Origin of the sequence: Cryobacterium fucosi, assembly GCF_004403515.1 — a bacterium.
GTDB lineage: Bacteria > Actinomycetota > Actinomycetes > Actinomycetales > Microbacteriaceae > Cryobacterium > Cryobacterium fucosi.
In genome coordinates this window covers 113201-169418 of the sequence record NZ_SOHH01000064.1, presented here as the reverse complement: position 1 = coordinate 169418, position 56218 = coordinate 113201, and the positions used below count along the sequence as shown (strand labels likewise).

Annotated in this window: 51 protein-coding genes and 2 tRNA genes (2 of these 53 cut by a window edge); 14 read left to right on the top strand and 39 right to left on the bottom strand. The window is 68.9% G+C overall.

The annotated features are described in order from the left end of the window. From E3T48_RS08910 to E3T48_RS08895, 4 genes are all read right to left on the bottom strand, one after another. A protein-coding gene (locus tag E3T48_RS08910) for an AAA family ATPase (protein ID WP_241986744.1) crosses the window boundary here: on the bottom strand, nucleotides 1-544 show its 5' portion. 431 nt of this gene lie to the left of the window's left edge; 544 of the gene's 975 nt are visible here — the first part of the coding sequence; it begins with the start codon at nucleotides 542-544; its stop codon lies beyond the left edge, outside the window. A 95-nt stretch (nucleotides 545-639) separates the two neighbouring features. Further along, nucleotides 640-1128, bottom strand: coding sequence for a pantetheine-phosphate adenylyltransferase (gene coaD, locus E3T48_RS08905; RefSeq protein WP_134523695.1), 489 nt, complete (start codon nucleotides 1126-1128; stop codon nucleotides 640-642). 108 nt (nucleotides 1129-1236) lie between these two features. Beyond that, nucleotides 1237-3444: an ATP-dependent DNA helicase RecG gene (locus E3T48_RS08900; RefSeq protein ID WP_134523694.1), complete on the bottom strand. Its 2208-nt coding sequence runs from the start codon at nucleotides 3442-3444 to the stop codon at nucleotides 1237-1239. Beyond that, nucleotides 3441-4295 (bottom strand): tetratricopeptide repeat protein, encoded by an 855-nt coding sequence (locus tag E3T48_RS08895; protein WP_134523693.1) that lies wholly within the window; start codon nucleotides 4293-4295, stop codon nucleotides 3441-3443. The genes E3T48_RS08900 and E3T48_RS08895 overlap by 4 nt, the downstream gene beginning before the upstream one ends. Before the next feature lie 45 nt (nucleotides 4296-4340). Here E3T48_RS08895 and rsmD point away from each other — a divergent pair, with 45 nt between their 5' ends. Further along, nucleotides 4341-4919 (top strand): 16S rRNA (guanine(966)-N(2))-methyltransferase RsmD, encoded by a 579-nt coding sequence (gene rsmD, locus E3T48_RS08890; RefSeq protein ID WP_134523692.1) that lies wholly within the window; start codon nucleotides 4341-4343, stop codon nucleotides 4917-4919. Nucleotides 4920-4935: 16 nt separating this feature from the next. Here the strand turns inward: rsmD and thiL are convergent, their stop codons facing one another. Then, nucleotides 4936-5943 carry a thiamine-phosphate kinase gene (gene thiL, locus E3T48_RS08885; protein ID WP_134523691.1) on the bottom strand — a complete coding sequence of 336 codons (1008 nt, stop codon included), beginning with the start codon at nucleotides 5941-5943 and terminating at the stop codon, nucleotides 4936-4938. Between the two features lie 24 nt (nucleotides 5944-5967). Between thiL and E3T48_RS08880 the strand changes: the two genes are divergently transcribed. The 3 genes from E3T48_RS08880 to E3T48_RS16985 all read left to right on the top strand — a co-directional run bounded on the left by E3T48_RS08880 (nucleotide 5968) and on the right by E3T48_RS16985 (nucleotide 7975). Beyond that, on the top strand, nucleotides 5968-6495 hold the full coding sequence (locus tag E3T48_RS08880) for a DUF3515 domain-containing protein (RefSeq protein WP_134523690.1): 528 nt from the start codon (nucleotides 5968-5970) through the stop codon (nucleotides 6493-6495). Nucleotides 6496-6622: 127 nt separating this feature from the next. Beyond that, the gene (locus E3T48_RS08875; protein WP_134523689.1) at nucleotides 6623-7684 is read left to right on the top strand and encodes a YeeE/YedE family protein; all 1062 of its coding nucleotides are present in this window, start codon (nucleotides 6623-6625) and stop codon (nucleotides 7682-7684) included. 63 nt (nucleotides 7685-7747) lie between these two features. Then, entirely contained in the window at nucleotides 7748-7975 is a 228-nt protein-coding gene (locus E3T48_RS16985) for a sulfurtransferase TusA family protein (RefSeq protein WP_134523688.1), read from the top strand. A 21-nt stretch (nucleotides 7976-7996) separates the two neighbouring features. Here E3T48_RS16985 and E3T48_RS08865 read toward each other — a convergent pair whose 3' ends face one another. The 10 genes from E3T48_RS08865 to E3T48_RS08820 form a co-directional block, all read right to left on the bottom strand. Next, on the bottom strand, nucleotides 7997-9112 hold the full coding sequence (locus E3T48_RS08865; RefSeq protein WP_134523687.1) for a D-alanine--D-alanine ligase family protein: 1116 nt from the start codon (nucleotides 9110-9112) through the stop codon (nucleotides 7997-7999). Beyond that, entirely contained in the window at nucleotides 9015-10142 is a 1128-nt protein-coding gene (locus E3T48_RS08860) for an NAD(P)H-dependent glycerol-3-phosphate dehydrogenase (RefSeq protein WP_134523686.1), read from the bottom strand. The genes E3T48_RS08865 and E3T48_RS08860 overlap by 98 nt, the downstream gene beginning before the upstream one ends. Further along, entirely contained in the window at nucleotides 10132-10878 is a 747-nt protein-coding gene (locus E3T48_RS08855; RefSeq protein WP_420898363.1) for a lysophospholipid acyltransferase family protein, read from the bottom strand. The genes E3T48_RS08860 and E3T48_RS08855 overlap by 11 nt, the downstream gene beginning before the upstream one ends. 70 nt (nucleotides 10879-10948) lie before the next feature. Further along, nucleotides 10949-12277, bottom strand: coding sequence for a UDP-N-acetylglucosamine 1-carboxyvinyltransferase (gene murA / locus E3T48_RS08850; protein ID WP_134523716.1), 1329 nt, complete (start codon nucleotides 12275-12277; stop codon nucleotides 10949-10951). Nucleotides 12278-12378: 101 nt separating this feature from the next. After that, the gene (leuD, locus tag E3T48_RS08845) at nucleotides 12379-12987 is read right to left on the bottom strand and encodes a 3-isopropylmalate dehydratase small subunit (RefSeq protein ID WP_134523685.1); all 609 of its coding nucleotides are present in this window, start codon (nucleotides 12985-12987) and stop codon (nucleotides 12379-12381) included. 2 nt (nucleotides 12988-12989) lie between these two features. Then, entirely contained in the window at nucleotides 12990-14435 is a 1446-nt protein-coding gene (gene leuC / locus E3T48_RS08840) for a 3-isopropylmalate dehydratase large subunit (RefSeq protein WP_134523684.1), read from the bottom strand. A gap of 195 nt (nucleotides 14436-14630) precedes the next feature. Next, a complete protein-coding gene (locus tag E3T48_RS08835; protein WP_241986741.1) occupies nucleotides 14631-15491 on the bottom strand; it encodes a PP2C family protein-serine/threonine phosphatase in 861 nt (286 codons plus the stop codon). Nucleotides 15492-15610: 119 nt separating this feature from the next. Further along, the gene (locus tag E3T48_RS08830) at nucleotides 15611-16636 is read right to left on the bottom strand and encodes a TerC family protein (RefSeq protein WP_134523683.1); all 1026 of its coding nucleotides are present in this window, start codon (nucleotides 16634-16636) and stop codon (nucleotides 15611-15613) included. 264 nt (nucleotides 16637-16900) lie between these two features. Further along, a tRNA-Glu gene (locus tag E3T48_RS08825) sits at nucleotides 16901-16973 on the bottom strand. Between the two features lie 57 nt (nucleotides 16974-17030). Further along, complete coding sequence (locus E3T48_RS08820) at nucleotides 17031-17939, bottom strand: diacylglycerol/lipid kinase family protein (RefSeq protein ID WP_134523682.1); 909 nt, start codon at nucleotides 17937-17939, stop codon at nucleotides 17031-17033. Nucleotides 17940-18042: 103 nt separating this feature from the next. On the opposite strand from E3T48_RS08820, the gene E3T48_RS08815 reads away from it, so the two are divergent. The 4 genes from E3T48_RS08815 to E3T48_RS08800 all read left to right on the top strand — a co-directional run bounded on the left by E3T48_RS08815 (nucleotide 18043) and on the right by E3T48_RS08800 (nucleotide 21511). Further along, nucleotides 18043-18681, top strand: a complete 639-nt coding sequence (locus E3T48_RS08815) for an MBL fold metallo-hydrolase (protein WP_134523681.1) — start codon at nucleotides 18043-18045, stop codon at nucleotides 18679-18681. Between the two features lie 138 nt (nucleotides 18682-18819). Next, nucleotides 18820-19554 carry an ABC transporter ATP-binding protein gene (locus E3T48_RS08810; RefSeq protein WP_134523680.1) on the top strand — a complete coding sequence of 245 codons (735 nt, stop codon included), beginning with the start codon at nucleotides 18820-18822 and terminating at the stop codon, nucleotides 19552-19554. Beyond that, nucleotides 19551-20852 carry an ABC transporter permease gene (locus E3T48_RS08805; RefSeq protein ID WP_134523679.1) on the top strand — a complete coding sequence of 434 codons (1302 nt, stop codon included), beginning with the start codon at nucleotides 19551-19553 and terminating at the stop codon, nucleotides 20850-20852. The genes E3T48_RS08810 and E3T48_RS08805 overlap by 4 nt, the downstream gene beginning before the upstream one ends. Nucleotides 20853-20860: 8 nt before the next feature. Then, complete coding sequence (locus E3T48_RS08800; RefSeq protein ID WP_134523678.1) at nucleotides 20861-21511, top strand: TetR/AcrR family transcriptional regulator; 651 nt, start codon at nucleotides 20861-20863, stop codon at nucleotides 21509-21511. A 41-nt stretch (nucleotides 21512-21552) separates the two neighbouring features. Here E3T48_RS08800 and ald read toward each other — a convergent pair whose 3' ends face one another. Continuing rightward, the gene (gene ald / locus E3T48_RS08795; protein WP_134523677.1) at nucleotides 21553-22671 is read right to left on the bottom strand and encodes an alanine dehydrogenase; all 1119 of its coding nucleotides are present in this window, start codon (nucleotides 22669-22671) and stop codon (nucleotides 21553-21555) included. Between the two features lie 383 nt (nucleotides 22672-23054). Here ald and E3T48_RS08790 point away from each other — a divergent pair, with 383 nt between their 5' ends. Continuing rightward, entirely contained in the window at nucleotides 23055-24254 is a 1200-nt protein-coding gene (locus E3T48_RS08790; RefSeq protein ID WP_134523676.1) for a PucR family transcriptional regulator, read from the top strand. Nucleotides 24255-24282: 28 nt separating this feature from the next. On the opposite strand, the gene E3T48_RS08785 is transcribed toward E3T48_RS08790, so the two are convergent. The 5 genes from E3T48_RS08785 to E3T48_RS08765 all read right to left on the bottom strand — a co-directional run bounded on the left by E3T48_RS08785 (nucleotide 24283) and on the right by E3T48_RS08765 (nucleotide 30215). Further along, the gene (locus E3T48_RS08785) at nucleotides 24283-25812 is read right to left on the bottom strand and encodes an amino acid permease (RefSeq protein ID WP_134523675.1); all 1530 of its coding nucleotides are present in this window, start codon (nucleotides 25810-25812) and stop codon (nucleotides 24283-24285) included. 368 nt (nucleotides 25813-26180) lie between these two features. Beyond that, nucleotides 26181-26252: transfer RNA gene (locus tag E3T48_RS08780), tRNA-Gln, on the bottom strand. A 77-nt stretch (nucleotides 26253-26329) separates the two neighbouring features. Continuing rightward, nucleotides 26330-27850 carry a glutamate--tRNA ligase gene (gltX, locus tag E3T48_RS08775; protein ID WP_134523674.1) on the bottom strand — a complete coding sequence of 507 codons (1521 nt, stop codon included), beginning with the start codon at nucleotides 27848-27850 and terminating at the stop codon, nucleotides 26330-26332. A gap of 407 nt (nucleotides 27851-28257) precedes the next feature. Next, nucleotides 28258-28965, bottom strand: a complete 708-nt coding sequence (locus tag E3T48_RS08770; RefSeq protein WP_134523673.1) for a type 1 glutamine amidotransferase domain-containing protein — start codon at nucleotides 28963-28965, stop codon at nucleotides 28258-28260. 215 nt (nucleotides 28966-29180) lie between these two features. After that, a complete protein-coding gene (locus tag E3T48_RS08765) occupies nucleotides 29181-30215 on the bottom strand; it encodes an NADP-dependent oxidoreductase (RefSeq protein ID WP_134523672.1) in 1035 nt (344 codons plus the stop codon). A 99-nt stretch (nucleotides 30216-30314) separates the two neighbouring features. Here E3T48_RS08765 and E3T48_RS08760 point away from each other — a divergent pair, with 99 nt between their 5' ends. After that, a complete protein-coding gene (locus tag E3T48_RS08760; protein ID WP_134523671.1) occupies nucleotides 30315-30932 on the top strand; it encodes a TetR/AcrR family transcriptional regulator in 618 nt (205 codons plus the stop codon). A gap of 42 nt (nucleotides 30933-30974) precedes the next feature. Here E3T48_RS08760 and E3T48_RS08755 read toward each other — a convergent pair whose 3' ends face one another. Genes E3T48_RS08755 through E3T48_RS08745 form a run of 3 tightly spaced genes read right to left on the bottom strand, consistent with a single transcriptional unit; the run spans nucleotide 30975 to nucleotide 33984 of the window. Further along, on the bottom strand, nucleotides 30975-31739 hold the full coding sequence (locus E3T48_RS08755) for a fumarylacetoacetate hydrolase family protein (protein ID WP_134523670.1): 765 nt from the start codon (nucleotides 31737-31739) through the stop codon (nucleotides 30975-30977). Continuing rightward, entirely contained in the window at nucleotides 31736-32905 is a 1170-nt protein-coding gene (locus E3T48_RS08750; RefSeq protein ID WP_134523669.1) for a branched-chain amino acid aminotransferase, read from the bottom strand. Before E3T48_RS08750 ends, E3T48_RS08755 begins: the two co-directional genes overlap by 4 nt. After that, a complete protein-coding gene (locus tag E3T48_RS08745; protein WP_134523668.1) occupies nucleotides 32902-33984 on the bottom strand; it encodes a 3-isopropylmalate dehydrogenase in 1083 nt (360 codons plus the stop codon). The genes E3T48_RS08750 and E3T48_RS08745 overlap by 4 nt, the downstream gene beginning before the upstream one ends. Nucleotides 33985-34100: 116 nt before the next feature. Here E3T48_RS08745 and E3T48_RS08740 point away from each other — a divergent pair, with 116 nt between their 5' ends. Continuing rightward, nucleotides 34101-34346, top strand: a complete 246-nt coding sequence (locus E3T48_RS08740) for a DUF6458 family protein (RefSeq protein ID WP_134523667.1) — start codon at nucleotides 34101-34103, stop codon at nucleotides 34344-34346. A gap of 48 nt (nucleotides 34347-34394) precedes the next feature. Here the strand turns inward: E3T48_RS08740 and E3T48_RS08735 are convergent, their stop codons facing one another. Then, nucleotides 34395-35903: an MFS transporter gene (locus tag E3T48_RS08735; protein ID WP_134523714.1), complete on the bottom strand. Its 1509-nt coding sequence runs from the start codon at nucleotides 35901-35903 to the stop codon at nucleotides 34395-34397. 82 nt (nucleotides 35904-35985) lie between these two features. Here E3T48_RS08735 and E3T48_RS08730 point away from each other — a divergent pair, with 82 nt between their 5' ends. Continuing rightward, nucleotides 35986-36579, top strand: a complete 594-nt coding sequence (locus tag E3T48_RS08730; RefSeq protein ID WP_134523666.1) for a TetR/AcrR family transcriptional regulator — start codon at nucleotides 35986-35988, stop codon at nucleotides 36577-36579. On the opposite strand, the gene serA is transcribed toward E3T48_RS08730, so the two are convergent. Further along, on the bottom strand, nucleotides 36569-38161 hold the full coding sequence (gene serA / locus E3T48_RS08725) for a phosphoglycerate dehydrogenase (RefSeq protein WP_134523665.1): 1593 nt from the start codon (nucleotides 38159-38161) through the stop codon (nucleotides 36569-36571). The genes E3T48_RS08730 and serA overlap by 11 nt on opposite strands. A 97-nt stretch (nucleotides 38162-38258) precedes the next feature. On the opposite strand from serA, the gene E3T48_RS08720 reads away from it, so the two are divergent. After that, complete coding sequence (locus tag E3T48_RS08720; RefSeq protein WP_134523664.1) at nucleotides 38259-38675, top strand: DoxX family protein; 417 nt, start codon at nucleotides 38259-38261, stop codon at nucleotides 38673-38675. Between the two features lie 62 nt (nucleotides 38676-38737). Here E3T48_RS08720 and E3T48_RS08715 read toward each other — a convergent pair whose 3' ends face one another. The 11 genes from E3T48_RS08715 to E3T48_RS08665 form a co-directional block, all read right to left on the bottom strand. Then, nucleotides 38738-39109 carry a hypothetical protein gene (locus tag E3T48_RS08715; RefSeq protein ID WP_134523663.1) on the bottom strand — a complete coding sequence of 124 codons (372 nt, stop codon included), beginning with the start codon at nucleotides 39107-39109 and terminating at the stop codon, nucleotides 38738-38740. Then, nucleotides 39106-39612 (bottom strand): DNA polymerase III subunit gamma/tau, encoded by a 507-nt coding sequence (locus E3T48_RS08710; RefSeq protein ID WP_134523662.1) that lies wholly within the window; start codon nucleotides 39610-39612, stop codon nucleotides 39106-39108. The genes E3T48_RS08715 and E3T48_RS08710 overlap by 4 nt, the downstream gene beginning before the upstream one ends. Nucleotides 39613-39622: 10 nt before the next feature. Further along, the gene (locus E3T48_RS08705; RefSeq protein WP_134523661.1) at nucleotides 39623-40696 is read right to left on the bottom strand and encodes a zinc-dependent alcohol dehydrogenase family protein; all 1074 of its coding nucleotides are present in this window, start codon (nucleotides 40694-40696) and stop codon (nucleotides 39623-39625) included. Nucleotides 40697-40822: 126 nt separating this feature from the next. Then, on the bottom strand, nucleotides 40823-42100 hold the full coding sequence (locus tag E3T48_RS08700; RefSeq protein WP_134523660.1) for an alkaline phosphatase family protein: 1278 nt from the start codon (nucleotides 42098-42100) through the stop codon (nucleotides 40823-40825). Then, nucleotides 42097-43752 carry an alkaline phosphatase D family protein gene (locus E3T48_RS08695; protein ID WP_134523659.1) on the bottom strand — a complete coding sequence of 552 codons (1656 nt, stop codon included), beginning with the start codon at nucleotides 43750-43752 and terminating at the stop codon, nucleotides 42097-42099. Before E3T48_RS08695 ends, E3T48_RS08700 begins: the two co-directional genes overlap by 4 nt. Before the next feature lie 53 nt (nucleotides 43753-43805). Continuing rightward, nucleotides 43806-44534 carry a DUF998 domain-containing protein gene (locus E3T48_RS08690; RefSeq protein ID WP_134523658.1) on the bottom strand — a complete coding sequence of 243 codons (729 nt, stop codon included), beginning with the start codon at nucleotides 44532-44534 and terminating at the stop codon, nucleotides 43806-43808. A gap of 64 nt (nucleotides 44535-44598) precedes the next feature. Beyond that, nucleotides 44599-45627, bottom strand: coding sequence for a ketol-acid reductoisomerase (gene ilvC / locus E3T48_RS08685; protein ID WP_134523657.1), 1029 nt, complete (start codon nucleotides 45625-45627; stop codon nucleotides 44599-44601). Between the two features lie 197 nt (nucleotides 45628-45824). After that, nucleotides 45825-46334 carry an acetolactate synthase small subunit gene (gene ilvN / locus E3T48_RS08680; protein ID WP_174774800.1) on the bottom strand — a complete coding sequence of 170 codons (510 nt, stop codon included), beginning with the start codon at nucleotides 46332-46334 and terminating at the stop codon, nucleotides 45825-45827. Between the two features lie 2 nt (nucleotides 46335-46336). Further along, nucleotides 46337-48157 carry an acetolactate synthase large subunit gene (locus E3T48_RS08675; protein WP_134523656.1) on the bottom strand — a complete coding sequence of 607 codons (1821 nt, stop codon included), beginning with the start codon at nucleotides 48155-48157 and terminating at the stop codon, nucleotides 46337-46339. 38 nt (nucleotides 48158-48195) lie between these two features. Further along, nucleotides 48196-49890 carry a dihydroxy-acid dehydratase gene (gene ilvD / locus E3T48_RS08670; protein WP_134523655.1) on the bottom strand — a complete coding sequence of 565 codons (1695 nt, stop codon included), beginning with the start codon at nucleotides 49888-49890 and terminating at the stop codon, nucleotides 48196-48198. Nucleotides 49891-49935: 45 nt separating this feature from the next. After that, complete coding sequence (locus E3T48_RS08665) at nucleotides 49936-52185, bottom strand: bifunctional alpha,alpha-trehalose-phosphate synthase (UDP-forming)/trehalose-phosphatase (RefSeq protein WP_134523713.1); 2250 nt, start codon at nucleotides 52183-52185, stop codon at nucleotides 49936-49938. A gap of 126 nt (nucleotides 52186-52311) precedes the next feature. Here E3T48_RS08665 and E3T48_RS08660 point away from each other — a divergent pair, with 126 nt between their 5' ends. Continuing rightward, on the top strand, nucleotides 52312-53181 hold the full coding sequence (locus E3T48_RS08660; RefSeq protein WP_241986739.1) for a sugar phosphate isomerase/epimerase family protein: 870 nt from the start codon (nucleotides 52312-52314) through the stop codon (nucleotides 53179-53181). Nucleotides 53182-53191: 10 nt separating this feature from the next. Here the strand turns inward: E3T48_RS08660 and E3T48_RS08655 are convergent, their stop codons facing one another. Both E3T48_RS08655 and E3T48_RS08650 read right to left on the bottom strand, forming a co-directional pair. Further along, nucleotides 53192-55111: a YhgE/Pip family protein gene (locus E3T48_RS08655; RefSeq protein WP_134523653.1), complete on the bottom strand. Its 1920-nt coding sequence runs from the start codon at nucleotides 55109-55111 to the stop codon at nucleotides 53192-53194. Beyond that, nucleotides 55108-56218, bottom strand: partial view of an MMPL family transporter gene (locus tag E3T48_RS08650; protein ID WP_134523652.1) — the 3' end only. It continues 1829 nt past the right edge of the window; only the last 1111 of its 2940 coding nucleotides appear in the window; its start codon lies beyond the right edge, outside the window; it ends in the stop codon at nucleotides 55108-55110. Before E3T48_RS08650 ends, E3T48_RS08655 begins: the two co-directional genes overlap by 4 nt.

Sequence of the window (56218 nt, the reverse complement as noted above, 5' to 3'; positions counted from 1 at the left end):
CGGACTCCGTGTCGGGGTAACCCATCGAGATCCGGGCCATGAAGCGGTCGCGCTGGGCCTCCGGCAGCGCGTAGGTACCCTCCATCTCGATCGGGTTCTGGGTGGCCACCACCGTGAACGGCAACGGCAGGAGGTAGGTGGAGCCGTCGACCGTGACCTGGCGTTCCTCCATGCATTCGAGCAGGGCGGACTGGGTCTTCGGACTGGCCCGGTTGATCTCGTCGCCGATGACGATGTTGGCGAAGATGGCCCCCGGTTTGAACTCGAAGCGCCGGTCGGCCTGGTTGAACACGGATACACCGGTCACATCGGATGGGAGCAGGTCGGGGGTGAACTGGATCCGGCTCACCGTGCAGTGCACGGACTTGGCGAGGGCCTTGGCGAGCATGGTCTTCCCGACGCCGGGGACGTCCTCGATCAGGAGGTGCCCCTGCGCCAGCAACACGGTCAGTGCCGTCTTGACCGCCGCGTGCTTGCCATCGATGACGGTCTCGACGTTGCGGATGATCGCCCGCGCCGACGCTTCGACGGCGACGAGGTCCATCGGCGTCTCGACCTCGTCGTCGTGGAACCCTGCCGCAGCGCCGACCGCGGTCCCGGCGGCCGCCGGGCCCGTCATCACTCTGACGGGCGCTCCGTTCACACGGGCGCCTTCTGCAGGAACTCGGCGACGACCCGGGGCACGTACGGCGTGATGTCCCCGCCGAGCGCGGCCACCTGACGCACCAGGGAACTGGACACGTGCGCGTTGGCCGGGTTCGGCAACAGGAAGACGGTTTCCACGGATGCGAGGTTGCGGTTGACGATCGCCATCGGGGTTTCGTAGGCGACGTCGACCTGGGATCGAATGCCCTTCACGAGCACGCTCGCACCGACCTCGAGGCAGTAGTCGACGAGGAGTCCCATGCTCCAGGACGCGACCGTGATGTTGTCCGGCAGGCCGGCATCCTTGATGGCCAGCTGCAGCAGTGACACCCGCTGGCTGATCGGAAGGAGCGCCGACTTGTCCGGGTTGTGCACGACGAGGACATGCAGTTCATCGAAGAGACCGGCCGCCCGTTCGATCACGTCGAGGTGACCCAGTGTGACGGGGTCGAATGATCCAGGGACGACGGCGATCCTGCGCATACGATTCACCCTAGCCCCACACCGTGAACGGCGCCTCCTCGTGCGGCAAGCTCCAAGGCTGGCGCTGCGTACCGCGCTCCGGAGCGGGTCAAGCCTGTCTGCTCGTCGTCAGCCTTTCGTCAGCGAGGCGCGTTCGGAGTCGTCGAGCCGCCGCCGCACCGCGTCGCGCAGCGCGGGGACGCTGTCCAGTTCGGGGTCCCATTCGATCAGGGCCTGGGCATGGCCTCTCGCCTCCCCGATCAGGTCGCCGTCGGTCACAACACGGAGCAGGCGCAGCGAGGACCGCCCACCGGACTGGCTGCTGCCGAGCACATCTCCCTCCCGGCGCAGCTCGAGGTCGACCTGCGCGAGTTCGAAGCCGTCGAGGGTCGCCGCGACGGCCTCGACCCGCTCGCGCGACGCCGACTCGGCCTCGGCGGTCGTGACGAGCAGGCAGAGCCCTGGCACTCCCCCTCGACCGACCCGGCCGCGCAACTGGTGCAGTTGCGAGACGCCGAACCGGTCGGCATCCATCACCACCATCGCCGAGGCGTTGGGGACGTCGACGCCGACCTCGATCACGGTCGTGGCGACGAGCACGTCGATCTCGCCGGCGGCGAACGCCCGCATGGCCTGGTCCTTCTGCTCGCTGGTCATGCGGCCGTGGAGGGGTTCGATCCGCGCCGAGGCGAAGATCGGCTTGGCCCGGAGTTCGGCGAGCGTCTCCTCGACGGAGGCCGGCGCCCTGGCCTCCGGATCGAGGACTTCACCCTCCTCGAGCTGCCTGGGCGCAATGGCCGGGCACACCACGAAGGCCTGCCTGCCGAGTGCGAGTTCTTCGGCCAGCCGCTCCCACACCCGGGTCGCCCAGGCCGGTTTGTCGCCGAGAGGCACGACGAAGGTCTCGATGCCCTGCCTCCCCTCGGGGAGCATGGTGATGGTGCTCACGTCGAGGTCGCCGAACACGGTCATCGCGATCGTGCGCGGGATGGGGGTCGCGGTCAGCACCAGGACGTGCGGCGGCACGGCTCCCTTCTGCCGCAGGGCCTCGCGCTGGTCGACGCCGAACCGGTGTTGTTCGTCGACGACGACGAGGCCGAGGTCGAAGAAGGTGACCGTGTCACCGAGCAGCGCGTGGGTGCCGATGACGATGCGCGACTGGCCGGACACCGCCCGCAGCATGGCCTTCCGGCGCTCGGCGACGGGCAACTGTCCGGTGAGCAGGGTCGGCATGAGTTGCACGGCCAGGTCGGGTCCGAGGGCACGCGCGATCGAGCGCAGGTGCTGCCCGGCGAGCACCTCGGTCGGCGCGAGGAACGCGGCCTGCCCTCCCGAGTCGGCCACCGCGAGCATCGCCCGGAGCGCGACGACCGTCTTGCCGGAGCCGACCTCACCCTGCACCAGGCGGTTCATCGGCGCGTCCCCGGCGATGTCCCGTGCGATCTCGTCGCCGACAACCAACTGGTCGCTCGTCAGGGTGAACGGCAGGGCGGCATCGAAGCGCTCGAGGAAGCCGCCGGGCACCGGAACCCGCGGCGTGGCCTTCTGCGCGCGGGCGGAATTGCGCTGCTGCACGAGGGCCGTCTGGAGCACGAGCGCCTCGGTGAACCGAAGGGTGTCCCTGGCCCGGCGCCAGTCCGAATCGGTCTCGGGGCGGTGGATGAGTTCGAGCGCCGTGGCGTGCGGCAGCAGGCCTCGTTCAGCGCGGAGTGCGGCCGGGATGGGGTCGGGAACGCGACGGATGGCGTCGAGGACGACCTCCACCGTCTTGGTGATCTGCCAGCTGGTGATGGTGTTCGTGGCCGGGTAGATCGCGATCGGTTGTTCGATCCAGAGTTTCGCTTCGTCGGCATCCGTCGGCATGTCGGGTTCGTCGTCTTCGCCCGCGCCGAACAGCCGGTAGGTCGGGTGGGTGAGCTGCAGGTGGCCCCTGTAGTCGGACACCTTGCCGGCGAACATGCCGCGCATGCCCGGCGCGAGCTGCCTGGCGCGCCAGGACTGGTTGAAATAGGTGAGACTGAGGATGCCGCGGCCATCGGAGATCTTGACCTCGACGATCGACCCCTTCCGGGCCTTCATCGGGCGTTCCTCCACCGTGCGGATCTCGGCGATGATCGTCACGTTCTCGTCGAGGGGCAGGTCGCTGATCGCCGAGAGCTCGCCGCGGCGGGCGTACCGTCGCGGGTAGTGGCTGAGCAGGTCGCCGACCGTGACGATGCCGAACGCCTTGGTGAGCGCCGTCGTCGTGCGGCCGCCGACGACGTTCGCCAGCTTCGTGTCGAGCGAGACGGCATCGAGCGAGACGGCATTGGGCTCCACGGCAGCCGATTCGGTCATGGTTCGATCGTAGGCGCAGCCCCTGACGCGTCGGCGGCGTCGGCCGCCTGGGCGAGCAGGGCCAGCTCGGCGAGCACGTAGTCGTCGTCTGGCCGCTCGGCCGCCAGCTGCAGCTGCAGAGCCCTGGCCTCGTCAGCCCGGCCGAGGGTGCGCAGGCAGCGCGCGACGGCCCAGCGGCCCTGGTGGCGCTGCTCGTGCGTGCCGACGGTGTCGGCGGCCAGCAGCGCCGCCTCGAACTCGGGCAGGGCCTTTTCCGGCCGGCCGGAGTCGTGCAGGAACCAGCCGAGGTTGTTGTGCAACGCGACTCCCCAGCGCTGGATCCGGGCATCCGTGGCCGTGTCCAGGAGCGCCAGCCCCTCGGCGGCCCACTCCTCCTCGTGCCCGGCGTCGGAGATGGCCAGCATGTGCAGGGCGTCGAGGGCGAGGAACTGGGCCCCGGCGGACGCCGCCTTCCTGACCGCGAGCGTGAAGAAGGGCACCGCGTCGCCTGGCCTGTCCATGCTGCGCAGGAGTCGACCGTGCTCGAGCGCGACGCGGGCCTGGAGCCGGTCGGTGGGTTGCTTCGTCGCCTCCTGCACCGCGGCGAGGGCGGCCAGGCCGTCGTCGAAGCGGCCGAGGAGGCCGAACGCCCGGGCGACCTGGGTGGAGAGCTCGGCGCGCCCGCCTTCGTCGCGGCCGGCGTCGTCTGCGGCCTGCTGGAAGCGCCGGGCGGATGCCTCCGCGTCGGTGAAGTCCCAGAGGGAGTCGAGCAGGGCCTGGCTGACCGGGCCGGTCTTGGGCGGTGCCGGGCGGGGCGGCACGGTGACGGCAGGCGGAATCTGGTCCGCCGCGAACGCTGATGTATCGGTCACCGGTCCATCATCGCATCCGGCGCCGGGCGATAGGCTCGAAACCTCATGACGCGAATTGTCGCCGGGTTTGCCGGTTCCCTTCCCCTGGCTGTGCCGAAGACAGGCACCAGACCCACCAGCGACCGGGTGCGCGAAGCGATCTTCTCGGCCCTCGACGCGCGCGACATCGTGCGCGGCGCACGTGTCCTCGACCTGTACGCCGGCTCGGGGGCACTCGGACTCGAGGCCGCGAGCCGGGGCGCGCGCATCGTCACGCTGGTCGAGAACAGCTTCGGGGCCGCCCGGCTGTGCCGCAGGAACACGGATGCCGTGCTGCGCGCCGCGCCGAAGAAGAACGCCCCGAAGATCAAGGTGACCTCGCAGGCCGTGCAATCGTTCCTCGCCGCCACCGGGGAGGGCTTCGACCTCGTCTTCCTCGACCCGCCGTACGATCTGCCGGAGGCCGAACTCGGGCACAACCTGGCCGCCCTCGCCCCGCTCCTCGACGAGGATGCCCTCGTGGTCGTCGAGCGCGGTTCCCGCTCCCCCGAGCCGATCTGGGGCCCCGGCCTCGAGAGCGAACGTCGCAAGGACTACGGCGATACGACAGTCTGGTACGCCTTTCCCGTCGCCCCGCAGGCCTGACCGGCGGCCGGACGTCTCAGCCCGCCGCGCCGTCCCAGCCGCGGTACGGATCCCAGCCGCCCTGCGTGTGCGCTGTCCCGTCGACCAGCACCACTCCGGATTCGGCCGTGACGATCCCGAGCCGGCGGAATCCGTCCGGCAGCGGAGCGCCGGCCGGGAACGTGGCCAGCAGCCCGTGGTCCTCGCCGCCGCCGAGGGCACGCTCGACCTGGCCGCCCAGGGCGCTCGAGTCGAAGTCGATCCCCACGCCGCTCGCCCTCGCGAGCCGGCCCGCGTCGATGGCGAGACCGTCTGACACGTCGAGCATCGCGGTCGCCCCGGCGAGCGCTGCGGCGGGGCCGCGGTCGATCGGCGGCTCCGGCGCGAGCTGGGCTCCGACTTCCCGCGGATGCCGCTCCCGCAGCGCCGCGGCGAGCGCGGCATCCGGCGTGCCATCGGCGTCGACCCCGAGCCGGAACAACAGGCTGAGCCCCCACCCGGCGTCCCCGAGCCGCCCGGCAAGCGCCACGACGTCGCCTGGGCGCGCCCCGGAGCGCAACACGGGCTCGCGCCCCTCGAGGTCGCCGAAGGCGGTCACGGCCAGCGTCAGGGCGTCCGAGGCGGACAGGTCGCCGCCGACGACGCCGCACCCGGGGGCCAGCGCCTCGCAGCCATCCCTGAGCCCGTCGGCGATTCCCTCGATCACCCAGATGGGAGTGGACGGGGGCGCGGCGATGGCGACGACCAGCGCGGTCGGTCGTGCGCCCATGGCGGCGACATCCGACAGGTTCGTCGCGGCTGCCTTCCAGCCGAGGTCGTGCGGGGTCGACCAGGCGAGACGGAAGTCCGGGCCCTGGATCATCATGTCCGTCGTCACCACGAAGCGACCGTCGGGCGCCCGCAGCACAGCGGCGTCGTCCCCCGGCCCGAGCAGTTGGGCGTCTGAGCCGGGCAGTCGGGGAAAGATCCTCGCGAGCACCTCACCCTCGCTCAGGTCGGCGAGCGTCTCGCTCGAGGGGAGCGGTGCGGCCGCAGCATTCGTCATGCATCAAACGGTAGCCTGAATGCAATGACCCCCCGTTCCCGCCACCTCCGCACCGGCCTGCGCACCGGCCTCGGCATCATCCTCGTCGCCGGCACTCTGCTGTTGACCGGCTGCACCGCGATCGTGCCGCTCGAGCCGTCGAAGGATGCCGCCAACCCGACCTGCGCCGACCTGATCGTGCGCCTGCCGACCTCCGTCGCGTCGCTGCCCGAGCGCGAGACGAACGCGCAGGCCACCGGCGCCTGGGGCGCCCCGGCCGCCGTGCTGCTGCACTGTGGGGTCACCGTGCCGGTGCCCACCACCCTGCCCTGCCTCAACGTCAACGGCATCGACTGGATCGAGGACGACTCCGAGGCGCCGCTCTACCGGTACACGACCTACGGCCGCGACCCGGCGACCGAACTGGTGATCGACTCGGGGAAGGTCAGCGGATCGACCGTCCTGGTCGACCTCTCCAAAGCAGTGTCCGCCATCCCCGCCACCCGGCAGTGCGTCGGCGTGGAAGACCTCACCATCCCCACCGACGGCGGCCCGGCGGTCCCCGCACCGTAGCTGTCAAATGTTACGTCTCATGCCGTCACGTGGAGACGCCCTGGAGCGGGCGCCGCACCCCGCCGCGTAGCGTCGCCCCCGAGTCGTCGTCGTCGGACACGGCCGCCAAGGGACGGACACACACGCAATGCTCCTCACGGGCCTCGCACTCGGAATCGCGCTCGGCTTCACGATGCAACGCGGCCGATTCTGCGTCACCGGGGCGTTCCGGGACCTCTGGATCACCGGCAACACCCGCTGGCTGACGGCATTCCTCATCGTCGTCGCGGTGCAGAGCGTCGGCGTCTTCGCCATGGACGCTGCCGGGATGATCACCCTCGCCCCGCGGGACTTCGCCTGGCTGGCCACCATCATCGGCGCCTTCGTCTTCGGCTTCGCGATCGTTCTCGCCGGCGGCTGCGCGACCGGCACCTATTACCGCGCGGGGGAAGGCCTGGTCGGCAGCTGGTTCGCCCTGATCTTCTACGCCCTTTTCGCGGCGATGTCCAAGACCGGCGTGTTCGCCCCGGCCGTCGACGGACTGCGGGCGGTGACCGTCCACGCCTCCACGATCCACGGGCTTCTCGGCCTGTCGCCGTGGATCCTGGTGGCAGTACTCGTCACCGGCGTCGGCCTGCTCGCCCGGCATCACCTCGCCAGACGACCGGCCCTCCCGGTCGCCGCCCTCCCCGCGCGAAAGAGCGGCCTCGCCCATCTCCTGTTCGAGAAGCGCTGGGGCGCGTTCAGCACGGCCCTGGTCATCGCCGTGCTCGCCATCCTCGCCTGGCCGCTCAGCTGGGCGACCGGCCGCGAGTCCGGGCTCGGCATCACCGGCCCGTCCTCCGCCCTCGTCAACTACCTCGTCGGCGGCGATCCCCAGCTGATCGATTGGGGGGTCTACCTGGTGGTCGGAATCCTCACCGGATCCTTCATCGCCGCCACCGGCAGCGGGGAATTCCGAGTGCGCCTGCCCGACGCGGTCACCACCGTGCGCAGCATCGGCGGCGGCGCCCTGATGGGCGTCGGGGCCAGCCTGGCCGGCGGCTGCACGATCGGCAACGCGATGGTCGACACGGCCACGTTCGGCCTGCAGGGCTGGGTCTCCCTTGTCTTCATGATCATCGGCACCGGCGCGGCGACGCGCCTGTTCGTCACCGGGCCGGCGAAGGCGACGGCTGCGTCCCTGACGCCGGTCCGCGCTGGTCGCTAGAACCCGCGGCCGCCGGAAGCGGTCATCGCCGAGACCTCGTCCCTGAATAGAAGGAGCACCACCATGTCACAGCACGTCCTCGAAACCGATGGCCAGGTCTGCCCGTTCCCGCTGGTCGAGGCGGGAGCGGCGATCGCCCGCCTCGCGCCCGGCGACGAACTCGTCATCAACTTCGACTGCACCCAGGCCACGGATGCCCTCCCGCGCTGGGCCGCGGAGCAGGGCTACCCGGTCACCAATTTCGAGCGCGCGGGCAATGCCCAGTGGACCATCACGGTCCGGAAGACCTGATCGCGGTTCGGGCGGTACCGGTCAGGCCGTCCGCACGGTCTTCCCGCGGCGGCTGAGCGCCACCTCGATCAGCTCGTCGATCAGCTGCGGGTAGGTGTAGCCGCTGGCGAGCCAACAGCTGGGGAACATCGAGATCGGCGTGAATCCCGGCATCGTGTTGATCTCGTTGATCACCCAGCCGTCCCCGGTATGGAAGAAGTCCACCCTGGCCAGGCCGGCGCCGTCGATGGCCTCGAACGCGCGAATCGCGAGCCGCTGCATCTCGGCGAGTTCGGTCGGCGAAAGATCGGCCGGGCAGACCAGGTCGATGCCGGGAGCGCCCAGGTACTTCGCGGCGAAGTCGTAGAAGTCGCGTCCGCTGACGAGCACCTCGCCGGCCACGGATGCCCGGGCCGGTTCCCCGGAACGACCCTGCAGCACCGCGATCTCGAGTTCGCGCCCGACCAGGCCGGCCTCGATCAGCACCTTGTCGTCTTCGGCGAGTGCCACCCGCATCGCCTCGGGGAGCTGATCCCGGGTCGACACCTTGCTGACCCCGACGCTGGACCCGGCCCTGGCCGGCTTGACGAACACGGGAAGCCCGAGCTCCTCGATTGCCGCGTGGGCCATCCCTGGCGCCTCGGCCCAGTCATCCGCCGTGATCGTGCGCCACGGCGCGACCGGCAGGGACGCCTGCTGGAAGACCGTCTTGGTGAAGTGCTTGTCCATGCCGAGCGCCGACGCCAGCACCCCGGACCCCACGTAGGGCAGGCCGGTGAGTTCGAGCAGGCCCTGGACGGTGCCGTCCTCGCCGAACGGGCCGTGCAGGATCGGGAAGACCAGGTCGACGTTGCCGAGCGAGCGGGAGCCGAGCCCGGCGCCGTCGCTGACCGTCAGCTGCCGGCTGAGGGTGCTCTCCGGCCAGCGCACCCGGCTGCCGTTGTCGAAGACCTCCGGCAGCTCGGTCGCGTTCAGCGCGAACCGGGCCGGGTCGTCCTCCTCGAGCACGAATGCCCCGTCACGGGTGATCCCGATCGGAATGACGTTGTAGCGTTCGCGGTCAATTGCCGCCAGCACGCCGCCCGCCGTGGCGCAACTGATCGAATGTTCGCTTGACCGACCCCCAAAGAGCAGCGCCACCGTGAGCTTGTGAGTCATCGATCGTCCTTTCGCCCTGCGGCTCATCCGAGTCCGTGGTGAGGTGCGGGGCGAGGTCCCGCGGTTTCAGAGTACCGGCCAGCACCTGGCGGACCTGCTCGACGATGGGCATGTCCACCCCTTTCGCGCGGGCAAGTTCGAGAATGGGCCCGACGGAGGCGAGGCCCTCGGTGGTCTGCTGCATCTGCTTGACGACGTCCGCGATGCCGTAACCCTGGCCGAGGAGCCGGCCGGCGGTGTTGTTCCGCGACAGCGGGGACTGGCAGGTCGCGATCAGGTCGCCGAGCCCCGCCAGCCCGGACAGGGTCTCCGGCCGCGCACCGTAGGCCACGGCGAAGTCGGTCATCTCGACCAGGCCCCGGGTGATGATCGACGCCTTGGTGTTCTCGCCGTAGCCGACCCCGTCGACGATGCCGATGGCGACCGCGATCAGGTTCTTGAGCACACCGCCGAACTCGGTGCCGATGACATCCGTGTTGACGTACGAGCGGAAATAGCGGTTGGTGGCGAGCATGGCCACCGCGTGCGCGGTCTCGAGGCTGTTCGAGGAGACGACGGCCGCGGTGGGCTGCTCCTTGGCGATCTCGAGGGCGAGGTTGGGCCCCGAGATGGCCGCGATCAGGTCAGGGTTGATCGGCAGGACCTCGGCGATGATCTCGCTCATCCGCATTCCGGAGCCGCGTTCGACTCCCTTCATCAGGGAGACGACGATCGCGCCGGGCGCGAGGAACGGTTCGGCGAGGATCAGGTTCTCCCGCAGCGACTGGCTCGGCACCGACACGAAGACCTGTTCGGCGCCCGCCAGCGCGAGGTCGAGCCGCGAGGTTGCCCGCAGGGTCGACGGCAGATTGATTCCTGGGAGGTAGTCGCTGTTGCGGCGCCCCTCGGTGATCTCCCTGGCCAGTTCGGGGCGGCGCGCCCAGAGCACGACGTCCGCTCCCCCGTCGGCCAGGATCTTCGCGAACGTGGTGCCCCAGCTGCCGGCACCGAGAACGGCGACCCGCTTGCCTGGCTGAACCTTAGGCTTCAAAACGGCCGGTCTCTTTCTGGTCGTGCTCGGCGGGATTCCAGCGCTTCACGGGCGCTTTTTCCCCGCGGAGGTCTTCGAGCAGGTGGGTGATGGCTTCCATGACCACGGCGGTCGCCTCGTTGAGGGTCACCGTGTCCAGGTTGCGGCCGCGGAACTCGGCCAGGTCGAGCGGGTCGCCGATCTTCACCAGCACCGTCTTGCGCGGAAACAGGCTGAGCCTCTTGGAGTATCGCGGCATGAGCGCCTGGGTGCCCCAGTGGGCGACCGGGACGATCGGGATGCCCTGCTCGAGGGCGATCCGCACCGCTCCCGACTTGCCGCGCATCGGCCACAGGTCGGGGTCGCGAGTGAGCGAGCCCTCGGGGTAGACGACGACCATCTGGCCGTTGCGGACGAGCCGTTCGGCGGCCTTCACCGGTTCGTTCCCGCGCACGGCTCCGCCGCGGGAGACCGGGATCTGCCCTGACCTGCGCAGCAGGGCACCGATCACCGGGATCGAGAACACGGATGCCTTGGCCATGAACCGAGGCGCGCGCCCCAGCTTCCAGCTCAGCACGCCCATCACCAGCGGATCGATTTCGCTGAAGTGGTTGGGCGCCATCACGAACGCCCCCGAACGCGGGAACTTGCCGGCATCCGTGATCCGGTAGCGGACCGACAGGTTGATGAGCGGCAGCACGAGGGCCGCCAGCAGCCAGAAGACCGACGGCCGGGTGGTCTCCGAGCCTTCCCTGATCTTCGTCACTCGTTGTTTCGGCAGCCGTTGCTCTGACTGGGGCTCTTCATCGGGAACTGGCACAGGCCCATTATCCTTCGAGATCGAAGTCAGCCCCCAACAGTTCGAGCTTGGTGATGAAGTTCTCGTAGCCGCGGCTGATGATCCCCACGTTGCTGACGGTCGAGGTGCCTTCGGCGGTGAGCGCCGCGATCAGGTGGCTGAAGCCGCCACGCAGGTCGGGAACCTCGATGTCGGCGCCGTGCAGCTTCGTCGGGCCGGTGATGACGGCCGAGTGGTTGAAGTTGCGCTGGCCGAATCGGCAGGGGTGCCCGCCGAGGCATTCGCGGTGGATCTGGATCGTCGCGCCCATCTCGACGAGCGCGTCGACGAAGCCGAACCGCTGCTCGTAGACGGTCTCGTGCACGATCGAGACGCCGTGCGCGTGGGTGAGGGCCACGACGAGGGGCTGCTGCCAGTCGGTCATGAAGCCGGGGTGCACGTCGGTCTCGATGATGACCGGCTTCAGCTCGCCGCCCGGGTGGTAGAAGCGGATCCCGTCGTCCTCGATGTCGAACGCGCCGCCGACCTTGCGGTACACGTTGAGGAAGGTGAGCATTTCGGCCTGCCTGGCGCCGCCGACGAAAATGTCGCCGTCGGTGGCCAGGGCGGCGGCGGCCCAGCTGGCCGCCTCGTTCCGGTCGAACAGGGCGCGGTGGTTGTAGCCCTCGAGCCGTTCGACGCCCTCGATCCGGATGACCCGGTCGGTGTCGACCGTGATGATGGCGCCCATCTTCTGCAGGATGTTGATGAGATCCATGATCTCCGGCTCGATCGCCGCACCCTTGAGCTCGGTGATGCCCTCGGCGCGCACGGCGGTGAGGAGCACCTGTTCGGTGGCTCCGACGCTCGGGTACGGCAGCGACACCTTGGTGCCCTTGAGGCCGTTGGGCGCAGACATCCGGATGCCGTTGGGCTGCTTCTCGACCACGGCGCCGAACTTGCGCAGCACATCGAGGTGGTAGTCGATCGGGCGGTCGCCGATACGGCAGCCGCCGAGGTCGGGGATGAACGCCTCGCCGAGGCGGTGCAGCAGCGGCCCGCAGAACAGGATCGGGATGCGGGACGAGCCGGCGTGCGCGTCGATCGCGGCGAAGTGGGCGCTTTCGACATCGACCGGGTCGAGCAGCAGCTCACCGGGCTCGACGCCGTCGGTGACCTTCACGCCGTGCACCTCGAGAAGCTCCCGCACGATGCGCACATCGCTGATGTTCGGCACGTTCTTGAGCACGCTCGGGCTCTCGCCGAGCAGGGCCGCGACCATGGCCTTGGTGACCAGGTTCTTCGCGCCCTTCAGCTCGATCCGGCCGCGCAACGGAATGCCGCCGCGGATGGTGATCTTGTCGCCCTTCAGGCCCACGGCGGCACCCCAGTTCTGGGCGTTCTGGGCGTTCTCGCGGTTCAGATCGTCTTCACGTTGCTGTGCGACCTCACGATTGCGCTCGATTTCGCTGATTGTGCTCACTGGTTTACCTGCCTTGCGGGGAGAGTGCGGGGCCGCCAGGGCTCCCGCTGGGATTCGAATTCTAAGATCCGCGCCTCATCGCGCAGGGTCAGGCCAATATCGTCGAGGCCTTCGAGAAGGCGCCAACGGGTGTAGTCGTCGATCACGAACGGGATCGTCAGATCGCCGACCCGTGCAGTGCGGGAAACCAGATCGACGGTGAGTTCTATTCCCGGGTCGGACTCGATGACGTCCCAGAGCAGCTGGGCGTCTGCCTCGGTGATCTGGCCGGCGAGCAGTCCCTGCTTGCCGGAGTTGCCCCGGAAGATGTCCCCGAAACGCGGGCTGAGCACGACGTCGAAGCCGTAGTCGCGGAGCGCCCAGACGGCGTGCTCCCGGGAGGAGCCGGTGCCGAAGTCGGCGCCCGCGACGAGCACCCTGGCACCCTGGTAGGCCGGCTGGTTGAGCACGAAGTCGGGGTCCTGGCGCCAGGCGGCGAAGAGAGCGTCATCGAACCCGGTCTTGGTGACCCGCTTGAGGTAGACGGCCGGGATGATCTGGTCGGTGTCGACGTTGGAACGGCGCAGCGGGAGCGCGATCCCCGTGACGGTCTGGAATTTCTCCATGGTCAGTGGTCTCCATCCTGGATCAGGTCCCATGGGCTGGACAGGGTGCCGCGGATCGCGGTGGCCGCGGCGACGAGCGGGGACACGAGGTGGGTGCGTCCGCCCTTGCCCTGCCGGCCCTCGAAGTTGCGGTTGCTCGTCGAAGCGCACCGCTCCCCCGGAGCGAGCTGGTCGGGGTTCATGCCGAGGCACATCGAACAGCCGGCGAACCGCCACTCGGCGCCGAAGTCGGTGAAGATCTTGTCGAGGCCCTCGGCCTCCGCCTCGATCCGCACCCGGGCGGAACCGGGCACCACGAGCATCCGCACCCCGTCGGCGAGGGTGTGTCCCTTGACGATCTCGGCCGCGGCGCGGAGGTCTTCGACCCGGCTGTTGGTGCAGGAGCCGAGGAAGACGGTGTCGACCCTGATTTCCTTCATCGGGGTGCCACTGGTGAGGTCCATGTATTCGAGGGCGCGCTCGGCGGCGGCGCGTTCGTTCGAGTCGCCGATGTCGGCCGGGTTCGGCACGGCCCCGCTGAGCGAGACGCCCTGACCGGGGTTGGTGCCCCAGGTGACGAAGGGTTCGAGGGTGTCGGCGTCGAGCACGACCTCCGCGTCGAAGACGGCGCCGGCGTCGGTCGGGAGGGTGTCCCAGTAGGCAACGGCGTCGTCCCAGTCCTGGCCGGACGGCGCGTGGGCGCGGCCCTTGAGGTACGCGTAGGTGGTCGCATCCGGAGCCACCATGCCTGCCCGGGCGCCGGCCTCGATCGACATGTTGCAGATCGTCATCCGGCCCTCCATCGAGAGGTCCCGGATGGCGCTGCCACGGTACTCGAGCACATAACCCTGGCCGCCGCCCGTGCCGATCTTCGCGATCACGGCGAGGATCACGTCCTTGGCCGTGACCCCGGGACGCAGTGCGCCGTCGACGGTGATCGCCATCGTCTTGAACGGCTGCAGGGGCAGGGTCTGCGTGGCCATGACGTGCTCGACCTCGCTGGTGCCGATGCCGAGCGCCATGGCCCCGAATGCGCCGTGGGTGGAGGTGTGGGAGTCGCCGCAGACGACGGTGATCCCCGGCTGGGTCAGGCCGAGCTGGGGGCCGACGACGTGCACGATTCCCTGCTCGATGTCGCCGAGGGAGTGCAGGCGGATGCCGAATTCCTCGCAGTTGCGGCGAAGCGTCTCGATCTGGGTGCGGCTGGTGGGGTCCGCGATGGGCCGGTCGATCGCCAGGGTCGGCGTGTTGTGGTCTTCCGTGGCGATGGTCAGGTCCGGGCGGCGTACGGGGCGGCCGGCCAGGCGGAGACCGTCGAAGGCCTGCGGGCTGGTGACCTCGTGCACGAGGTGCAGGTCGATGTAGATGAGGTCCGGTGTGCCGTCTTCGCCCTTGGCGACGAGGTGCTTGTCCCAGACCTTCTCGGCCAGGGTGCGCGGCCGGGTGCCCGTCAGTGTTGCGTCAGTCATGGTTGTGCGTCTTCCTCAGGATTGGTGGGAGCCAACAACGGACTCCGCGACGAGGGAGGCCTCAGAACTGGGACTCGTCGCGGCAGAGAAGAAGAAGTCGACCAAACAGCACTCCGACAGGCTAACACTTCGTCTGTGCCGAGGCTTGAAGCTGAACCCATTCGTGGGTCACGGCGTCGCCGAATTGGCCCAGGATCAGGCGTGAACCCGATTCAAGGAATCTTCGGGCCCGTGGTCGTCCGGATTGTGGCCGTCCGTTTCACGGTCGCCCAACACGGACTCGACGAATACGACAGTGACGTTGTCGTGGCCACCGTGGGCCAGGGCAGCGTCGACGAGCACCTGGGCGATGGAGCGCCCGGTCTCGGGCGGCTCGTCGTGCGCCGCCAACAGCCCGGCGATCTCCGCGTTGCCGAGTTCCTTGGTGAGGCCGTCGGAGCAGACCAGGAACGAATGGCGCCCGGATGCCGGCAACAGCCACACGTCGGCGTCCACGAATTCGTCGGCGCCGATGGCCCTGGTGATCACGTTGCGCTCCGGGTGCTGCTCGGCGGTTTCGGCCGTGATCAGCCCCGCGTCCACCATTTCCTGCACGGCGGAGTGGTCGACACTGAGCTGGGCCAACGTGCGGCCGTCCCAGGTGTACACGCGTGAATCGCCGATGTTGAAGGCCATCCAGTGGAATCCGACGTCGTCGCCTGCGTCCACGAACGCGACCCCCGCGAGGGTCGTGCCGGACACCGCGGTGCCATAGTCGTCGACGGCGCTGAGGTCGCGCACCGCGTCGTTCGACGAGTGGATGGCGTCGAGGATCCGTTCCGGAGTCGAGGGCGCCCCTCGCTCGATGTGCTCATCGAACACGCGCGCGACGGTCTGGCTGGCCACGTCGCCGTGTGCGTGGCCTCCCATCCCGTCCGCGACGAGGAAGACCGGCGCCTGCGCCATGAAGCTGTCCTCGTTGATCTTGCGCTCGAGCCCGACGTCGCTGTGTGCGCTGAACGAGAACCGCACCCGGGTGGAGGGCAGCATCATGTCGATCTCGCCAGGTTGAGCCACGTGCACTCCAGTGTTCGGTTCTTCGCGCCGATGGGCCGCGCCACCGATGGCGACGAACGTCCACCGTACCAAGTTCAGTGGCTTTCGCTGCGGCGGGAGCACGCCGCAGCGTGCCCCGGCTACTCCTCGACGAGGTGCGGAATTTCCTCGCTGAGGGTGTGGCCGCGCTTCCGGGCGTCGCGGGAGGCCTTGATCACGCTGGCCACGGTGGCGACGGCCATCGACACGACGATCACGCCGAGCGATGTCCAGGTGTCGATCTCCGGAGCCCATTCGACACCGTTGCCGCCGTTGATGAACGCGACCTCATTGGTGTGCAGGGCGTGCAGAACGAGCTTGACCCCGATGAAGAAGAGGATGAACGCGATCCCGTACTTGAGGTACTCAAGCCGTTCGAGCAGCCCGCCGAGCAGGAAGTAGAGCTGGCGCAGGCCCATCAGCGCGAACACGTTGGCCGTGAACACGATGAACGGACTGGTCGTGATGCCGAAGATCGCCGGAATCGAGTCGAGTGCGAAGACCAGGTCTGTGGTGCCGATCGCCAGGAGCACGATCACCATCGGGGTGAAGATCTTCCGGCCGTCGACCACGGTGCGCAGCTTCGAGCCGTTGAAATCCGGGGAGATCCGCATCCGCTTCCGGAGCAGGCGGATCAGGCCGTTCTCGGCCTCGTCCTCCTCCGGATCCTTCGCGACAGCCTGGTGCACGGCCGTGTAGAGGAGGAATACCCCGAAGATGTAGAAGATCCAGCTGAAGTTCTCGATCAGCTGGGCGCCGAGGAGGATGAAGATGCCGCGCAGCACAAGCGCGATGATGATGCCCACCATGAGCACCTCCTGCTGGTACTTCCTGGGCACCTGGAACCTGGCCATGATGATCACGAAGACGAACAGGTTGTCGATGCTGAGGCTGTACTCGGTCAGCCAGCCCGCGAGGAACTGGCCGGCGTGCTCGGCGTCGGCCAGCACGAGCATGAGCAGGGCGAAGACGAGGGCGAGCCCCACGTAGAACGCCACCCAGAGGGAGGCCTCCCTCATCGACGGCACGTGCGGCCGCTTGAAGACGATCAGCAGGTCGGCGACCAGGATCAGGGTGAGTATGACGAGTGCGCCGATTTCAAACCAGAGCGGGAGAGCGAGATCCATGCGGGGGGAAGCCTTTCACTGACGGGATGCCGAGGGCAGCACGAAACCCGAAAGTCTCTCCCGTATCTGTCGATACCACCGTGCCCGGGGCCTGCGATGCTGCGGCCCGTGTTGACGATCACGGCATAGGGCGAAGAATCTCCGCCCAGAGGGATACTCCCTTTCACTCGGTGCAGTCTACCGGCACGCTCCCCCGCACCGAGGACGTCTCCGCCTCCGGGACACGAAAAAGCTCCCCCGGCGAACCGGAGGAGCGTGTCATCGTGACCCCAGCGGGATTCGAACCCGCGTTACCGCCGTGAGAGGGCGATGTCCTAGGCCGCTAAACGATGGGGCCGTTTTTGCAACTTTCAGAGTATGCCACATGCAATGGGCCGTGGCCAAACCGAGGACATCAGGCGTGCACGAGCAGGGCACCGGGCACGACATCGAGTTGAACGGGGAGGCGTCCGATCCGCTCGCCGTCCCCATAGGCGACGACGTTGTCCGCGTCGATTCGCACGCTGCGGCAGCGACTGAGTTCGACCTGCGGCAACCCGGTATGCGTTCCGGAGAATACTTTCGGGAACACCCGCAGCAGGCCCAGCCGCGACAGGGGTGTGACGATGAACAGGTCGAGCAGGCCGTCGTCGATGAGCGCGCCAGGGGCGATCCGCATGCCGCCGCCGATCGAGGTGTTGTTCGCCACCGAGATCAACATGGCGCGGACGTTGCGTTCCACGCCGTCGACGTCCAGCCGGTAGGACAGCGGCTTGAAGGTCGCCAGCACGAGCAGCATGGCGAGTGTGTAGCGGCTCCTCCCGCGGGGGCGCCGCATCCGGTTGGCCCGGTCGTTGACCACGGCGTCGAATCCGGCCGAGACGACGCCGGCGCACCAGCTCGCCCGGCCGTCGGCGAGCACCCGGATCGCGTCGATCGCACGCGGCGGGCGCGACAGCACGTCGAGGAGGTGACGGATGGCGGCCTCCGTGTCGTCGACCGGGATTCCCAGCCCGCGCGCGAGGTCGTTGCCCGTGCCGCAGGGAACGATCGCCAGCGGAATCGGTGTGCCGGCGACCAGATTCGTGCCGAGGCTCACCATCCCGTCGCCACCCACCACGACGAGCACGTCGACGCCGGGGACGAGTTCGGACGCCACCTCGCTGCGGAGAAGGTCGAAATTGATCTCACTGCGGGTGGTGACGGTGTGGCCGGCCGCGAGCAGGGCTGCTTCGACCCGGGGACCGACATCGCCGCGGAGGCCGAACGACGCGTACGCGTTGACGGCGACGATGATGCGCAGACTGGGGGCAGGTGCAGGCATACTGCCACAGTATGGGAACGACCTTCTCGCCACCCTCCCGGCACCGTCGTGTCCGCTGTGTCGCGGCTTGCACGGCGCCGCGAATGGGTATTAGCTCGGTGGCATGAAGCTGACCAAACTGGAGCACGCCGCCCTCATCGTCGTCGTCGCCGGCCGCCGGCTCTTCATCGACCCCGGGTCCTTCACAACGGCCCTCACCGAGACGGCGAACACGGATGCCGTCGTCATCACCCATGAGCACCCTGACCACTGGACGCCCGAGCAGCTCGACCGGATCCTGAAGTTCAGCCCCGACGCCAGGATCTTCGGACCGGCCGGCGTCGCCGCGGCGGCCGCGGGTTATCCGGTCACGGTCGTCGCGGCCGGCGACGAAGTCGACGTCGGCCCATTCCGGCTGCGGTTCTTCGGAGAGAAGCACGCGGTCATCCACGAGTCCATCCCGGTGATCGGCAACGTGGGAGTCCTCGTCAACGAGGAGCTGTACTACGCCGGCGACGCGTTCACGATCCCGGTCGGAGTCGCCGTGCCGACGCTGGCCGTTCCGGCGAACGCCCCCTGGCTCAAGATCAGCGAGGTCATCGACTACGTGCTCGCCGTGAAGCCCCGGCGCAGCTTCCCAACCCACGAGATGCTGCTCTCGCGGGCCGGCAAGGAACTCTCGAACACCCGCATCCGTTCCGCCACCGAGCAGAACGGCGGGCAGTTCTTCCCCCTCGAACCGAACGAGTCCCTCGACCTCTGAGCGGGGCGCCCGGCCGACGCCGGGCGTGGATCGAACTGCCGGTGGGCGCACAGCCTGCTCCCAGCCACGTCGGTATGCGTGCAGCTACTGTAATTTTATTGTGTCTGCACAACCCTCCCAGCGAAGGATCCCCGTCTCATGAGCGTTCCCGTGCTTTCGGCCCAGAACATAGGCAAGTCCTATGGGAGCGGCACGAACCGTTTCAACGCGCTCAAGGGGGTGTCCCTGGAAATCCGCGCCGGTGAATCCGTCGCCATCGTCGGCAAGAGCGGATCGGGTAAGTCAACGCTGATGCACCTGCTCGCGCTGCTCGACGACCCGGACACCGGCACGCTGCTGGTCGAGGGCACCGACGCCAGGACGCTCAAGGGAACGGAGGTGAACCGGCTTCGCAACCAGGACTTCGGATTCGTCTTCCAGCAGTTCTTCCTCACCGCCAACGCCACGGTGCTCGACAACGTCGTGCTGCCGCTCAAGATCGCCGGCGTACCGCCCCGGGAGCGGAAGGCCCGCGGCATGGCCGCGCTCGAACAGCTCGAACTCGCCGACAAGGCGAAGAACAAGGCGATCACCCTATCCGGCGGGCAGAAGCAGCGTGCCGTCATCGCCCGCGCCCTCGTCAACAACCCCAAGGTGATCTTCGCGGACGAACCGACCGGCAACCTCGACACGGCGACGGGGGCCGTGGTCGAGGACATCCTCTTCGCGCTCAACAAGGACAAGGGCATCACCCTCATCATCGTCACCCACGACATCGAACTCGCCGCGCGCTGCGACCGCCAGATCTTCATCCGCGACGGCCGCGAGGACACCACCGAATCCGGAGCCCCGCGCAAGAGGCACGCCGGCGCCCACGCAGGAGCACACGCATGAAGTTCATCGACATCGTCAAGACCGCGATCGCAAACAGCTTCCGCAGCAAACTCCGCACCGGACTCACCGTGATCGCGATCTTCATCGGCGCCTTCACCCTCACCATCACCAGCGGCATCGGCACCGGCGTCACCAACTACATCGACACCCAGGTGACCGCCATCGGGGCCGCGGACGTGCTCACGATCTCCAAGGCGGCCGACTCCACCTCGTCCACCACCGACGGCCCGGCCGCCTACGACCCGAGCAAGGCGACCACCGTCAGCCTCGGCAACGGGTCGCGCCCCGGCTCAACCATCCAGGCCCTCACCGCGAAGGACATCACCAGGATCGGGAAGACCCCGGGCATCCTGAACATTGACCCCTCGGTTCGGGTCACGCCCGACTACATCGAGTACGACGGCACGGGCAAGTTCGAGATCATCGTCAACGCCACGGCCACCCTCACCACCGCCGACCTGGCCGCCGGCGCGCAGCTGGACAACGCCAGCACGACGGACGAGATCCTCCTCCCCACGACCTACCTGAAGAACCTGGGCTTCGCGAACGCGAAGGCAGCCATCGGCCAGGCCGTCGCGATCGGGATCACCGACTATGCCGGTGCTCAGCAGGAGGTCAGGGCCACCGTCGTCGGCGTGCAGAACGAGACGATCCTCGGCGTCGGCGCGGGCCTCAACCAGACCCTGACCGACACCCTCCACGCGATCGAGGTCACCGGGGCGCCCGCGGGCGCCTCCGACAGCTATGCGACGGCCACAGCGCACTTCGATGCCGAGAGCACCCCGGCAGAGATCACCGCCATAAAGGACGACCTCGCCACGCAGGGCTACGCGTCGCAGACCGTCGCCGACACGATCGGCTCCTTCCAGACCGTGATCAATGTCATCATCGGCGTGCTCAACGCGTTCGCCGTGATCGCGCTGATCGCGGCCGGTTTCGGCATCATCAACACCCTGCTGATGAGCGTGCAGGAGCGCACCCGCGAGATCGGCCTGATGAAGGCCATGGGCATGAACGGCGGGCGCGTGTACACCCTGTTCAGCACCGAGGCGGTCTTCATCGGTTTCCTCGGCAGCGCCCTCGGCGCACTCGCCGCGGTCGGCGTCGGCTCGCTGGTCAGCAACATCCTCGCCGACGGCGTGTTCTCCGCCCTGCCCGGCCTGCAGGTCGTGCAGTTCGCGCCGACCTCCATCGCCATCATCATCGGCGTCGTCATGCTGATCGCGTTCCTCGCCGGCACCCTCCCGGCCAGGGCCGCCGCCAGGCAGAACCCGATCGACGCCCTGCGGTACGAGTAGCGGGCGGCATGACGAGCAAGCCGACCCTCGACGACGGGCTGCGCGCCCGCAAGCGCGCGGCCACGCAGGCCGGCCTGGAACGCGCGGCCCTGGCCCTTGCCCTCGAGCACGGCTACGAGAACGTCACGGTCGACATGATCTGCGACGCGGGGATGGTCTCCCAACGAACGTTCTTCAACTATTTCGGCACCAAGGAGGGCGCCTTCCTGGGCACCCCGCCACCGATGCCGGCGGATGCCGAGCTCGCGCGGTTCGTGCACGGCACCGGTGCCGACATCCTCGGCGACCTCGTCGGGCTGATCACGGCTGCGCTCGTCGACCAGGAGCCGGACCCCGGCATCCTCCGCGCACGGCGGATGCTGATCGAGCGCACCCCGGAGCTGCTGGGCCGGGAGAACACGCGCGTCGCCGAGCTTGAGGAGAGCCTCACGCTGCTCGTCCTGGACCGTTTCCACGCCCAGGGCCGCACCGAGGAGTCGACGCCGGACCTCGAGGACGAGGCGAGGATGGTGGTGACCCTCGCCGGCAGCGTAATGCGCTTCTCGATGCAGAAGTGGTTCAGCGGAGGCTTCGCCGGCACTCCGAGCGAGCTTCTCCGGCATTCGATCGCGCTGGTGCGCCGGATCACCGGCACGGCAGACCCGGCGCCGCGCGGCTGAGGCCGGGCCCGCGGGGCCAAGGCGGCCCCGCGGCGCGCGGGTCAGACCGTGACGAGCTCGCGCCAGTCGGCCAGCTCCAGGCCGTGCGCGTCGGACACCGAGCCGTTGGTGACCCGCCCGGCGGCGACGTTCAGACCCAGTGCGAGGGCCGAATCACGCTCGCAGGCGACCCTGACACCCAGGTTGGCCAGGGCAACGCCGTAACGCAGGGTGACGTTGGTCAGCGCGTAGGTGGACGTGTTCGGCACCGCGCCTGGCATGTTGGCCACGCAGTAGAAGATCGACTCGTGCACCGTGTAGGTCGGGTTCTCGTGCGTGGTCGGACGGGTGTCCGCGAAGCAGCCGCCCTGGTCGACGGCGATGTCGACCAGCACGGAGCCTGGCTTCATCCGGGCGACCAGCGCGTTGGTGACCAGCTTCGGGGCCTTTGCGCCCGGGATCAGGACAGAACCGATCACCAGGTCGGCGTCGATCACGGCCCGCTCGACCTCGTAGGAGTTCGAGGCGACCGTCTTCAGCCGTCCCTGGTACTGGCCGTCCAGCTGGCGCAGGCGGTCGATGTTGATGTCGAGGATGGTCACGTCCGCGCCGAGCCCCAGGGCCATCGCGGCGGCGTTCGTTCCGGCGACGCCGGCTCCCAGCACGACCACCTTGGCGGGGCGCACCCCCGGTACGCCGCCGAGCAGCACACCCTTTCCGCCGGCGGGGGCCATCAGCGACTGCGCGCCCACCTGCACGGAAAGCCGCCCGGCGACCTCGCTCATCGGCGCGAGCAGGGGCAGGCCGCGGCCGGGGGTCTGCACGGTCTCGTAGGCGATCGCGGTGACTCCCGCGTCGATCAGCGCAGCGGTCAGCTCCGGCTCGGCGGCCAGGTGGAGGTAGGTGAAGAGCACGAGGCCCTCACGGAAGCGGTGATACTCCGCGGCGACGGGCTCCTTGACCTTCATGACCATGTCGGAGCGGGCCCAGAGCGCGTCGGCGGAGTCGACGAGCTCGGCGCCGGCGACACGGTATTCCTCGTCGCTGATCTGCGAGCCGACTCCGGCCCCGGTCTCGACCAGCACCGTGTGACCGTTGGCGAGGAACTCGTGCACCCCCGAGGCGGTGATGGCCACGCGGTACTCGTTGTTCTTGATTTCCCTGGGTACACCGATGATCATGACCGACTCCGTTGCTGGTTGGTTCTCGTGAAAGGGTCCGCTGGCGTGCCTCGTGCGACAATGCCGGCGGCGGGGTCAAGACTAGGGGCGGCGTTCGCGACCCGGTCCGGAGAGCGGAGCCGGGGCGCGCGGCATCCGCCGGCCGGAAGCGTCGCGGAGCGGGGCATCCGGATGCCGTCGGCGAGCCCTTCCAGTGCGCCGTTCCGCCGCGGTTCAGGGGTTTTGCCCTGGTCCGGGCCCGCCCCGCGCGCCCGTCGGGGTGCGGTGCTCGGGAGTCACCGGAATGCCTCGGCCGTTTGTCACTCGACAAGTGTCGAGTCTCGGCTCGCCAATCGTCGCCGGATGTCCGCAACGGCCTCCCGCGGGCGCTTAGCATGGAGCCCATGAAGACGGCGGAAATCGAAGAACTCGTCGAGGCGCTTGCGGCCGGCCTGGATCGCGCTCTCTCGCTCGAAGACCTCGATGGCGGGCTCGTCGCCTACAGCCGAGACCAGCCGCTCGCCGACAGCGTGCGGGTCAACTTCCTGCTCAGCAAGAAGGTCCCGGCCGACGTGAGCGCGTGGCAGCTGAGGCACGGAATCGCCGCCGCGGTGCGACCGGTCGTCGTGCCGGCCAACGCCGACCTGGGGATGCTCGGGCGGGTGTGCGTCCCCTTGCTGGTGCGTGGATTCCGGGTCGGCTACCTGTGGGCCCTGCAGGGGTCCCAGGACGAGTCGCCGGCGGAGATCCTCGGCGAACTGCCGGCCGTGCGCGCCCAGCTGGACCGGCTCGCAGAGATGCTGCTCGACACCAACACGGCCGAATCCGAGCACCGGAGGCGGCGCGAGGCGCTGTTCCTGGCCGCCTGCGCCGCCGACCCCGTGGCGGTCGAAGAGATCGCGGACTGGCCGCAGATCCACGCCACCGGGCCCTGGCATGTCGCGACCCTGGTCAGCAGCCCCGGCGCCGACCAGGAGGGTGGCGCCCTGCTGCAGCGCATCGCCGCGCTGCAGGCCACCGTCGGCATCGACGCGGCCAGGTTCAGCGCCGGCACCGACACGCACGCCGTCGTGCTGCTGCGCGACTCCCCCGGCAAACTGGTGCACGCGGAGGTGCTGGGCCGATATGGCGCAGAGATCGCCCGTCGCGGCGGCACACCGGCCCGGCCCGACCTGATGGGGGTCAGCGAGGCCTTTCACGACCTGCGGCGCCTGCCGGAGGCCTACGCCCAGTCCCGCAAGGCGGTGCAGGCCGCCGCCGTCGACGGCCGGCTGGGCGCCGTGGTCGACTACCGCCGGATCGGCGTCTACCAGTTCCTGGCGGCGGCCAGCCGCAACCTGGCCCCGGTGGAGTCCGTCTATTTCACCGAACTCCTGGACTTCGACGGCAACCGGGAACTCCTGCCCATGCTGGAACTGCTCTACGACACCGACGGGTCGGTTCAGGATGTCGCCGCCGCCCTCCACCTTCACCGCAGCAGCATCTACAACCGCCTGGCGAAGATCCGTTCGTTGATCGGCGCCGACCCGCTGGGCGGCCAGGTGCGGCTGGAACTGCACCTGGCGATGAAGGCCGACCGCTGGTCGCGCCGGCCCCGGATCTGAGAGAGCGGGGGCCGGCGGGCGGTGCCGGTCAGCGCCCGAGCGCGGCCTTCTCGGCGCGAGCCTCGGCCTTCCACTCCTCGACCCGAGCCTGCTGCAGGGGGGCCTTGCGGTTGACGAACCAGGCGCCGCCCAGCACCAGGAACCAGATCGGGGCGACGACGAGGGCGAGACGCGTGTCGTCGGCCTGACCGAGTGCCCAGAGCATGAACGCGAAGAACGCCAGCACCACCCACGGCATGAACCGGGCTCCCGGCATCTTGTACGACGACGCGGCGTGCAAGTGCGGACGGCGACGGAGGAAGGCGAGGTAGCTGACCATGATGATGGACCAGACGAACATGGTCAGCACCGACGCGACCGAGGTGACGAGGGTGAAGGCGCCCATGAACGAATCACCCGTGTACAGCAGCACCAGCCCGGCGAGCAGGAAGATGCAGGAGAACAACAGGGCGTTCCTCGGCACCTTGCGGCTGCTCAACTTGCCGAAGGATCGCGGTGCGTTGCCGTCCTGGGCAAGGCCGTAGACCATCCGCGAGGTCGAGTAGATGCCCGAGTTGGCGCTGGATGCCGCGGAGGTGAGCACCACCAGGTTGATGACGATGGCGGCGATGCCCAGGCCGGCCAGGGTGAACATGCCGATGAAGGGGCTGCTGCCCGGGTCGATGGTGCGCCACGGGTTGACGGCCATGATGATCACCAGTGCGCCCACATAGAAGAGGAGCATTCGCACCGGGATGGTGTTGATGGCGCGCGGCAGGTTCTTCTCCGGGTCCTTCGTCTCGGCGGCCGCGGTGCCCACGAGTTCGATTCCGGCGAAGGCGAAGATGGCGATCTGGAAGCCGAGCACGAAGCCCGCGACGCCGTGGGGGAACATCCCGCCGTCGTTCCAGATGTTCTCCAGGCCGGCGACGGCGCCGGAGGGCGACGTGAAGCGGGTGGCGATCATCACGACGCCGGTGACGATGAGGGCCAGGATGGCGAGGACCTTGACCAGGGCGAACCAGAACTCGGCCTCGCCGAAGGCTTTCACGCTCGGCAGGTTGAGGAGGATCAGAACGACGGGCGTGAGCAGCGCGGGGATCCACAGCGGCGTGCCCGGCGCGAGGACGTCGACGTAGCCGGAGATGGCCACGATGTCGGCGACCCCGGTCACGACCCAGAACGCCCAGTATGACCAGCCGGTGAAGAAACTCGCCCAGGGACCGAGCAGGTCCCCGGCGAAGTCGCTGAAGGACTTGTAGTTGAGGTTGGAGAGCAGCATCTCGCCCATCGCCCTCATCACGAAGAAGAGCATGAAGCCGATGATCGTGTAGACGAAGATGACGGCCGGACCGGCGAGGGAGATGGTCTTGCCTGCACCCATGAACAGACCGGTGCCGATGGTTCCGCCGATGGCGAGCATCTGGATGTGCCGGCGGCTGAGCGACCGCGCGAGCGGCGGGTCGAGGTGCGGGTCTCTGGCGGAGCCGGCGGGGCTCGTGGTCCCGGGGCTCGTGGTCCCGGGGCTCGTGGTCCCGGGGCTCGTGGTTGCGCCGACTGCGTTGTTCTGATCAGGCATAGGTCTTCTTTCCTCATCACGGCACAGACGCAGCCGCTCAGCGGACGACCACGTCAACCGCGCTGGGGCCTTCACGAAAGTGACGACCGGGACAACTCGGAACTGAAGTTGCAACACTAGGTGCACAATCACGGGCGGCAGGACGCCTGAACCTGCGCTCGCCCGAATGCGGGGTCGACCTCGGGGCGTTCACCCGCGCGGGACGCAGCCTCGATCGACAGTTGTCGACCCTTTGGCGCGGAAGCGTCGACCGCTGTTCGACAGAGGCGCCAGTACACCGACACACGTGCCCAGCCGGAAGGCGGAAGGGTTTTCGGCGGCCGGCCTGAGAAGAGTGATCGCTTGTTCTAGCCGGCGATCCGATAAAGCTGGGGTACCTGGACTCGAACCAAGAACAACTGAACCAGAATCAGTCGTGTTGCCAATTACACCATACCCCAATGCCCATTCCGAAGAGCGGGCCGATTCGTAACTCTAACCTACCGACGGGAAGAGGACAAACCGACGCGCGGTCGTTTCAGCCGGCCCGCACGGCCGCCAGAGCGTGGAGCCGGGCGAGCGACTCGGCCTTGCCGAGGATCTCCATCGACTCGAACAGGGGCGGCGAAACCTTGCGCCCGGACACGGCCACGCGGAGCGGCCCGAAGGCGATCCGCGGCTTGAGACCGAGCCCCTCGATCAGTGTCGCGGCCAGGGTCGAGTGCACGAGCTCGTGAGCCCAGTCCGCCTCGGGGATGTCCCGGAGCGCCGCGCTGGACGCCGCGAGGATCTCCGCGGTGTTCGCCGGCAGCGAGGCGAGCGCGTCGGCCTCGTGCACGAGGGCGTCGCCGGAGATGAAGAGCGACCCGAGCATGCCAGGGGCCTCGCCGAGGAGGGCGATGCGTTCCTGGATCAGTGGTGCGCCGGCCTCGAGGATGGACTGTTCGGCATCCGTCAGCGGCTCGGTGACGATCCCGGCGGCGGCCAGGTAGGGCACCAGGCGGGCGGCGAAGTCGGCGGCGCCGAGCAGGCGGATGTGGTCGCCATTGATCGACTCGGCCTTCTTCAGGTCGAACCGGGCCGGGTTCGGGTTGACGTCCACCACGTCGAACGCGGCCACCATCTCCTCGATCGAAAAGACATCGCGGTCGTGCGAGAGCGACCAGCCCAGCAGCGACAGGTAGTTGACGAGGCCCTCCGGGATGAACCCGCGCTCGCGGTGCAGGAACAGGTTCGACTCCGGGTCGCGCTTGGAGAGCTTCTTGTTCTTGTCGCCCATCACGTAGGGCAGGTGGCCGAACCGCGGCACGAAGTCGGTCAGCCCGATCTCGATCAGCGCGTGGTAGAGCGCGATCTGTCGCGGGGTTGACGAGAGCAGGTCCTCGCCGCGCAGCACGTGGGTGACGCCCATCAGGGCGTCGTCGACCGGGTTCACGAACGGGTAGAGCGGATGCCCGTTGGGCCGCACGACGACGAAGTCGCTGAACGAGCCGGCCGGGAATGTGATCTCGCCGCGGACGAGGTCGTCGAAGGTGATGTCCTCGGTGGGCACCTTCAGCCGGAGCGCCGGGGAGCGACCCTCCGCGCGGTAGGCGGCCTTCTGGGCATCCGTCAGGTCGCGTTCGAAGTTGTCGTAGCCGAGCTTCGCGTCGCGGCCGAGGGACACGTTGCGAGCCTCGATCTCCTCGCCGGTGGCGAAGCTCTCGTAGATGTGGCCGGACTCGGTGAGCCGGGCGATGACGTCGCGGTAGATGTCGTAGCGCTGGGACTGCCGGTACGGGCCGTGCGGTCCCCCGGCGTCCACGCCTTCGTCCCAGTCGAGGCGCAGCCAGCGGAGGGCTTCGAGCAGCTGAACGAAGCTTTCCTCGGTGTCGCGCGCCGGGTCGGTGTCCTCCACCCGGAAGATGAACGTTCCGCCGGTGTGCCGGGCGTAGGCCCAGTTGAACATCGCGGTGCGCACCAGGCCGACGTGCGGCGTTCCGGTGGGCGATGGGCAGAACCGCACGCGGACATCGGTACCGGTCGCGGTCGAGAATGGGTGTGCTGGTGTCGTAGACATACGCTCCTCATCCTAGCGAAAGCGCTCCGCCCCCCGAGAAAGAACAGGTCGGAGTCCGCCGCGGCCACGAGGTGGATGGTGCGGAAGTCGCCGCCCGAGGTCGGCCGGGCCACGGCGCCCGGCGGCAGGGCGGATGCGATCTCGACAAGCTCGATCACCGGGGACGGCTCGATCACCGCGCCGGTGATCGAGCCTGTCGAGATCCCCAGCCCGGTGATCGAGCCTGTCGAGATCCCCCGCCCGGTGATCGAGCCTGTCGAGATCCCCCGCCCGGTGATCGAGCCTGTCGAGATCCCCCGCCCGGTGATCGAGCCCGTCGAGATCCCCAGCCCGGTGATCGAGCCTGTCGAGATCCCCCGCCCGGTGATCGAGCCTGTCGAGATCCCCAGCCCGATCACCCCCTGCGGCTACTCCTTGCCGGCGACGGCCGCGATGATCGCCCGGGCGAGGTCGACCGAGGAGGCCGGGTTCTGTCCGGTGAAGAGGTTGCGGTCAGTCTCCATGTGCGGGGCGAACGATTCGCCGTCGATGAAATCGGCGCCCAGTTCGACCAGTCGGCTCTGCACGAGCCACGGCGCCTTCGGGGCCAGGCCGCCGAGCACCTCCTCGGCGTCGGTGAAACCGGTCATCCGGTAGCCGGTGAACGGCCAGCTGCCGTCGGTGCGCTTCGCGGCGAGGAGGGCGGCCGGGGCGTGGCAGAGCACGCCGAGGATTCGGCCGGTGTCGAGGGCTTCGGTCAGGATGCGGCCGGAGACGGCGTCGACGGCAAGGTCTTCCATCGGGCCGTGTCCGCCCGGGTAGAAGACCACGTCGTAGTCGGCGACATCGATGGCATCGAGGCTCTGCGGCTCGTCGAGTTCGCCGGAGATGGTGCCGATGTAGTCGATGATCTGCGCCGCGCGGTCCTCTCCCCCGGCCGCTTCGGGGCGAAGGCTACCGGCGTCGATCGTCGGGGCAACGCCACCGGGGGTGGCGATGCTGATCTGCCAGCCGGCCTCGGTGAACAGGCGGTGCGGTTCGGCGAGTTCTTCGGCCCAGTACCCCGTGGGGTGCAGGCTGCCGTCGTTCAAGGTCCAGTGGTCAGCGGCGCTGACGACGAAGAGTACATGGGTCATGGGTTCTCCTTTTTCGGTGAAGTCGTGCGTGGGCGGGGATCTCGACAGGCTCGATCACCGGGGACGGGGTCGATCACCGGGGATCTCGACAGGCTCGATCACCGGGGACGGGGTCGATCACCGGGGATCTCGACAGGGTCGATCACCGGGGACAAGGTCGATCACCGGGGACGGGCTCGGACACCGGGGATCTCGACAGGCTCGATCACCGGCGATCAGAGCGCCGGAACGAGGTCGCCCGTGCGGACGACCATCTTGCCGGTGTTCTCGCCGCGCATGAGGCCGAGGAACGCGTCGACGGTGTTCTCGACACCGTCGACGACGGTCTCGTCGAAGACGATCTCGCCGGAGGCGAGCCAGCCGGCCATCTCGGCGGAGAACGCCGGGAGGCGGTCCCAGAAGTTGCCGACCGTGAAGCCCCGGAGGGTCAGGCCGCGGGTGACGATGTTGGACAGGTTGTTCGGTCCGGCCGGGGCATCCGTGCTGTTGTAGAGGGAGATCGCACCGCACATCGCCGCACGCCCGCCGTCCTTGAAGGAGGCCAGGGCAGCCTCGAGGTGGTCGCCGCCCACGTTGTCGAAGTACACGTCGATTCCGTCGGGAGCGGCTGCTGCCAGCTGGTCCCTGACCGACCCATCCTTGTAGTTGAACGCGGCGTCGAAGCCGTACTTTCCGGTGAGCAGCGCAACCTTCTCCGCCGACCCGGCCGAGCCGATCACGCGCTTCGCGCCCTTGAGCCTGGCGATCTGACCGACCATGCTGCCGACGGCGCCCGCTGCGCCGGAGACGAACACCGTGTCGCCTTCCTTGAGTCCGGCGATCTCGAGCAGTCCGACATAGGCGGTGAGGGCAGTCATGCCGAGCACGCCGAGGTAGGCCGAGAGCGGCACACCGGGGATTTCGGGCACAGCCTGGAACCCGGCGGCGTCTTCCTGCACCAGGTCGCGCCAGCCGTACGCATGCGTGACGACGTCGCCGACGGCGAGCGCGTCGCTGGCGGAGGCGACCACGCGGCCGACGGCCCCGCCGGTCATGGTCTCGCCGAGGGCGAACGGCGGCACGTAGCTCTTCACGTCGTTCATCCGGCCGCGCATGTAGGGGTCGACGGAGACGAATTCGTTGGCGACGCGAACCTGGCCGGGTGCGAGGTCGGGCAGGTCGACGGTCACGGTGCGGAAGTCCGCGGCCGTCGGCCACCCGACGGGGCGGTTCACGAGTTGGACCTGGGTGCTGACGGTGGACGAGGCCATGATGGGCTCCTCTGCTAGTTTTGGAACGATCGTTTTACTATATAGTGGACCTATCGGTACACAAAATTGAGCATCGGTACCCGAATTCGAGGAGTGGACATGGGCCGGCTTCAGACCTTCGACAACAGTGTGGTCGTGCAAGCTGCACGCGACCTGTTTTGGGACAAGGGCTATGAGGCGGCGTCCCTGTCCGATCTGGAGGCGGCGACCGGCCTGGGCCGCTCCAGCATCTACCACGCGTTCGGGAGCAAGCGCGGCCTCTTCGACGCCGCGGTCACCGATTACCTGGACACGGTCATCCGGCCCCGGCTGGCCGTGCTGCTCGCGGAGACCACGGATGTCTCGGCCCTCCTCGAGTACTTCGACGGCCTTGCCGTGGCGGCGGCCGCGCTGGCGGACGACTCACCCCGGACCGGGTGCCTGCTGGTCAATTGCGCGGCCGGCCTCGCTGCCCACGACGACCCTGCCCGCGCGGTCGTCGAGGCCTACCGGGTCGAGCTGGCCGACGCCCTGCGGCACGCGCTCGCAGCGGCATCCGCGTCGGCGGGCTCGGCCGCGGATGCCGAGCCCGCCCGGCTCGACGAGCGCGTGCGCACCCTGGCCTCCCTGTCGATGAGCGCGATGCTCGTAGCCAGGGTCAACCGCGACGAGGCCATCGCCCTGCTGACGACGGCGTCGAACCAGATCAGATCCTGGTTCCCGGGCTCCCCCGCCTGAGCGGGCCCGTCCGAGTCGGCGGCCCCTCGGTGTCTGCTCGGCTCAGGCCCGGCGCACCGGGTTGGAGAGCACGCCGATCCCCGCGATCTCGACCTGCACGGTGTCGCCGTCGACGACGGCTCCGGATGCCCCTGGCGCGCCGGTCAGGATCACGTCTCCGGGCAGGAGCGTGAAGACGCCGGAGACGAACGACACCATCTCCGCGATGGTGTGCCGGAGCAGCGCCGCGTCGCCGGACTGAAAGGGTTCGTCGTTGATCCGGCCGTGCAGTGACAGACCGGTCCAGTCGAACTCGGTGTCGATGACCGGCCCGAGTGGGCAGAACGAGTCGAAGCTCTTGGCCCGGGTCAGGTCCTCGTCGCGCTCGAAGAGGTCGCGCGCGGTCACGTCGTTGGCGATCGTGTAGCCGAAGATCGCGTCCTCGGCGTCCTCGACCGACACGTTCCTGGTGATCTTGCCGATGACCACGGCGAGCTCCCCTTCGACCCGGACGTCGCCGGACTGGGCCGGCAGCACGATCGGGTCGCCTGGACCCACGACGGAGGTGTTGGGCTTGAGGAAGAACCGGGGCTCCCGCGGTTTGGCGTCGGCCTGCTCCTCGCGGCTCGAGTAGAAGGAGTGGGCCATCCCGACCACCTTGGAGCGCGGGATCACCGGGGCGAGGAGTTTGACCTCGCGCAATCCGATCCGCTCCCCGGTCGGGTCGTAGCCGGCGAACATCGGGTCGCCCTTCAGCACGACCAGTTCGTCGTCGTCGATGATTCCGAACGCGATGGTGTCACCGTGGCTGAACCGCGCGACCTTCACGCCTGGCCCGCCGGGGTGTCCAGGCGGGTGAGCCAGCCGTGGCGGTCCGGCAGGCGCCCGTACTGGATGTCGGTCAGCTCCTGGCGCAGCGCCATCGTGATCTCGCCGGCGGGGGCATCCGGGTTGCCGATCGACAGGTCGGGACCCTTGAGCTCGGCGATCGGCGTGACGACCGCGGCGGTGCCGCAGGCGAACACCTCGGTGATGGCCCCGGATTCGACGCCGCCCTGCCAGTCGCCGAGGGTCACGTCGCGTTCCTCGACGGTCATCCCACGGTCCCTGGCCAGCTGCATGATGCTGTCGCGCGTGACGCCCTCGAGGATCGACCCGGTCAGGCGGGGCGTGACGAGCTTGTGGGTGCCGTAGACGAAGAAGACGTTCATGCCGCCGAGTTCGTCGATGCGGCTGCTGGTCTCTCCGTCGAGGAACAGCACCTGGGCGCAGCCGTTGTCGTAGGCCTGCATCTGGGGCAGCAGCGAGGCCGCGTAGTTGCCGCCGCACTTGGCTGCGCCGGTGCCGCCGCGGCCGGCCCGGGAGTATTCGGTGGAGAGCCAGATCTTGATCGGAGCGACGCCGTTGGTGAAGTACGCCCCGGCGGGGCTGGCGATGACGTAGTAGCCCACCTTGTGCGCGGCCCGCACGCCGAGGAAGCTCTCGTTGGCGATCATGAACGGGCGCAGGTAGAGGCTCGTCTCGGCTGCGGAGGGCACCCAGTCGCCGTCGACCGCGATGATCTGCCTGATCGACTCGATGAAATCGGCCGCGGGGAGTTCAGGAAGGGCGAGGCGACGGGCCGAACGCTGCAGCCGCTCGGCGTTCTTCTCCGGGCGGAAGGTCCAGATCGAATCGTCGGCGTGGCGGTACGCCTTCAGGCCCTCGAAGATCTCCTGTCCGTAGTGCAGCACCGAGGAGGCAGGGTCGAGCTGGAGCGGGCCGTAGGGAATGACGCGGGCGTCGTGCCAGCCGCCCTCCAACGTCCAGTCGATCGCGACCATGTGGTCGGTGAACTTCTTGCCGAAGCCGGGGTCGCCGAGGATGGCGTCGCGCTCGGCCTTTGTGCGGGGCGTGGCCGCCCGGGTGACGCTGAAGGACAGCGAGGCCGTCGCGCTCGGCGTCGCCTGGCGCGTGTGGTTCGGTGTCGTCTGGCTCGGTGCTGCCTGGCTCATTGGAGTCCCTTGTCTGTCAGTCGGGTCACGATGGCGTTGCCCACGTCGGTGGTGCTGCGCGGTGCCGTGGCGGCACCGTCCCCCCTGCGGGCAGCGATGTCGGCGGTGACGGCCGCGGTCACCCTCGCCGCGGCATCCGTCAGGCCCAGGTGGCTGAGGAGGAGCGCGACCGACAGGATGGCTGCCGTCGGGTCGGCCAGCTGCTTGCCCGCGATGTCCGGTGCCGATCCGTGCACCGGCTCGAACATGCTGGGGAACCGGCCGTCCGGGTTGATGTTCCCGGAGGCCGCGAGGCCGATGCCGCCGCTGATTGCGGCCGCCAGATCGGTCAGGATGTCGCCGAAGAGGTTGTCCGTGACGATGACATCAAACCTACTCGGATTCGTGACCAGGAAGATCGTCGCCGCGTCGACGTGGAGGTAATCGACGCTCACCTCGGGGAACTCGGACGCGACGGCGGTGACGATGCGCTGCCAGAGGCTGCCGGCGAAGACGAGCACATTGGTCTTGTGCACGAGGGTGAGGTGCCGGCCTGGCCTGGCCTGGGCAACGGAGAACGCGTGCCGCACGACGCGTTCGACGCCGAAGGCCGTGTTGACGGACACCTCGTTAGCCACCTCGTGGGCCGTGCCCTGGCGGATCGCGCCGCCGTTGCCGACATAGGGTCCCTCGGTCCCTTCCCGCACGACGACGAAGTCGACGTTGCCGGGAGCGGCCAGCGGGCTCGGCACCCCGGGGAAGAGAACGCTGGGCCGCAGGTTGACGTAGTGATCGAGGGAGAAGCGCAGTTTGAGCAGCAGCCCGCGTTCGATGCTCGCGTTGGCCAGGCGAGGGTCTCCGGGCACGCCGCCGACGGCTCCGAGCAGGATTGCGTCGTGCGCGGCGATGGACGCGAGGTCGTCGTCGGTGAGCACATCGCCGGTTTCGAGGAACCGGGCGGCCCCGAGCGAGAACCAGGTCAGGTCGAAGGTGACGTCGTCGACCGCCGTCGCGGCGCCCAGCACCTTGACTGCTTCCGCGACGACCTCGGGGCCGATCCCGTCGCCTGGGATGACGGCGAGCTTGATTTGAGTGGACATTCGGCTCCGTATGTCTGGGATTTACCTGTAGATAAACCCTACTGTGACCGATCGATTGTCTATGCTGGACAATCCCTGACAACACAATCCCTGACAACCAGAGAAAGCAGTTATTCATGAGCCTTGGACTGGGTATCTTCCTCGTCGTCGTCGGCGCCATCCTCGTCTACGCGCTGAACATCAGCGTGGACTGGATCGACCTCGACTTCGTCGGCTACATCTTCATGGGTGCCGGAGCCGTGATCATCGTCCTCGGGATCGTGCTCCTCACCCGCAAACGCACCAGCGTCAGCACCACCCGCAGCGCCGTCGTCGACGGCGAGCAGGTCACAAAGGAGAAGCGCTCGATCGACGACGTCTGATCCGTCCACGACGCCTCACGCTGCGCCCGGCGCCGGCCGCCGGACGGTTCAACTCGCCTTGCGCAGCGTGAGCAGCGCCACGACGGCCGCGGCCAGCACGAGGCCCACCCCGATCCAGGCGGTGGGCCCGATGCCGGTTGCGAAGGCATCCCTCGCTGAGGCGAGCAGCAGCTCGGCCTGGCCGGACGGAAGCCCGCCGGCCACGGCGACGGCTCCGCCGAGCGTCTCCTCCGCGGCCGACCGCTGGGCGGAGGTCAGCGCGTCCGGCAGCACGACCGAGCCTCGGTAGGCGGCGGTGAGGATGGTGCCGAGGATCGTCGTGCCCAGCACCGCGCCCAGCTCGTAGGCCGTTTCACCGACCGCGGATGCCGCGCCCATCTTGTCCGCCGGTGCGGTCGCCACCACGAGTTCGTTCGACACGGTCTCCGCGGCGCCGATTCCGATGCCGAGCAGGGCGAACACGAGCGCGACCCCGACCGCGTCCAGCGTCGCACCACCGAGGGCGATGGCCAGGTATCCCCCGGCCGAGATCAGCAGGCCGGCCGGCACGACGATCGACGGCCGCACGCGCCTGGAGATCGGCACGATGACCAGGCCGGCCAGGATCATGGCCGTCAGTCCGGGCACGAGCACCAGGCCGGCCGCGAGCGGGGACAGGCCCAGCACGAGCTGCAGGTATTGGGACATGAAGAACAGCCCGCCGACGAGCGCGACCACGCTGAGCAGGTTCACGCCGATCGCCCCGCTGAAGGCGCCCGTGCGGAAGAGCGCGAGGTCGATCATCGGCTGGGCCAGGCGAGGCTGCCGACGCACGAACAGGATGCCGGCGACCAGCCCGAGCAGGATCGGGCCGACCGTGGCGATGGATGGTCCGTGTTCGGCCAGCACCTTGATGCCGTAGACGACGGGAAGCATGGTGGCCAGGGAGAGCAGGACGCTCGGCAGATCGATCCGGCCGGGGTTCGGGTCTCGGGACTCCGGCACGAGGAGCGGGCCAAGCACGAGCAGCGGCACGAGCAACGGCACGGCGAGCAGGAAGACGGAGCCCCAGGCAAGGTGCTCGAGCAGCACGCCGCCGACGACCGGACCGAGTGCGCTGCCGGCGGCGAATCCGCTAGCCCAGACGGCAATCGCCAGCCGTCTCTGGTCGCGCTCTGTGAAGACGGAGCGGAGCAGTGACAGGGTCGGCGGCATCAGCATGGCGCCGAACACACCGAGCACGGCCCGATCGATGATGAGCCATTCGACGCTCGGGGCGAAGGCCGCCACCACGGAGACGGTGCCGAAACCGGCCGATCCGATCAGGAGGAGGCGGCGGCGCCCGATCCGGTCGCCGAGGCTGCCCATGGCCACGAGCAGCCCCGCGAGCATGAGGGGGTAGATGTCGATCACCCAGAGCAGCTGGGTGCCCGTTGGCCGGAGCGCCTCGGAGATGGCGGGCAGGGCGAGGTTGAGCACGGTGTTGTCGATGGAGACCAGGAGCACCGGCAACATGAGCACGACCAGCGCCCACCACCGGCGGCGCGGGCTCAGATCATGGTTGACGGGGGCGATCATCTGGCGCAGGTCGGACGACACGGGAAACTACTTTCGGATTCGGCGGACGACGACTATACCGTCCAGACGGTACAGTAGCATCATGATCTCCGTCCCCGCATCCCCCGCAGGTCGTTCACCGGCGTCCACGCCCACCCGCGACCGCACCCTTGATGCGTTCGCGCAGCTCCTGATCGACCAGGGCGAACGCGCGGCCACCCTCGAGGCGGTGGCCGCGGCCGCCGGGTTGTCGAAGGGCGGCCTGCTCTACCACTTCGGCTCGAAGGACGCCCTCGTCGAAGGACTGCTCGCCCGCCTGGCCGCGCTCGTCGCCGACGACATCGAGCAGATTCGCGCGGCCCCGGCCGGCGCGATCGACTACCTGATCCGCACCTCGATGAGCGAGGGAACGCGGCTGGACCAGGCGATCGGCGCGGCCGTTCGCCTGGCCCAGGGGGCACATCCGCTGGCCAACCAGGCCCTGGCCTCAACCCGGCGCCAGTGGCTCGCGGTGATCGAGGAGGCAGTGGGTGACCCCGACGTGGCCGAGGCGGTCATGCTCATCAGTGACGGTTTGTACTACGAATCCACCCTTGCGGGCCCCGGCCGGCTCGCCGCCGATCTGACATCGGCGGCGAGGCTGGACCGGCTGCTCGCCGTGATCGGGCGAATGGACGACCGGCCCGCTACTCGGTGAGGGCGATCTCGACCATCACGTCGGCAGCGATCGCGTCGCGCACCGTGGTGAGCAGGCTGGCCGGCACCGGTGAGTCGACGGTCAGCACGCTGAGCGCCTTCCCGCCGGCGACGTGGCGGGCGATCTGCATGCCGGCGATGTTGATCTGGGCGTCGCCGAACTCGCGGCCGTAGACGGCGACGATTCCGGGGCGGTCCGTGTAGACCATCACGATGAGGTGCTGCGCGAACGGAACCTCGACCTCGTAGCCGTTGACCTCGACGATCTTCTCGATCTGCTTGGTGCCGGTCAGGGTGCCGGACACCGAGACCTGCGAGCCGTCGGCAAGGGCGCCGCGCAGCGTGATGACGTTGCGGTACTCGGGCGAGTCCTTGTCGGTGATCAGGCGCACGGCAACGCCGCGCTGCTCGGCCAGGAGCGGCGCGTTCACGTAGGACACCGTCTCGCTGACGACGTTCGTGAAAATCCCCTTGAGCGCGGCGAGCTTGAGCACGCTCACGTCGTAGTCGGCAAGTTCGCCGCGGATTTCCACGTCGACGCTGGTCAGCGGGCTGTGCGAGGCGAGGCCGGAGAACACCTGGCCCAGCTTCTCGACGAGCGGGATGCCGGGGCGCACGTACGGGTCGATGACGCCGCCGGCGACGTTGACCGCGTCGGGGACGAGTTCGCCGGAGAGCGCGAGGCGAACCGACTTGGCGACGGAGACGCCGGCCTTCTCCTGCGCTTCGTCGGTCGACGCGCCGAGGTGCGGCGTGGTGATGATGTTCGGCAGGCCGAGCAGCGGCGAACCGGTCGGGGGCTCGCTGACGAAGACGTCGAGGCCGGCGCCGGCGATCGTGCCGGCGACGAGGGCGTCGTGCAGCTCGGCCTCGTCGATCAGGCCGCCGCGGGCGACGTTGACGACGAAGGCGGTCGGCTTCATCAACGCGAACTGGGCGGCGCCGAGCATCCCGGTCGTTTCGGGCGTCTTGGGCATGTGGATCGTGACGAAGTCGGACTGGGCGAGCAGTTCGTCGAGGGTGACGGGCGTCACGCCCAGCTGCTGCGCCCGCGCCGACGTGATATACGGGTCGAAGGCGATGATGTTCGTGCCGAAGGCCTGCATTCGCGCGGCGACGAGGGCGCCGATCCGGCCGAGGCCGATGATGCCGATCGTCTTTTCGTAGAGTTCGACGCCCGTGTACTTGGAACGCTTCCACTGGCCCTGCGCGAGCGCGCCGTGGGCCGGGGGGAGGTGGCGGGCGAGGCTGATAATATGGCCGACCGTGAGTTCGGCCGCGGAGATAATGTTCGAGGTCGGGGCATTGACCACCATGACGCCGGCCGCGGTCGCGGCCTTAATGTCCACATTGTCGAGGCCGACCCCGGCCCGCGCGATGACCTTGAGCAGCGGTGCCGCGGCGATGGCCTCCGCGTCAACCTTGGTCGCGGAGCGCACGAGGATGGCGTGGGCGGACGCTAGTTCTTTGAGCAGGGCCGGGCGGTCGGTGCCGTCGACGTTGCGCACATCGAAGTCCGGTCCAAGGGCGTCAACGGTTGCGGGTGAGAGTTCTTCGGCTATAAGTACGACTGGTTTTGACACGAAAAAGGTTCCTCCGATTGCAGCAGAAAGGGTGGGCTTGCGCCGCGACCGTGGGGCGCCAGTTAGGAAATCACTCTATCGGCTGCAGAATGGGGTCATGAGCAGCGTTACGTTGACCGACCTCCAATTCGTCCTCCGCATCCTCCTCGCGGTGGTCTTCATCGGGGCGGGGGTCACCCATTTCCTGCCCTCTGTACAGCGCACGATGGCGGCGATGATCCCGCCACGACTGCGTTCCACCGGCATCCTGAGCCCGCGGGCGCTGGTCGTCTTCACCGGCCTGTGTGAGATCGCCGGCGGCGCCGGCCTGCTGTATCGACCCCTGATTGTGACGAGCGGGATCTGCCTGATCGTGTTCCTCGCCGCCGTGTTCCCGGCGAATGCCTTCGCGGCCCGGCATCCGGAGCGATTCGGCCGGGTCGCCATTCCGCTCGTACCGCGGCTGCTCGGCCAGGCGCTGCTGGTGGCCCTGATCGCTCTCGCGATCGTGCCGGTGGCCGCGGCGCAGGTTTGAGAAGCGGGCGCAGGATAGAACGTGCGCCCGCTTCTCAAGCCCGCGCCGCGAAAGGTAATGCGTCAGACGATGAGGCTGCCGAGGCCGAACATGAAGATATCCGTGGAGAGCGCGGCGACCAGGCAGAGGCCGACGAGCAGCAGGAGCGCCTGCACGCCGACCGAGCGGGCGCGGCCGAGCCGGATCGCGAGCACGAAGACCGCGATGGGCAGCAGCACGCCGGCGATCAGCAGCCCCCAGCCGAAGCCGCTCAGGGTGGTGTCGAGGCTCTGGGCCGCGAGGTTGAGGCCGACCAGGTTGCCGACGCCCTCCCACGCGTCGTAGGCGTAGAACAGCCCGAAGACGATGGCGATGGTGAGGAAGAGCCAGCGCGGTGTTCCGCGTGGCGGGGCGGCGACCTTGTCGGCGCCGGAGTTTGGGTCGGTCTCGGTCATGAGATTCCCCCGGCGTTGATGATGAAGGGCAAGGGGGCGAGCAGGAGGACACCGAGCAGCAGCACCGCGAGTCTGGCCCGTGGCCCGGTGCGGGTCAGCCAGAAGGTCGCGCCGAACCAGGCGGCGGGGGCCGCGACCGCGAGCCACAGTCCGAGCGAGAACATGAACTGTCCGACGGCGTCGGACAGGGGATTGTCGATCCGGGAGATGCCGATGAACCAGCCGATCGTGTAGAGCAGGTAGATCCCGCCGAACACGCCGAGGGCGATCAGGGTGAACGACCCCATCGGCGTCGCGGCCCGTCGGCGTTCGTTGTCCGCCTCGACGGCCGCCGTCGGCCCGGCGACCGTCCACCCCGCCGGCGGCTCTGCTGCGGTCGGCGGCTCTGGTGCTGCCGGCGGGACGTCGGCGCTGCCTGGTGTGCTCTCGGCCGTCCCGGACTGAAGGGTCGGGTCATCGTCGCCGGCCCAGCCCAGGGCATCCTCATCGCGTTGAGAGTTCATAAGCTCTAGGTTAGCGGGGTGCCAGATCCCCCCGGCTGATCACAACCTTGAGCGCCTTGGTTTCCGCCGCGCGGGAGAAGGTGTCATAGGCGTCAAGGAACTGGTCGAACCGGAATCGATGGGTGGCCAGTTTCCCGGCTGGGATCTTCCGCTGGGCGACGAGCTTCAGCAGCATCGGTGTGGTGTTCGTGTTCACCAGCCCCGTGCTGATGGTGATGTTCTGGATCCACAGCTCTTCGAGGTGGAGTTCGACCGGCTTCCCGTGCACACCGACGTTGGCGACGCTGCCGCCTGGGCGCACCACGTCGATCGCCATGGTGAAGGTCTCCGGCAGCCCGACCGCCTCTATCGCGACGTCGACGCCCGCGCCGTCGGTCAGGTCGAGCACGCTCCGCTTCCAATCCGGGCTGCCTGAGACGACCGAATGGGTCGCGCCGAAGTGCCTGGCCTGGTCCAGCCTGTTCCGGTCGGTGTCGATGGCGATGATCGTGCCGGCGCCGTAGAGCCCGGCCGTGGCGATGGCGGCCAGGCCGACCGGCCCGGCCCCGATCACGGCGACGACGTCTCCCGGCTTGATCCTGCCGTTGACCACCCCGATCTCAAAGCCCGTCGGCAGGATATCCGAGAGCATGACGGCCTCTTCGTCGCTGACGCCCGGTGGGAGCTTGTGGAGCGAGTTCTCCGCATAGGGCACGCGAACGAACTCGGCCTGGGTGCCGTCGATCAAATGGCCGAACACCCAGCCGATTCCAGACCTGCCCTCGTCACCGAGGCAATGCGAGTACAGTCCGACCTTGCAATTCGCGCAGTGTGCGCAGGACTTGATGCAGGAGATGATGACCCGGTCACCCACCGAGAGGCTGTCCACCGAGGAACCGACCTCGATGATGGTCCCGACGCCCTCGTGGCCGAGGATCCGACCCACCTGCACCGCGGGCACGTCACCCTTGAGAATGTGCAGGTCCGTACCGCAGATCGTGGTCGTGTCGACTCGCACGATCGCGTCGGTCGGATGCAGGATCTGCGGACTCGGCACCTCAGCCCACGACTTCTTCCCCGGTCCGCCGTATACCAATGCCTTCACGGTTCCTCCTCATGCTTGATCTGCCGGGCGTGATCTGCCCTACACGTGACGCTCGGCTCTCAGGGCACTCAGACCGTATCCCGGAGGGCGCAACGGACCTAGGGACTTTGGTCCGCTGAGGCCGGATTACGAAACGAACGCCGTGATCCGCGCCGTCCCGTCATAGCCGCCCTTCGGTGCGCCGAGCCCGAAGAGCGCACCCACCGTGGGGGCGACATCGACGGTCCTCGCCGGTTCGGAGAGCACCCTGGCCGTGGCGAGCCTCGGGCTTCCGCCGGAGATGAAGAAGGGAATCGGTTCCGTGGCCGGGTGTCCGTGGTTGCCCGGAATCGGGTTGGACACGATGTAGGGATCCGAGAACCGCCAGCCCGCCCGGCAGTACGCGACAAGGTCGCCGGCCTCCGGCCCGAGCCTGAGCTCGCCCGGTTCGTGGATCGACAGCACGCCGGGATGCCCCGCAACGAGCCGCCGCACCTCGGCGAGGCCCGGCACGCGGCCGGCCTCTCCCCCGGTCCAGGTGAGCAGGTCGGCGCCGCCGTTCTGCGCGATCGCGATCTGCGCGCGCAGCTCCGGACGATCCGACAGGATCCGGTCGACGGAGATGACGTTCGAGGGGATCGACCAGTCCATGGAGTGGTCGGCCAGAACCATGAGCACGCTGCTCTCCCACGTGCCCGCCGCCCGCAGATGGTCGACGAACCGGCCGACCTGCCCGTCGGTCTGCCGGAGCGCGCCGGTTCGGGCGGCCTGCAGGGTCGTGCCGGTAACATCCGAATGCCCCACCCGGTCCACGTCGCCGAGGTTCGTGAAGACGAAGTCCGGGTCCTGGGAGTCGACCATGGCGATCAGGGCATCCATCGTGGCCGTGTCGGGTGCGTGGCCGGTCACCGGGATCACCGGCGACGGTTCCCAGCGGTAGCTCGCACGCTCACCGAACACGCCGAAGAGATACTCCTTGCTCAGCACCGAACCGGTCGTGTACCCCCGCTCGCGCAGCCGCTCGAGCAGGGTGGGGAAGCGCAGGTCGGTCGCCCGCTCGAGGGTGCGCACGGCGCCCTCGGCCCGGACGTAGACCGAGTTCGCCGGCACCCCAGAGCGGTCGGGGCGCACGCCGGTCATCATCATCACGTGGTTCGGGATGGTCTCCATGACCGGCAGGGAGCGCGCGGCCGGAAAGTCGACCCCGCTCGCGCGAAGCGCGGCCAGCCGGGGGGTCAGCTCCGCGGTGATCTCGTCCGGCCGGCAACCGTCGACGACGAGCACGTAGACCCGGGTGCGCGCGGCGGGAATCCCGCCGGGTTTCTTCGCGCCGGCCCACGCGACGCCGGGCGTCGCCGAGAGCACAATGCTCGCCCCGCCGATCGCGGCGAGGGTGAGGAATTGGCGTCGATCAGTGCCCCTCACAGTGCTCCCCCGCCCACCCGGCTGACCGCACGGCTGCCCGCGGTCACCTGCCACGAGGTGGACAGCGTGCTCGTCGAAGCGGGATTCGTGCGATCCGACAACACGTACCAGTCCATGCGCAGCGCCCCGGGCGTGACCTCGAGCACGGAGAAGCCGTGCGAGTCGAAGTCGAGGTATTTCACGTGCGGGTTGGCGGCCTTGAACGCCTCCTCGACGGCGACGGATGCCGTGCGCGGCGGGGTTCGCAGGATGTCGTCGAGGTTGTCACTGGTCACCGAGGTGCAGACCAGTTCCGTGGCGACGGAGGCGCCGTTCGTGGGGTAGGTGAGCGGGTCGGCCGGCACGTCGCACGCCCAGGCCGAGTGGATGTCGCCGGTGAGGAAGACGGCATCCGAAATCGCGTTGTCCCGCAGATGACTGATGACCCGGCTGCGATCCGCCGTGTAGCCGTCCCACTGGTCGACGTTGTAGGGCACGCCGTCGATCGTCGTCGTGCCGAGGAGTTGCTCGACCGCCCCGATCTCCTGGCTGCTGAGCGTCGAGGGGAACCGCACGGGCGCGATCATCACCGGGTTGCCCACGAGCTTCCACTGGGTATCGGCCCTGGAGAAACCATCCAGGAGCCAGTCCATTTGCGCCTCGCCGGTGAGAGTGCGCGCCGGGCTCCCGATGGCCGGGTCGACGATGCTCGACGCCTGCTGGCTGCGGTAGCTGCGCAGGTCGAGCATCGAAATGCTCGCGAGGGACCCGAAGGCGAAGCGGCGGTAAATGTGGCCGCCCGGTTCGAAGCGCACGGGCATCCATTCGGCGTAGGCCTGCTGGGATGCCGCGCGCCGCGCCGCCCAGGTCCCTTCGGCCCCCTCGGTGTGGTTTTCGGCGCCGCCCGACCACGCGTCGTTGGCGAATTCGTGGTCGTCCCAGGTCACGACGAACGGAACCGCCGCGTGCAACGCCTGCAGGTCGAGGTCGGTCTTGTATTGCGCGTGACGGCGGCGGTAGTGCGAGAGGGTGGTCATCTCGACGGCCGGGTCGTGCGGGCGCACGACGACGTCTCTGGCCTGGTATTCGCCGGGCGCGTATTCGTAGAGGTAATCGCCCAGGTGCAGCACGACGTCAAGGTCGCCCCGGTCGGCGAGGTGGCGGTAGGCGGTGAAGTAGCCGGCTTGCAGATTGGCGCAGGAGACCACCCCCAGGCGGAGCCGGTCAACGGGAGCACCGGCCGCCGGCGCCGTGCGCGTTCGGCCCGTCACGGATGTCGCCCCGGCCAGACTGAACCGGTACCAGTAGCTCGTGCCGGCGCGCAGTCCCCCGGCAATCACCTTGACCGTGTGGTCACGCCCCGGCCCCGTCTTGACGGATCCGCGCGCAGCGACCCGGAGGAAGCCGGAATCCTCCGCCACCTCCCATTTCACCGTGACGTCGGCCCCGGCCCCGGAACCCGGGGTGGCCCCGGGGACGGGAGTGACCCGGGTCCAGAGCAGCACGCTGTCCCCCATCGGGTCGCCAGATGCGACGCCGTGCAGGAAACCGGTTGGGGCCAGAGGAGCTCGCACGGCCGCCTGGGCGGGCAGCGTGCCCACCGTTGTTGCCGCGCCGGCGAGGGCGAAGACACCGGCAGAGCGCAGCAGATTACGTCGGGTGAGAGGGGGCATCCCCCCAGTCTGGGGGGACTTGACCTGAGGGACCGCCCGCCCCGGGCGTTTGTTCATCTGCTGTTCCGCACGGCTTCATCCGGCCAACCGCAGGGTTCGGGCCGCCCCGGCTCCCCCACGCGCCGAATCGCCAGGGACACGACGAAGACCCAGCCCAGGATGCCGAGCAGGCAGAGTCGCTCGGCCAGGCCGAGCCAGTCCGGCGCGAGGGCGCTCGTCACCACGATCCCGAGCAGTCCGCCCCCGGCGAGGCCTGCGAAGACCAGCGCAGAAACCCTGACCGCAGCGAGTTCCGGGCTGTGCCTGAGCCAGCGCGTGAGCACGCACTCCCCCGCGAGAGCGGCCAGGAAGCCGAGGGACGCCACGGCGAGGTGCACGAAGCCAGCCGTCGTCACCGGCTGCAGCCCGTTTTCGGCGGATGCGCTCACGCCCGTGGCGCTCACGCCCGTCGGGCCGACATCCGTCGGGAAGAACGCCAGGATCCCCAAAGACACTCCCCCGATCGCCAGGAGCAGCAACCCGGCGCGCCGTGCCGGGGAGGCCGGTCCGGTCAGGCCGATGGCGCCGATCGCACAGAAAGTGAACACGGCCCGGCCGAGAAAGTTCAGGTTCATGATCCAGCCGAACGGCCCCACCGCCAGCTTGCTTTCGGCCTCGCGAATCGGGCTGTAGTGCGGCGGGAGCGCCTGCAGGACGATGTCCACGACGACGTATCCGACGACGCCGATCAGTACCGCCATCGCCAGGCGGCGGCGCACCGCGTGCGGCGGCGGCCTCGTCATCGCTCCAGCCTCGCCCGGGCGGGGCCGACCGGCTCCGGTCGACGCCGCCCGCTTCCGCGTGTCGTCAGCGCGCGGCTTCGCCGTCGACGTAGTCGTCGTCGGTCGACGCGTTCCAGGCGAACAGCTTGCGCAGTTCACGGCCGGTGGCCTCGATCGGGTGCTCTTCGCCCTTCTTGCGCAGCGCGAGGAACTCGGGTGCTCCGGCGTCCTGGTCCGTGATGAACCGGTCGGCGAACGCACCGCTCTGGATGTCGGCGAGAACGGCCTTCATGTTCTCCTTGACCCTGGGGTCGATCACGCGCGGGCCGGAGACGTAGTCGCCGTACTCCGCGGTGTCGGAGACGCTCCAGCGCTGCTTGGCGATGCCGCCCTCCCACATCAGGTCGACGATGAGCTTGAGCTCATGCAGCACCTCGAAGTAGGCGACCTGCGGCTGGTAGCCGGCCTCGGTGAGAACCTCGAAACCGTACTGGACCATTTGCGACACGCCGCCGCAGAGCACGGCCTGCTCACCGAACAGGTCGGTCTCGGTCTCTTCGGTGAAGGTGGTCTTGATGCCGGCGGCGCGAAGCCCGCCGATCGCCTTCGCGTAGCTGAGGGTGAGCGGCCAGGCGGCGCCGGAGGCATCCTTCTCGACGGCGACGATGACGGGAACGCCACGGCCGGCCTCGTATTCGCGGCGCACGGTGTGGCCGGGGCCCTTGGGCGCGACCATGACCACGTCGACGCCCGCCGGGGGCGTGATGTAGCCGAAGCGGATGTTGAAGCCGTGGCCGAAGACGAGCGCCTTTCCTTCGGCGAGGTTGGGTTCGATGTCGTCGGTGAACAGGTGGCGCTGCACCTGATCGGGCGCGAGGACGACGATCACGTCGGCCCAGGCGGATGCCTCGGCGGCACCGAGCACCGTGAAGCCGGCCTCTTCCGCCTTGGCCTTCGACTTCGAGCCCTCCTTGAGGCCGATGACGACCTCGACGCCCGAGTCGCGGAGGTTCTGGGCATGGGCGTGACCCTGGGAGCCGTAGCCGATCACGGCCACCTTCTTGCCCTGGATGATCGACAGGTCAGCGTCTTTGTCGTAATAGATCTCAGACAATGTGGGTTTCTCCTTATTTCGTGATTGTCGGTTGTCGTGTCTTGACCGGTTGTCGAGCTTGTCGAGACACGACAACCTGGCGGGATCTGGTGGTCGGGCCTGTCGAGGCCCGGGGATCTCGACGAGCTCGATCACCGGGCTTCGCTCGATCACCGGGCTTCGCTCGATCACCGGCGGTGGTCGAGCCTGTCGAGGCCCTAGTTCTTGTAGACGCGTTCGGTGATCGATTTCGACCCGCGGCCGATCGCGACCAGGCCGGATTGGGCGATCTCCTTGATCCCGTAGGGTTCGAGCACCCGCAGCAGCGCCTGGGTCTTCCCGGAGTCGCCGGTGACCTCGATCACCACCGCGTCGATGCCGACGTCGACGACGCGCGCCCGGAACAGGGTGACGGCCTCGAGCACCTGGGACCTGGTCGTGTTGTCGGCGCGCACCTTGACCAGCAGGTGTTCGCGCTGCACGGACTGCGACGGGTCGAGTTCGACGATCTTGATCACGTTGATCAGCTTGTTCAGCTGCTTCGTGACCTGTTCGAGCGGGAGGTCTTCGACGTCGACGAGAATCGTGATCCGGGACAGGCCCTCGATTTCGGTGCGGCCGACGGCGAGGCTCTCGATGTTGAATCCGCGGCGGGCGAACAGGCCGGCGACTCGCGTCAACAGACCCGGCTTGTCCTCGACGAGGAGGCTGAGAACGTGGGAGCTCATGGTTATTCCTCTCCCCAGGTCGGCGCATGGTCTTTGGCGTATTGCACGTAGCTGTTGCTGACGCCCTGCGGCACCATCGGCCAGACCATCGCATCGCGGCTGACGATGAAGTCGATCACGACCGGTCGGTCGTTGGTCGCGAGGGCGAGCTTGATCGCGTCGTCGACCTGGTCGGCGCTGGTGACGCGGATGCCCAGGGCACCGTACGCCTCGGCCAGCTTCACGAAGTCGGGCACCATCGCCGAGCCGTGCCCCGTGTTCAGGTCGGTGAACGAGTGGCGTCCGTCGTAGAACAGGGTCTGCCACTGGCGCACCATGCCGAGCGACGAGTTGTTGATGATCGCCACCTTGATCGGGATGTCGTTGATCGTGCAGGTGGCCAGTTCCTGGTTGGTCATCTGGAAGCATCCGTCGCCGTCGATCGACCAGACGACCCGGTCGGGTTCGGCGACCTTGGCGCCCATCGCGGCGGGCACGGAGTACCCCATGGTTCCCGCGCCGCCCGAGTTGAGCCAGGAGTTCGGCCGTTCGTACTTGATGTACTGGGCCGCCCACATCTGGTGCTGGCCGACGCCGGCGGCGTAGACGCCCTCCGGCCCGGTCAGTTCGCCGATCCGCTTGATCACGTACTGCGGGGCGAGCAGGCCGTCCGTCGGCTCGGAGTAGCCGAGCGGGAACTCCTCACGCAGGCCGGCCAGGTAGGTCCACCAGACGCTGATGTCGGGGGTCGTCGTTTTGACGGCGGTCGCATAGGCGACGGTGAGGTCGGCGATCACGTCCTTGGCGTCCCCGACGATCGGCACGTCCGCGGTGCGGATCTTGGAGATCTCCGCCGGGTCGACGTCGACGTGCACGATCGTGGCGTTCGGCGCGAACTCCGACACCTTGCCGGTCACCCGGTCGTCGAAGCGGGCGCCGAGGGCGATGATCAGGTCGGCCTCCTGCAGGGCGAGCACGGCCGAGACCGTGCCGTGCATCCCCGGCATGCCCAGGTGCTGTTCGTGCGAGTCGGGGAAGGCGCCGCGGGCCATCAGGGTGGTGACGACGGGCGTGCCGGTCAGCTCGGCGAAGGCGAGGAGTTCCTCGGACGCGCGGGCCCGGATGACGCCGCCGCCGACGTAGAGCACCGGCTTGCGGGATTCGGCGAGCAGCTGGGCGGCCGCCTGCACCTGCTTGCCGTGGGCCTTGGTGATCGGCCGGTAGCCGGGCAGGTCCAGCTTGGGCGGCCAGATGAACGGGGCCTTGTTCTGCTGGGCGTCCTTGGTGATGTCGACGAGCACCGGGCCGGGGCGCCCGGTCGACGCGATCAGGTGCGCGGAGGCGATGGCGGCCGGGATGTCCTCCGGCCGCTTGACGAGGAAGGAGTGCTTGGTGATCGGCATGGTGATGCCGACGATGTCGGCCTCCTGGAAGGCATCCGTGCCCATCAGGGTGGAGAAGACCTGGCCGGTGATGCAGACGATCGGCACCGAGTCCATGTAGGCGTCAGCGATGGCGGTGACCAGGTTCGTGGCCCCCGGGCCGCTGGTCGCGATGGCGACCCCGACCCGGCCGCTCGCCGAGGCGTAACCCTCGGCGGCGTGGCCGGCACCCTGCTCGTGGCGAACCAGGATGTGCCGGATGGCGTCCTGGGTCATCAGCTCGTCGTAGAGCGGGATGACGGCGCCGCCCGGGAGGCCGAAGACGTCCGTCACGCCGAGCAGCTCGAGGCTGCGGATGATGGCCCCCGAGCCGGTGAGGATCTCCGGCTCCGCACCGGCGCCGGACGGAACGGGCGCGGCGGGCGAGGGTGACGGCGATGGCACGGCTGAATCCGCGGTCATGTGATCAAGTCCTTGAGTTCGATGACGAATGGTGAGCGCTAGCCGGTCACGGCGCCGACGGCCGCCGACTGAACGAGCTTCGAGTATTTCGCGAGCACTCCCCGGGTGTAGCGCGGTGGGAGTGGAGCCCAGCCGATGCGCCGTGCAGCCAGCTCTTCAGGGTCGACCAGTAGGTCGAGCGTGCGAGCTGCGATATCGACCCGGATGAGATCACCATCGCGCACGAAGGCGATCGGACCTGCGTCCACCGCTTCGGGTGCTATGTGGCCGATGCACAGTCCGGTTGTGCCGCCTGAGAATCTGCCGTCCGTTAACAGTAGTACATCGGCGCCGAGCCCCGCGCCCTTGATGGCCGCGGTGATCGAGAGCATCTCCCGCATGCCGGGGCCGCCCTTCGGACCCTCGTAGCGGATGATGACGACGTCACCCTTCTCGATCCCGCCGACGGTGAGCGCGTCCATCGCGGCTCGTTCCCGTTCGAACACGCGGGCCGGGCCGACGAAGACATCGCTGTCGAAGCCGGCGGTCTTGACGACGGCCCCCTCCGGCGCCATCGACCCCTTGAGGATGGTGATGCCGCCGCTGGCGTGGATCGGGTTGTCAAGCGTGCGCAACACCTCGCCGTCGAGGTCGGGCGGGTCGATCTCCGCGAGGTTCTCGGCGACGGTCTTGCCGGTCACGGTGAGCGCGTCGCCATGGATCAGGCCCGCTTCGAGCAGCGCCCTCATCACGGCGGGCACGCCACCCTGGCGGTCGACGTCGTTCATGACGTACTTGCCGAACGGCTTGAGGTCGCCGATGTGCGGCACGGTGTCGCCGATCCGGTTGAAGTCGTCCAGGCTGAGGTCGACGTCCGCCTCGTGCGCGATGGCGAGCAGGTGCAGCACGACGTTCGTCGATCCGCCGAAGGCCATGGCCACCGCGATCGCGTTCTCGAAGGCCTTGCGGGTGAGGATGTCCCTGGCCGTGATGCCGAGGCGCAGCAGGTTGAAGACGGCCTCGCCGGAGCGGTGCGCGTAGTAGTCGCGGCGGCGGTCGGCCGAGGCCGGCGACGCCGAGCCGGGCAGGCTCATGCCGAGGGCCTCCGCGACGCTGGCCATCGTGTTGGCGGTGTACATGCCGCCGCAGGCACCCTCGCCGGGGGCGAACGCGCATTCGATCCGCTTGGCGTCCGCCTCGGTCATCCGGCCGGCCTTGACAGCTCCGACGGCCTCGAACGAGTCGATGATGGTGATGTCCTTCTCGGTGCCGTCCGAGAGCTTGACCCAGCCCGGTGCGATGGAACCTGCATAGAGGAACACGCTGGCGAGGTCGAGGCGGGCGGCGGCCATGAGCATCCCCGGCAGGGACTTGTCGCAGCCGGCGAGGAGGACGGAGCCGTCGAGGCGCTCGGCCTGCATGACGACCTCGACGGAGTCGGCGATGACCTCGCGGGAGACGAGGGAGAAGTGCATGCCCTCATGACCCATCGAGATGCCGTCGGAGACGGAGATGGTGCCGAACTGCAGCGGGTAGCCGCCGCCGGAGTGCACGCCCTCCTTGGCCGCCTGGGCAAGCCGGTCCAGGGACAGGTTGCACGGGGTGATCTCGTTCCAGGAGCTGGCGATCCCGATCTGGGGTTTTTCCCAGTCGGCGTCTCCCATTCCGACCGCGCGAAGCATACCCCGCGAGGTGGTGGCTTCGATTCCGTCGGTGACGTCGCGGCTGCGCGGTTTCAGATCATACTCAGGCATGCACTGAGTCTAGAACGTCGCCGGGCCCCGAACGTCGGCGAGCGCTCAGACTCCCGCCGGGGAGGTCGTCTCGGCGGCCGCGTCGCGGAAATCGGCGATCATTCCCAGCACCAGCGGCACCTCCTCCGGGCCGCGAACCCGGTAGCCGGCGAGGGATGCGCCCGCGCCGATCTTCAGGCCGAGGTCACCCTTCCCCAGCACCGCGAAGGCGTCCTCGTCGGTCAGGTCGTCCCCGGCGTAGAAGACATGGTCGGCACCGGTGTGCAGGCGCAGTCGCTCCAGGGCGTCGCCCTTCGTGCTGGAACGCACCGCGAATTCGAGCACGTTCTTGCCTTCGCGCACGGTTAGCCCCGGCAGCAGCACACTGAGCTGCTCGCGGGCCTCCTTCTGCGCCGACTGGGCGGCCTGCGGGGTGGCCAGCCGGGTGTGCAGGGCGAGCCCGGCCGGTTTGCGCTCGATCCAGGTGCCGGCCACCCCACCGGAGATGCGTTCGAGCACCTGGGCCAGGGTGTCCAGCTGCTCGAGTTCGGCGGCGGCGAGGTCCAGCTCGATCTCCGGGGTGTCCAGCTGCACCTCGATCCCGTGCGAGCCGGTCAGCAGCACGTCGTTCTGCGGCTGCGACACGTGCTGGAGACTGACCAGGGCCCTGCCCGACACGAACGCGACCCGCACGCCGTCCTGGTCGAGCAGGCGCTGCACGGCGTCGCGCGTGCCGTCGACGGCTCGGGCGTCCTCCGGGTTGTCCACGTGCGGGGCGAGCGTTCCGTCGAAGTCGAGGGCGACGAGCAGGGTGCCGGTGCTCGTGACGTCCCTGAGGGCGGCGGCGAGGGCGTCGGGGATGCCGGGGCGCACGGCGGCTCCTTCGGTGAGGGTGCGGAGGAACGCGGTGGACCAGGCGGCCACATCGTTGTCGAAGACCTTGCGGCGAAGGGCGCGCATCCGTCGCAGGCGTTCCTGCCGGGGCATGGCGATGGCCCGAAGGATGGCCGCCTTGAGCCCGTCGATGTCGTGCGGGTTGATCAGGACGGCCTGCTTGAGCTCGTCCGCTGCGCCGGCGAACTCGCTGAGCACGAGCACGCCGTCGCGGTCAAACCGCACGGCGACGTACTCCTTGGCGACGAGGTTCATCCCGTCACGGAGCGCGGTCACGAGCATCACGTCGGCGGCAAGGTAGAGGGCCACCATCTCCTCGCGCGGGTAGCCGTGGTGGTGATAGCTGATGGCGGAGTGGCTGATGGTGGAATAGTCGCCATTGAGACGGCCGACGGCGAGCTCGATCTCATCCCTGAGGGCGATGTAGGGCCCGACCCGCTCGCGGGACGGGCTCGCGACCTGCACCAGGGTCACGTCCTCCACGCTCACGCTGCCGTCTTCGAGGAGCTCGCCGAAGGCCTTGATCCGGTGCGCGATGCCCTTGGTGTAGTCGAGGCGGTCCACGCCGAGCAGGATCGTATTCGGGTTGCCGAGATCCTGCCGGATCTGTCGGGCCCGCTCCTGCACGTCGGGTCGCCTGGCCAGTTCCTCGTATGACCTGGCGTCGATGGAGATGGGGAAGTGCCTGGCGATGACGCGGCGATGCACGCCGTGGTGACCGGGCACGTCGATGGCGACCCCGCGGGTCGGGTAGCCGTAGAGGCGGCGCACAGCCGAGGAGAAGTTCCCGGCGTCGGCTGCCCGCTGGAAGCCGATCAGGTCGGCGCCGAGGAGGCCGTCGAGGATCTGCTTGCGCCACGGCAGCTGGGCATAGATCCCGTACGACGGGAACGGGATGTGATTGAAGAAGCCGATCACGAGGTCGGGGCGGGCCTCGCGCAGCATCCGCGGCACGAGCTGCAGCTGGTAGTCGTGCACCCAGACCGTCGCGCCGGTCGACGCGGCGGCCGCGGCCTCCTCGGCAAACCGCCGGTTGACCCGCACGTAGGCCTCCCACCACTCGCGGTGGAAGCTCGGCGGGGCGATCACGTCGTGGTACAGCGGCCAGATCGTGTCGTTGGAGAACCCCTCGTAGTAGTCCTCCAGTTCCGCGCCGCTCAGGCGAACCGGAACGATCGAGATCCCGTCGTTGACGAACGGGGCGAAGGAACGGTCGGCAACCCCCGGCCAGCCCACCCAGGCACCGTCGGAGGCACGCATCAGCGGCTCGAGGGCGGTGACCAGGCCGCCGGGCGAGGTGCGCCAGTTTTCCGTGCCGTCCTCGGCAACCTCGAAATCAACCGGCAAACGGTTCGACACCACCACCAGGGAATAGGTGGTCTTCGGACCGGCGGACTGCGGGGACTCGGCTGCTGGCGAGATGGTCTCTTCCGTTCCGGCGCGCGCCTCGCGCGAGCACCTTGCTGCTACTCCTAGGTTATCAGCCGGTCCACAAACCCGGCCGGGACAATGGTCGCGAGACCCCCCAACGGTTAAGGAACGACCACTATGCTGGCGCCAATGATCCGCATCGGCATGAGCACGACGTGCGCCTACCCTCTCCCCACAGAACAGTCGTTCCGCCTCGCGAAGCTGGCCGGGTACGACGGTATCGAGATCATGGTCACCCGCGACGAGGTCACTCAGGACGCCGCGGCGCTGCGAGCGCTCTCCGAGAAATACCACCTTCCGATCCTGTCGGTCCACGCCCCGGTGCTCTTGCTGACACACTTCGTCTGGGGCAGGGACCCTCGGGTCAAGCTCGAGCGTTCGGCCGAACTGGCCAGGTCGGTGGGGGCATCCACCGTCGTCGTGCACCCGCCGTTCCGCTGGCAGGCCGAGTACGCCGTGGACTTCCTCTCGATCGTGCGCGAGATCAGCGCCCAGACCCGGATCGCGATCGCCGTCGAGAACATGTTTCCGTGGAAGTTCGGCGGTCGCAGCGTGAAGGCGTACTCACCCGGCTGGGACCCGACCCTGATGGACTGCGACGCGGTCACCCTGGACTTCTCACATTGCGCGCTGAGCGGGCACGACAGCCTGGCCATGGCCACCTCGCTCGGGGACCGGCTCCGTCACGTTCATCTCTGTGACGGCTCCGGCTCCATGGACGAGGGCAAGGTCTTCGACGAGCACCTGTTGCCCGGCCGCGGCAGCGAACCTGTCGCCGAGGTCCTCGGGATGCTCGCCAAGGCGAGCTGGGACGGCCAGATCGTCGCCGAGGTGAACACCCGCAAGTGCAAGACCGAGGAGGAACGGCTGGCCCTGCTGGTGGAGACCCTCGCGTTCGCCCGGTTGCACACGATGCAGGCCCGTCCGCGGCGCTCTCCTCGATCCACCCGCGCGCTTGAGGCGCTGTTTCCGGGTCGCCGCCACTGATCGGCCAGGGTCACCCGCGGGTCAGGGCCACCCCGAACGAGCGCGCTCCGCGCCGTCGGGCAACGGTCCAGAGCGAGAGGAGCACCGCGGCCAGCGCGAACAGGGCCAGGAAGGCGGCAGGGGCCGCCGCGTTCCCGCCATCGCCGGCGGTGATGGCCTGCATTCCCCGGACCGCCCAGGTCAGCGGCAGGAAGGGGCTCACCGACTGGAACGGTTTCGCCACCAGCTCGATCGGGTACAGTCCGCCGGCCGCGGTTATCTGCAGCGCGAGCAGCACCAGGGAGACGACTATCCCGACGCGGCCGAAGGCGGCGACGAGGAAGTGGTGCACGGCGACGAAGACGAATGCGAGGAACACCGCGAAGGCCAGGGTCGACGGCAGCAACAGCCAGGACACACCGAGCGAATTATGCAACAGGGCGACGACGACCACGGCCTGGGCCGCCGCGACCAGGAAGGCCCGGCCGAGGCCGCGCCCGACCAGGCGGCCGGTCCCGGCGGTGGAGGCGAGGGCCGTCGCGGAGAGCGGACTCAGCACCAGGAAGATCGCCAGCGCACCGATCCACAACCCGACCGGCACGAATACCATGCCGATGATCGGCCCGATCGAATCGACCGGGTTGTCACGGCTGCTGACGATGACGACCGGTTCGGACACGACGGCGGCGGTCTGCTCCGGGTCGGTCTCGCCCAGCCTGGAGGCACTGGCCGCGCCGTCCTTGAGTCCCGATGCCAGCTCGCCGGCGCCGGATTCGAGCTGGTGGGCGCCGGATGCCGCGGCCGCGGTTCCCCCGGAGAGCCCCGCGACTGCGTCGGAGAGCCCGGAGATCCCGGCCTGGAGCTCGCTCGCTCCCGTGCGCAGCGCTGCCGACCCGGCGGCCAGGCGGGACGCCCCGGCGGCGCTCTGGGCGATTCCGCCCTGCACGCCGCTGATCGCGGTCGTCGTCTGGCCGCTGAGCGCGGTTCCCTGCCCGGCAAGGGTGTCGAGAGCGGCCTGGTAGTCGGCCAGGGACTGGGCGTACGGCGCATTCGTCGGGTTGGCGAGAAGTGCGGCGGTCAGCGAACCGAAACCGTCCGCCGCGCTGCCGACTCCCCCGGCGTACTGCGCCCAGCCGTCGCTGAGCCGGCTGAGCCCGGCCGCGCCCGTGCCGAGGCCGGCCAGGCCGGAGCTCAACGCGTCCACCCCGCCCGTGTAGCCCGCGACCCCCGAGGAGAGCGCGGCTGCGCCCGATGCCGCGGAAGCGGCGCCGGAGGCCACGGAGGCGGTGCCGGAGGCCAGGCTGTCGAGGCCGGTGGCGACGCCGGTCACCCCGGAGGAAACCTGCGCCGCGCCGTCGGAGGCACGGGTCAGGGATTCCCCCAACCCGGACAGGTTCGAGTAGAGGGCGCTGAGGTACTGCGCGGTGATGTCGCGTCCGAAGACGCCCGTCATGGCGGTGCCCACCGATTGCGCGACCGACCCGGCCAGGTAGGAGTGGGCGTCGTCGGTGCGGATGCCGAGGTCGGCGCGGGTGGGCGTCGACCCGCCGAGCGAGGTGACCGAGGCGGAGAAGTCGGCCGGGATGGTGAGCACGGCGTAGGCCTGGCCCGCGGCCAGCGCGGCCGCGGCATCCGCCGAATTGGAGATCGCCCAGGCGAAGCCGGTGGACGGGGAGCCGGCCGTCGCCGGCCCGGTCAGTTCGGTGACGAGCTGGCGCCCGGCGAGCACCTTCTGTTCCGAGCCGTCCGGCAGGGTGGTCGTGACGAAGGTGTCGTTGTTGACGACGAGGGCCGGCAGGGTATCGACCCGCTGGTCGGCGCTCGCAAGGGCGCCGGCGAAGAGGCCCGCGACGGCGAGCGGCACCACGATCAGGCCGGCCAGCAGTGATCCGAAGGCCCACCGTCGCTGCCCGGGCGTGCGGCTGAACAGTCTCTCAAGCCGCGTGCTCATCGTTGGAGGGCCTTTCTGTCGAGGTCGGTGCCGGTGTCCGTGTCGGTGTTGAGGGTGAGTTCCTGCACGGCTCTCGCGCCGTATTCGCCGTATGCGCCGGGGCCGCGGGCGGCGAGGGAACCGAACCCGGAATGTGTTCCGGATCCGAGGAGGAGCGTGGTGGCGGCCGGGGCGAGTGCCGCCAGGATGGCGACGAGATCCCTGCCGGCCGGGTCGACGGGGAGCCCGTCGCCGAGGTCGACGACGACGACGCGGGGGCGTTCCGCGAGCGCCGCCGCGACCAGCACAACGGCCCGATCGATGGCCGGCAGGGCGGCCAGGGGCGTGTCTGACGCGATCGGACGCGTTCCGGGCGGCTGCCCGAGGGCGATCTCCAGGCGGCCCAGCCAGACGACGAGCTCCGCGCGGCGCCTGGCCGTGCGGTGCCACGGGTGGGCGAGGTCGAGTCGTTCGGCCAGCACCTCGCCGACGGTGAGCCCGGTGTCGTGCCGACCGCCCACCTGGGCGAGAGCGACCGTGCGCAGGGCCTTGCCCCGCTCGCTGGGAAGCGGCGCGCCACACACCTGGAGCCGCCCCGAGACCAGGTCGAGGCGCCCGGCGAGGGTCGCGGCGAGTACGCGGCGGCGGGTCGCGCTGCCGGTGACGAGCACGACGGAGCCCGCCGCGACCGAGAGGTCGAGCGGCCCGAGCGGGGACTCCGGCACGCCGAGCAAGGCGCCCTCCGCGGTGATCGCGGAATCCTGGGCCCCGGCCCAGACGCTGTCGGCGAGGTGCCGGCGCAGGCCGACGCCCTCGATGTCGACGTCGGGCAGGAGCCGGTCGAGTGGGCGCGGCAGCCACCACGCCCAGGTGCCGGCGAGCGCCATCGCAGCCGGAACCAGCGTCATCCGCACGAGGAAGGCGTCGAGGAACACGCCGATGGCCAGTGCGAAGGCGATGCCCTTGATCGCCCCGGTTCCGTCGGGCACGAAGGCGAAGAAGACGAAGAACATGATCAGCGCCGCCGCCGTGACGACCCGTGCGGCGTGCGAGAAACCGTGCACGATGGCGTCGTGGGGGTTGCCGCTGGCGACGAATTCCTCACGCATCCCGGAGACGAGGAAGACT

Excerpts from the sequence above, each read along its gene's own strand:
- E3T48_RS08735 (WP_134523714.1), bottom strand. The coding sequence starts at position 35,903 with ATGATCGCCCCCGTCAACCATGATCTGAGCCCGCGCCGCCGGTGGTGG.
- E3T48_RS08820 (WP_134523682.1), bottom strand. The coding sequence starts at position 17,939 with ATGCCTGCACCTGCCCCCAGTCTGCGCATCATCGTCGCCGTCAACGCG.
- E3T48_RS08815 (WP_134523681.1), top strand. The coding sequence starts at position 18,043 with ATGAAGCTGACCAAACTGGAGCACGCCGCCCTCATCGTCGTCGTCGCC.
- gltX (WP_134523674.1), bottom strand. The coding sequence starts at position 27,850 with ATGTCTACGACACCAGCACACCCATTCTCGACCGCGACCGGTACCGAT.
- thiL (WP_134523691.1), bottom strand. The coding sequence starts at position 5,943 with ATGACGAATGCTGCGGCCGCACCGCTCCCCTCGAGCGAGACGCTCGCC.
- E3T48_RS08875 (WP_134523689.1), top strand. The coding sequence starts at position 6,623 with ATGCTCCTCACGGGCCTCGCACTCGGAATCGCGCTCGGCTTCACGATG.
- E3T48_RS16985 (WP_134523688.1), top strand. The coding sequence starts at position 7,748 with ATGTCACAGCACGTCCTCGAAACCGATGGCCAGGTCTGCCCGTTCCCG.
- E3T48_RS08790 (WP_134523676.1), top strand. The coding sequence starts at position 23,055 with ATGAAGACGGCGGAAATCGAAGAACTCGTCGAGGCGCTTGCGGCCGGC.
- E3T48_RS08805 (WP_134523679.1), top strand. The coding sequence starts at position 19,551 with ATGAAGTTCATCGACATCGTCAAGACCGCGATCGCAAACAGCTTCCGC.
- E3T48_RS08655 (WP_134523653.1), bottom strand. The coding sequence starts at position 55,111 with ATGAGCACGCGGCTTGAGAGACTGTTCAGCCGCACGCCCGGGCAGCGA.
- E3T48_RS08745 (WP_134523668.1), bottom strand. The coding sequence starts at position 33,984 with ATGTCCACTCAAATCAAGCTCGCCGTCATCCCAGGCGACGGGATCGGC.
- E3T48_RS08770 (WP_134523673.1), bottom strand. The coding sequence starts at position 28,965 with ATGACCCATGTACTCTTCGTCGTCAGCGCCGCTGACCACTGGACCTTG.
- ald (WP_134523677.1), bottom strand. The coding sequence starts at position 22,671 with ATGATCATCGGTGTACCCAGGGAAATCAAGAACAACGAGTACCGCGTG.
- E3T48_RS08810 (WP_134523680.1), top strand. The coding sequence starts at position 18,820 with ATGAGCGTTCCCGTGCTTTCGGCCCAGAACATAGGCAAGTCCTATGGG.
- E3T48_RS08715 (WP_134523663.1), bottom strand. The coding sequence starts at position 39,109 with ATGACCGAGACCGACCCAAACTCCGGCGCCGACAAGGTCGCCGCCCCG.
- ilvD (WP_134523655.1), bottom strand. The coding sequence starts at position 49,890 with ATGCCTGAGTATGATCTGAAACCGCGCAGCCGCGACGTCACCGACGGA.
- E3T48_RS08720 (WP_134523664.1), top strand. The coding sequence starts at position 38,259 with ATGAGCAGCGTTACGTTGACCGACCTCCAATTCGTCCTCCGCATCCTC.
- E3T48_RS08765 (WP_134523672.1), bottom strand. The coding sequence starts at position 30,215 with ATGGCCTCGTCCACCGTCAGCACCCAGGTCCAACTCGTGAACCGCCCC.
- E3T48_RS08690 (WP_134523658.1), bottom strand. The coding sequence starts at position 44,534 with ATGACGAGGCCGCCGCCGCACGCGGTGCGCCGCCGCCTGGCGATGGCG.
- leuC (WP_134523684.1), bottom strand. The coding sequence starts at position 14,435 with ATGACTGACGCAACACTGACGGGCACCCGGCCGCGCACCCTGGCCGAG.
- leuD (WP_134523685.1), bottom strand. The coding sequence starts at position 12,987 with ATGGAGAAATTCCAGACCGTCACGGGGATCGCGCTCCCGCTGCGCCGT.
- coaD (WP_134523695.1), bottom strand. The coding sequence starts at position 1,128 with ATGCGCAGGATCGCCGTCGTCCCTGGATCATTCGACCCCGTCACACTG.
- E3T48_RS08785 (WP_134523675.1), bottom strand. The coding sequence starts at position 25,812 with ATGCCTGATCAGAACAACGCAGTCGGCGCAACCACGAGCCCCGGGACC.
- E3T48_RS08710 (WP_134523662.1), bottom strand. The coding sequence starts at position 39,612 with ATGAACTCTCAACGCGATGAGGATGCCCTGGGCTGGGCCGGCGACGAT.
- E3T48_RS08740 (WP_134523667.1), top strand. The coding sequence starts at position 34,101 with ATGAGCCTTGGACTGGGTATCTTCCTCGTCGTCGTCGGCGCCATCCTC.
- E3T48_RS08760 (WP_134523671.1), top strand. The coding sequence starts at position 30,315 with ATGGGCCGGCTTCAGACCTTCGACAACAGTGTGGTCGTGCAAGCTGCA.
- E3T48_RS08695 (WP_134523659.1), bottom strand. The coding sequence starts at position 43,752 with ATGCCCCCTCTCACCCGACGTAATCTGCTGCGCTCTGCCGGTGTCTTC.
- rsmD (WP_134523692.1), top strand. The coding sequence starts at position 4,341 with ATGACGCGAATTGTCGCCGGGTTTGCCGGTTCCCTTCCCCTGGCTGTG.
- E3T48_RS08900 (WP_134523694.1), bottom strand. The coding sequence starts at position 3,444 with ATGACCGAATCGGCTGCCGTGGAGCCCAATGCCGTCTCGCTCGATGCC.
- E3T48_RS08830 (WP_134523683.1), bottom strand. The coding sequence starts at position 16,636 with ATGGATCTCGCTCTCCCGCTCTGGTTTGAAATCGGCGCACTCGTCATA.
- ilvN (WP_174774800.1), bottom strand. The coding sequence starts at position 46,334 with ATGAGCTCCCACGTTCTCAGCCTCCTCGTCGAGGACAAGCCGGGTCTG.
- E3T48_RS08800 (WP_134523678.1), top strand. The coding sequence starts at position 20,861 with ATGACGAGCAAGCCGACCCTCGACGACGGGCTGCGCGCCCGCAAGCGC.
- E3T48_RS08865 (WP_134523687.1), bottom strand. The coding sequence starts at position 9,112 with ATGACTCACAAGCTCACGGTGGCGCTGCTCTTTGGGGGTCGGTCAAGC.
- E3T48_RS08750 (WP_134523669.1), bottom strand. The coding sequence starts at position 32,905 with ATGAGCCAGGCAGCACCGAGCCAGACGACACCGAACCACACGCGCCAG.
- E3T48_RS08730 (WP_134523666.1), top strand. The coding sequence starts at position 35,986 with ATGATCTCCGTCCCCGCATCCCCCGCAGGTCGTTCACCGGCGTCCACG.
- E3T48_RS08675 (WP_134523656.1), bottom strand. The coding sequence starts at position 48,157 with ATGACCGCGGATTCAGCCGTGCCATCGCCGTCACCCTCGCCCGCCGCG.
- E3T48_RS08660 (WP_241986739.1), top strand. The coding sequence starts at position 52,312 with ATGCTGGCGCCAATGATCCGCATCGGCATGAGCACGACGTGCGCCTAC.
- E3T48_RS08880 (WP_134523690.1), top strand. The coding sequence starts at position 5,968 with ATGACCCCCCGTTCCCGCCACCTCCGCACCGGCCTGCGCACCGGCCTC.